Origin of the sequence: Kribbella sp. NBC_00889 (assembly GCF_045207705.1) — a bacterium.
Lineage (GTDB): Bacteria > Actinomycetota > Actinomycetes > Propionibacteriales > Kribbellaceae > Kribbella.
The window spans coordinates 8,215,945-8,269,010 of sequence record NZ_CP108783.1 but is presented as its reverse complement, the minus strand read 5'-3'; the positions used below and the strand labels follow the sequence as shown (position 1 = coordinate 8,269,010).

Sequence of the window (53,066 nt, the reverse complement as noted above, 5' to 3'; positions counted from 1 at the left end):
GAGCGAGCAGTACGACGGGTACCTGCGCGACCAGGACGTGTTCGGTCCGGGGATCACGATCGAGGACAACATGGCGGTGGTCGCGGAGTACGCGAGTGGCGCCCGGCTGAGTTACTCGCTCAACGCACACTCTCCGTGGGAGGGCTATCGGGTGTCGGTCAACGGCACCGAGGGCCGCGCCGAGCTCGAGGTCATCGAGCGGGCGGCTGTGATCGATGATCAGATCGACCCGAGCTACCCGTCGGACCGTGTGATCCCAGGCGACGTGCGCTCCAACGGCGAGCGGCTCGTCCTGCAGAAGCACTGGGCACCCGCGGTCGAGGTCGAGATCCCGCGCGGTGTCGGCGGCCACGGCGGTGGCGACCGCCTCCTCTACGACGACCTCTTCAAGGGCCCGGGCAACGACCCGCTCGGGCGTGCCGCCGACGTCCACGACGGCGTCCGGGCCGTTGCCGTCGGCATCGCCGCCAACCAGTCCCTAGCCACCGGCCAGCCGGTCGTCATCACCGACCTGGAGCTGGGCGGCTGGGTCTAAACCGGTCTCGCGCAGGATCCGCTGGACAGTCGCGTCGAGCGAGCTGGTCTGATCGATCACCGTCTCCCGCGGCCACTCCAGCAGATCCTGCGGCCGGTACCACTCGGCCATGTCGTCGGCCGTGAAAGCCGTCGCCTTGTCTCGCAACGCGTGCCGCCGGACGGTCTCCTCGAACGGAATGTCCAGGTAATAGAAGTACGCCGACCCCGCGTAGTCACGGGCGAGCTCCGCGAACATCTCGGCGTACCCGAGGGTCGGCATGATGCCCTCGACGACGGCGTGAAAGCCCCGCTCGAGCGCATGCCGCGCGATCTGCCCGATCATCGGAATGCTCGCGTCATCCGGCCGACCGCGTTCCTGGAAGATCGTCCGCCGCACATAGTCCTGCTCGATCCAAGCAACCCCAGGCCCGTACGCCGCCCGAATACCTTCGACGACCGAGCTCTTACCTGAGCCGGAGTTGCCTCTGATCACGATCAGCCTGGGATCCACCCGTAGTTGTCTACCAGGTGGCGGGGAGGCCTGGGTGGTGGGTGCCGAAGGTCCATTCGTAGCCTTCGGGGTCGGCTACTCGGCAGCGGTAGTTGCCCCACTCGGTGGTGGCCGGGGTCCAGATGGACTCGGCGCCGGCGGCTACCGCGGTGGCGTGGACGGCGTCGACCTCCGCCTCGGTGTCGAAGGCGATGTAGACGCCGTGGCCGACGGTGTCGCCCTTGCGGGTGGGCTTGTCGTAGCCCTCCTCGTCGGTGAAGAGCGTGAAGGCCACACCGCCGTACCGCATCTCGGCGTGCATGATCCCGCCCTTGTCGTCCGGGACCTCCATCGTGGTCTCGAACCCGAAGGCCTTCTCGAGCCAGCGCAGTGCGCCGACCGCGTCGCGGTAGCCGAAGTACGCGTGGAATGTCGCTGAAGTAGTCATGTACCCAGCATCGATCGAGTAGCGGACAGCTTCCGTCCGCTACTCGATCGACCTCCGACTACTTCTGGAACTGACCCGGGCCGAGGACCTGCCAGCCCTTGGTGGTCGGCGTCTTGATCAGGTCGAGCGGCATGGCGAACGTGTGCACCACCTTGTTCGGCCGGCTGATCGCCCAGAAGGTCGGGTTCCGCGGATTCGAGCGGTCCCACGCGATGCCCTGGCCCTGGACGTCGGGCAGGTCGACCGTGGCGATCCAGCGCAGCTCGGCGCCCGCCGTCGGCAACTCCATCACGTACGCCTCACCGAGGTCGTGACCGGTCAGCCAGAGCCGGCCGTCGGGACCCCACGAGCCACCGGAGTTCGACATCGGCTTGAACCGGTCCAGGATCGGCTTCGGGATCGTGTACGACGCGAGCGGCTCGAACTTGTCGTTCAGCTTCACGATCTGGGTGTTGTAGGTCTGGCCGTACGGCTCGTTCGTGTCGTCCGAGATCTCGTCGTAGTTGGCGAAACCGGCCCACCACGCGCCGTCGTGCCGGTCCAGCCAGGTGAGCGAACCGCGGTAGATGCCGAACGAGTACGAGTCGATGTGCTTCATCGTCTTGGTGTCGAACACCTCGATCGAGCTCTCCATCGGCCACTCGGGGTAGTTCGAGTGGACGGCGTACAACTTCGACCCGACGACAACACCGCTGTCCATGTGCTTGAACGGACCGTCGGCGTCGCCGGCGAACTGCAGCAGCGGCTCGCCGGTCCGGCGGTCATGCTTGGTGATCGTCCGATTGTCGACCGCGTAGAAGTACTTCGCGTCGACCGCGATCGCCTGGTTCGCGTCGAAGGCGGCGTACGACGTGAGCGGGGTCGCCGGGTACGACGGCGGCTCGGCCGTCGCACCGGCCCGCGCAGCGGGAGCCGGGGCCGCGGGGCGGGCGGCCGAGGCGGACGGGATCGCCACGGCGGCCAGGACGGCCGTCGCGGCGATGAGGGCGGGGAGCTTTCGCATCACAAACCTCCGAGGGGATGGATCCTGCTCCCCGACCCTCGGTGCCACACGGGAACGACTGCGGACGGCCGCATGAACCTGCCGCGTCAGGTAGGTTGCCGGGCCGCTCGCTGCCGGCGGAACCAGACGAACAGGGCGAGGCAGGGGATCAGGAGTCCACCGACCCCGAGGACGAGGAAGTCCCACTCGGCGCCGATGTGGTCGACCAGCCAGCCGAAGTTCTGGCCGAAGAACCCGGTGACGAAGGTCAGCGGCAGGAACACCGTGGCCAGGATGGTGAGCTGCTCGATCGTCGCGTTCTGCCGGACGCTGACCTTGGTCTGCTCGACCGAGATCACCGCCATGTTCGCCTCCAGCACAGTCGCGAGGAGATCCCGCTGGGCGGCGACCTCCTCGTTCACCAGCACCAGGTGGTCGTGCACGTCGCGGAGGTACGGCAGCAGCTCGGTGTTGCGCGCGCCGCGCTCGATGGTCGCGAGTACGGCGAGCAACGGGTGGACGGCACGGTAGAAGTCGGTGACCTCGCGACGGAGGAAGTAGATCCGCTCGGTCGGCGCGACCGAGCCCGCGAACACGGTCCGCTCGACCTGCTCGATATCGCGTTCCAGCTCCGCCACGACCGGGCCGTAGCCGTCGACGACCTGGTCGAGGATGGCCCACAGGACGGAGTTCGTGCCGACCGACAGCAACTCGGGCCGTTCCTCGAGGCGGATCCGGGCGCCGTGCAGGTCGCTGGCTACCCCCTGGCGGACCGTGATCACGAACGACGGTCCGACGAACACACTGACCTCGCCGAAGTCCACCTCTTCGCGCTGGTCGTCGTACCGGGCGGTGCGCAGGATGACGAGGCGGATGTTGCCCTCGTACGGCTCGACCTTGGGCCGGAGGTGGAAGGTCTGCGCGTCCTCGACGGCCAGTTCGTGCAGGCCGAAGCTCTCCCGGACCTGGACGAGTTCCTCGAGGGTGGGCTCGAACATGCCCAGCCAGACGAATCCGCCCTGCTTGCAGTGGGCGGCGGCATCCTCGACCGACATCGCCCCGACGTGCTGGCGGTGTCCGTCCCGGTAGTAAGCGCAGTCGATGATCATGGTGACCTCCTCCCCCGATCGTCGTCCGTTCCGGTGGCGGGAAATAGGGTTGGGCGAGAAAGCGGCGGTGAACATCTGTGCAGGACGCGCGAGGAGGACTCTCATGGGACTACCAGTGGTGCTGATGCCGGGACCGATGCATCCGGCGGTCGCGGCGAGTCTGGACGGTCACTGTGAGCTGATCCGGCTGTGGGAGGAGAGCGACCCGGACGCGGTCCTCGCGGCCCGCCGCGACGAGATCGTTGCCGTCGCCACCGGTGGCTCGCTGATCGACGGCGCGTTCCTGGACCGGTTGCCCGCCGTACGCATCGTGGCGAGCTTCGGCGTCGGGTACGACCGGATCGACGCGGCCGCGGCGGCCGAGCGCGGCGTGGTCGTGACGAACACACCTGGCGTCCTGGACGACGAGGTCGCCGACACGGCGCTGGGTCTGCTGCTGATGACGGTCCGCGAACTGCCCCAGGCCGAGCGCTACCTGCGCGCGGGCAAGTGGGAAACCGACGGGGCGTACCCGTTGACCAAGGCAACGATGCACGGCCGCCGGGTCGGCATCCTCGGTCTCGGCCGGATCGGGCAAGCGATCGCGGACCGGGTCGCTCCGTTCGGGATCTCCGTTGCCTACCACAACCGCCGCCGCAAGGACGTCGGCTACCGCTACTACCCGTCGCTGCTGGACATGGCGCGCGACGTCGACACGCTGGTGATCGTCATCCCCGGCGGCGACTCGACTCGTCACCTGGTGAACGCCGAGGTCCTGGCGGCGTTGGGGCCGGACGGCATCGTCATCAACGTGGCCCGCGGCTCAGTCGTCGACGAGCAGGCCCTGGTCGACGCGCTTCGCGACGGCACCATCCTCGCGGCCGGCCTCGACGTCTTCGAACACGAGCCGAAAGTCCACCCCGACCTGCTCACCCTGCCCAACGCGGTCCTCCTCCCCCACGTCGGCTCGGCCACCATGCCCACCCGCAAGGCCATGGCCGGCCTGGTCGTCGAGAACCTGACCAACTGGTTCGCCTACAACGCTCCGCTCACCCCGGTGCCGGAGTCCATCCCGCTCACGACGTAGGCAGGTCCCAGATTCGCTCGGTCTCCCAGGCGTACTCCCAGGCTTGGATGTCCGGGGGCTCGATGCCGAAGCCGGTGAGGATCGCGCAGACCTGCTCGCGGTGGTGGTTGGCGTGGTTGATCGCCTGCGCGATGAAGATGCCGAGCCGGGTGCCGCGGGTGTTGTTGTCGACGATGATGATGCGCTCGACGTCGATCGGCTTGGTGAGGACGTCCTCCCAGAGGGCGCCGGCCTCGTCGTTCCAGCGTTCGAGCACGTCGAAGTCCGGCGCCTCATCGCTGTCCACGAAATCGAGGGGACCGTCGGCGACACGGCGTACGTAGCCGCCGTCGCAGCGGACGATGTGATCCAGCGTCGCCACGATCCCGCCGTACGTACCGACGCCGGTGACCTCGAGTTGCTCGGCGGTCAGGCCCTGCGCCCGGCAGAACTGGATCAGGCTCTTGGTCGCCCAGTTGTTGTGGCGGATCGGGTCATACAGCACATCGTTGAGTCCCATACTCCAGGCTAGACCGCGGGCATCGCGTTCCCGTACTCAATTTCCGCTGATCAGAGTCGTGAGGACGTCGTCCCAATGATCCTGCAGTACGGCGAGGTGCGTGGTCTGCTCGCGGACGACCAGGGTCGCGTGTGGGAGGTGCGCGGCGAGCCAGTGGCCGTTGCGGACGGAGGCGTTCGCGTCGAGTTCGCCGTACCAGAGGAAGGTGGGGCAGGTGATCGCCTCGGCGCGGAAATCCCAACGCCTGAAGGAGATCGCGGCATCGCGGAGGTAGCCGTCCGGGTTCGCGAGTGCTTCGCGGACAGCAGCCGCGGCGGCCGTCGTTCCTTGCCTGGTGGCGATCTCGGCGTCGTACGGCGGTAGTTGCGCGACGAAGCGGCGTACCAGGGCTTCGTCGTCCGGATCGGTCGGGTCGAGCCGGTCGACGTACTGCTGGAAGTCGGCCCGCATGTGCTCGGCCGCCTCGTCAGGAGTCATGCTCGCGAGCCGTGCGAAGAAGGCTTGCTCGTCCGGGCCGAGGTCGTCACGGTGGTACGGCGGGTCGAGCTCGGGAACGTTGGCTGGGCTCGCGAGCACGCCGACTGCGGTCACCCGGTCCGGATGCCGCGCAGCGCAAGCCAGTGCGTACGGCCCGCCGATCGACATTCCGAGTACGGCGAATCGGTCGATCGCCAGTGCATCCGCGACCGCGACGACATCGTCGGCCACCGACAAGTGTGTCGACGCGTGCGAATCCGACCGCCCGTAGCCCGGACGGTTCACCGCCACCAGGCGCACGTCGGCACGCAGCGCGGCTTGCTCGCCCGGATATGCGGCGTGCCGGGTATCCGGGCAGCCGGGCAGGAACAGCACCGGCGTGCCGCCGGGAGAGCCGCCGGCCCAGATCTGGACCCAGCGGCCGTCGCCCAGCCGCACTCCTGCGTCCGCCTGCGGATCAGCTGCCGGCGACGTTGACCATCCAGCTGACGCCGAACTTGTCGGTGACCATGCCGAACTCGTCGCCCCACATCTGCTTCTCCAACGGGACCGTCACCTTGCCGCCGTCGGACAGCTTCGCGTAGTACCCACGCAGCTCGTCGCCGTCGTCACCGCTCAGGCTGATCGCCATGTTCTCGCCCGGGTTGTACGGCATCCCCTGCGGGGTGTCGGCCGCCATCAAGGTGAACCCGCTCGGCGTCTCCAGCTGGCTGTGCATGAGTTTGTTGTCGTCGTCCGGTCCGTGGCTCGCGCCGAACTCGGCGAACGTGTTCGACTGCACCTCGCCCCCGAACACGCTCTGGTAGAACTCCATCGCCTCCCGTGCGCTGCTCTCGAACTGGATATACGGATTGAGTCGAGACGCCATCGGAAATCTCCCCTTCCCCCTGCGAATACCTCTCTTTGCCCGCACAGTAGACCCCGCCGCCGACAGTCCGCGAGCCCGCACGGCGGTTAGGGTCTGCCCATGATCCCCCGACACATCACGATCGATGCCGCGAACCCGTACGAGCTCGCGCAGTTCTGGTGCACCGTCACCGGCTGGCCGCTGGGCGAAGGCGACGAGCCCGGCGACGACGAGGTGCTGGTCGACGCCCCGGCGCCGGTCCCCGACATGCTGTTCATCGCCGTTCCCGAGGCGAAGTCGGTGAAGAACCGCGTGCACATCGACTGGGTGCCGACCGAGCGGACCCGCGACGAGGAGGTCGAGCGCCTGCTCGGCCTCGGCGCCAGTATCCACGAGGACCACCGTCTGCCCGACGGCCGCGGCTGGGTCACCCTCCTCGATCCCGAGCGCAACGAGTTCTGCATCGAGCGCAGCGACGCCGAACGGGCGTCCTGACCTCAGGCGTCTGCGCAGCCACCCGCGCTTGGACTTCGGTGGTCGTCGGCAGCGGATGTCGGTGGCTTGTCACGGATCGGGGCTCGGCGAGAAGCGGTCGAGGTAGGCGCGAGCGCACCCTTATGTGATCGCGGTGGCCTGCGACCAGCGGAGCTGCCAGCCGGCCGGCTACGGCGATAGCAGTCGAGATGCCAGGCCTCGAGGTCGCCGGGTTCGCGGCCGCCGACGGAGATCTCGATCGCCGAGCGATACCGCAGTACGGCGACATCACCGTCGAGCATCACGTCGATCTCGCTGATCGGTTCGAAGCGACGGTAGTCGATCTCGCCGGACTCGATCCCGCCCAGGTACTCCGCTTTGGTCCACGAGAGCCCGCTCGGCGTCACGATGACGAAGTCGTCGGCGTGAACGGCATCGGCCTCGGCGACCCTGCGGTCCACCAGCCACGTCAACCGGTCCCGCTCGATCCGTCGCAACTTGTCGGCTTCCACCCTCGAAAACCTACCGTCCGCCCGGTTCGTCCGTCATGCTCGACCCATGAAGTGGTTCAGGCGAAAGAAGAAGGACCCGAAAGACCGCGACGCCTCGCCGCGCCAGCGTCCTCCCGCCGAGGTCAAGGACCTCCGCGCCCGCCTGACCAGCGACGGCTACACCCTCAAGCACTGAGGCACGCTCGACCCCCAGGCAGCCGCCGAGTCGTGGATCTTCGCAGCGAAACCCCGGCAACACCCGACCCAAATCCACGACTCGACATCCACCGCGGATCACCCGGGCTTGGCAACTCTTTGCGCCGGGGGGACATCTTGTAGGTGTCGGGGGTGAGCCGTGGGCGGGTGCTTGTCCGGCTTGTCCAGTCTCTGTTCGGGCACGGCGCCCGCGGATCTTGCAACGTTTTGCGGGTTCACGACATTGAAGGATGTAGAAGGGTCCGTGCGCGAGAGTTCTGTGGGGGAGTGAGGGCTGTTGAGTCAGCGACGCCGGCTGCGTGAGCATGTCATCGACCCGATCGTTGCCATGACGGTGACGCTTGCGGTCCTGACCCTTATCGGCGGCGTGCTGGTTCTGCTGGAGCCCCCGCGGCCGAGCACCGCGATCAGCAACGTCATTGCGCCTGATCCCTCCGCCGGTACTCCGTCCGAGCCGTCCATCGGCGGCGCGCCGGAGCCGGCCGATCCCGCGCCGGCCCACGACGACTATGGGTCGGGGAAGCTGGGCTCGTGGCAGAACCTGGCCCGACGGATCGCCTCCGAGGACCAGATCCGGGACACCCTGATGTTCAACGGGATCTTCATGTTCGGCGACAGCATCTCGGTCCAGGACGGTGCGACCCTCGAGCGCATGGTGACGGCGCAGACCGGCGACCCGATCGCCAGCCACGACTGGTCGGGTGAGCCGGCCTCCGCCGCGGTCGACGCGCTGGCGGAGTGGTCACACCACTACGGCCTGCCCGGCCGGATCGTGATGGCGGTCGGCACCAACGACATTTTCGACCCGCCGGCCTTCGCGGCGCAGGTCGAGCGCACGATGGAGATCGTGGGCCCGGTGCGGACCGTGTACTGGGTGAACGTGCACGCCGGCCGCTTCAAGAAGTCGGCCACCGTCCGGGCCGCCGACGAGCGGAACAGCGCCTGGATCAACCAGCAGCTGGACCAGGCCGCGGCGCGCCACCCGAATCTGAAGGTCGTGCGGTGGGCCGAGTACCTCGCCACCCAGCCGAGCGGGCCTGCGACGTACCTGCGCGACGGCGTACACACCACCGAGCCGGTCGGCCAGGACGCCCGCAATTCGCTGATCCTGAGGGCGATCCAGGGCCGTTGAATCCTGCCCTTCCGGGCACTCCGGGAACCGAAGTAGGGGATCCGGACAACCTTTGTGTGGGTCGAACCATCAAACACACAGACGACGCATCGGCCTTGGTGGGACAGATGACGGCGAAGCTCGAGTAGGCCTCGAATAGGCACCGCACACCCGCTGGCACCACGGTCGCGGTCACTCCGGATGGGACCTGGAGCGGATCAAGTGAGCGTCAGGCAGGTTGCGAGGTCTTGGCGCCGACGGGGTGCCAGCCGTCGGGCGGGTCTTCGCCGACCCGTCCGTCGATGGACTCCCGGATGAGGTCGGCGTGACCGGTATGACGCCCGTACTCCTCGACCAGGTCGCAGACCAGGCGGCGCAGGCTGGCGTGCCGCCCGTCCGGCCAGGTGATGTGCGCCGGCTGGTCGAGCCCACCGTCGGCGATCGCCGCCTGCAGCGTCGCCCGGGACCGCTCGACCGCGCCGTCCCACCACGCGTACAGCTCCTCCGGTGTGTCGTCGACGGCGGAGTTGAGCTCCCAGTCGTTGTCGTCACTCCATCCGTTCACGGTCCACGGCTCCCCCATCGGCTCGCCCCGGAGCTTCACCTTGAACATGTAGTCCTCGTTCGCGGCCAGGTGCTTCAGCAACCCGCCGATCGTCAGCGTCGACGCACCGATCCGCGCTCGCATCCCGGCCGCATCCAACTCGTCCGCCTTGAACCGGAACGTCGTACGCAACCGCTCGAGCGCCCCGACCAAGTGCTCAACCTCAGTGCCCGCCAACGGCGGTTCCCACGGAATCAAGGTCATGCCGTCACCGTAAGCCCGATTCCGGACACTCCCCTTCCGGAACTTTCCGGTCCTTCAGAAGTCCGGGCAAGGTGGTCCGATGCGGAGATACTGCGGGGTCGTCGCGAGGTACGACGGGCAGGTGGCGTTGGTGCGGGAGCAGTACGACGCGTGGGATGCGGAGTACTGGAATCTGCCGAGTGGTGCCGTGGAGGAGGGCGAGACGCCGGTGGGTGGTGCGGTGCGCGAGCTGCGGGAGGAAACGGGGCTCCGGGTGGATGAGGATGCGCTCGAGCTGGTGTGGCGGACGATCTCGACGATTCCGGGCGAGGCGGCGACACAGTCGTGGAACTACGTGGTCTCGGTGGGCGATCCGTCGTTCTGCATCGACGATCCCGACGGCTACATCACCGACGTGCGGTGGTTCCCGGTCGAGGACGCCGTACGCATGCTCCGGCAGGTCCCGTACCCGCCGCTCGCCGTACCATCCAGCCACTTTCTGCAAACCGCCGAACGGCTGGTCTGGAACTTCACCCCCGCCGACAACGACCAGTGGGGCTGGTCCCACTTCCCAATAGCTCAATCCTGAACAACCCAACCCGGCATCCAGCCTGTGCGGTCGTAGATGTTGCGGTCGCCGAGCCAGGTGCGGAACTCGGCGAAGCTCCGTACTCCGGCCGCGACTTCGGCAGCTAGGCCAGCGGAAGCATCACCGTGAACCCATCCGCCACCTGCGGGTCATCCTCACACTCAGGGGAGTCGTCTCGTCGTAGTGCTGACGACGCATCTGGACGAGAGGAATGCACTGGTTATGAGTAACGCCGAGCATGAGGTTGGCGCTCTGCTGGAGAGCCGTGAGCAGGCTTGCCGGGACAAGGACATCGAGCGGCTGATGTCGCTCTACTCCCCCGACATCATCTACTTCGATGTCGTTCCGCCGCTGCACTACTCCGGAGCTGACGCGGTACGGAAGAACTTCCTTCGCTGGTTCGACGAGTACGACGGACCGATCGGCCTGGAGACGCACCAACTCAAGATCGCGGCCAGCGAGAGCGTGGCGATCGCCCACATGTTCCACCTGGACACCGGTGCGATGCAGGCCGACGGATCACCGAGCCGCAGCCTCTGGCTCCGCTCGACCGTCTGCCTCGAACGCACAGACACCCAGTGGCTGATCACCCACGAACACATCTCCCTCCCGGTAGCCCTCGACACGATGCAAGCCGTCCTGGACGCCACTCCCTGACAATCACAGGTATGACGAAGTGGACCGTGCGGGACTATGCGCCCGCCGACGAGACGCCGTGGCTGCGCTGCCGCGTTCTGGCTTTCCTCGACACGACGTACTACGACGACGTCGCGACAGCCAAGCCGCAGCGTGAGGCCGGCCTCCAACTGGTGGCGGTCGCCGGTGACGAGCTCATCGGACTGGTGGACGCGAGCGTGACCGGTCAGGAGGCGACCATCGAGACGATCGCGGTGCACCCTGACCACCGTCGGATGGGCGTGGCGCAACGACTTCTCGACGAGATCTGCGGCCGGCTGCAAGTCCGCGGAGCAACCCAGGTCGACGCCTGGACGCGCGATGACGAGGGCACCCTGGCCTGGTACCGGTCGCGGGGCTTCGAGCAACGGATGCGGTATCTCCACGTCTATGCGTCCGATCCGGACGAGGCCGGCCGAGCCTTCGGTCCGCGGACGGACCTCATGCCGCGATTCGGCTTCTTCCATGCCTGGACCGACCACGAGGACGCGCTGCGGAAGGAGTTCGGCCGCGTCTACTCCTGCCGGCAGCTCGTGAAACCCCTCGGGCTCACGCCTGGAGACCGTTGAGGATTCGCGTCAGACCCCACAGAAACTGCTCGGTGGTGAAGTCTTTCGAGATGGTGCCGGCCGTTTCGGTGGTGCGTGGATAGGCCTCGGCAGGGAGGGTGTCGAGTACGGCGCGCCGGGTGGAGACGCGGTCGCGTTCGGTCGGAGGGATGCGGCGCTGGTCGAGCTCGGCGACCTCGAGAGCGATGGCGCCGAAGATGTAGACCAGCAGCACGTACGAAGCACGGGCGGCGTCATCCGAAGCCAAGCCACCGTCGGCGAGGACCTCGCTGAGGGACTCGCGCAAGGTCAGAGCGTTCGGGCCGTCCATAGGTCCGCCGAGGAGAAGCTGAACTGCGCCGCGGTGCGCGACGAGGTGGGTCCGAAGCTCGAGCGCGAGCGCCTCGACGCGTTGCCGCCAGGGCTGCTCCCGGTCGATGAACCGGTCGTGGTTGACGTCGCCCAGGAACCGCTCGACCAGAGCCCGCAGCACCGCGGCCTTGCTGGGGTAGTACGTATACACGGCGTTCGGCGCGATGCCGACCTGAGCAGCGATCCCCCGGATCGAGACCGCGGCCGCGCCCCCCGCGTCCAACTGCCACAGGGCGGCGTCGAGGATCGCCTGTTCCGTGACCGCCCGCGGCCGGCCGGTCCGCCGTCCCATCGGTGTCGTCATCGACGAGGACCTCCACTGTTGACTTCTTTCTGTACGCCGTCCATATTATGGACAGAGTACAAAAAGACCCGGTCACCGGGTCTCACCTTTGGCAGTCGGGGACGGGGCGGACCACCGGAGGTCCATTCGTTCTGGGGACCTGGTGGGGGAAAACGCCGGTCCCGCTCGCTGAGGGGGCAGTCCAGCATGACGAATCTGGACGCATCGCACACACCGTCAAGCAGCACCGCATCCCGCGCACCACTCACCCGCCTGGCCGGGCCGCTCGCGTTGGCCGCCGGCGTGTTGATGGTCGTGGTCGAGGTGGTGATCTTCCCGATCGTCGATCGCGACGATCACGTCGGTACGTCGACCAACACGGTCTACCGGGTCAGCGGCGTCGTGTACTTCGTGGCCTTCTGTCTGCTGGTGCTCGCCGCGGTCGCGGCGTACAGCTGGCAGGCACACAAGGCCGGCCGCTTCGGCGTCGTCGGGCTGATCGGCGCGGTGGTGGGGACGATGTTCCTCGGCGGCGACCTGTGGTTCGAGACGTTCTACGTCACCTACCTGGCCGATGTCGCACCTGAGGTTCTCGACGCCGATCCGGCCGGCATGATCGTCCTCGGCGCCGTGTCGAGCTACCTGCTGTTCGCGATCGGCTGGGCGCTGTTCGGCCTCGCGAGTTTCCGGGCCGGCGTCTTCCCGCGCGCCATCTGCATCGCGATCGTGATCGGCGGACTGGTCGGCTTCCAGTCGTTGCTGCCGCCGTTCGGGATCGTGCTCGGGCTGGCGATGATCTGGCTCGGCATCTGGATGATCAGAACGCCCGGCGCGAGCGAGGTCGTCTCATGACCACGGCCCCGGCCGCACCTGTCCCGAGTTCTCCTGCACCGGTACGCCGTTCCTGGAGCGCCTGGCGCACGGTCTTGGTGATCCTCGGCAGCCTGCTCATCCTGCTCGGCGGCGGCCTGCTCGTCGGCGGCGGCATCGGACTGTGGGCACACAGTCAACGCGATGCAGACGGCTATCACACCGCAGGCCCCGAACGCATCACCACCGACGCCTATGCGTTGACCGCGCCGTCACTCGATGTCGCCATCGCCGGCCCCGACGCGCTCTACGCCAACGACCTGCTCGGCGACGTACGGATCAGGATCGAATCGACGAACGCAGAGACACCGCTGTTCGTCGGCATCGGCCCGGCCGGCGAGGTCGCCAGGTATCTCGACGGCGTCGGCCACTCGGAGGTCTCGGACATCGACGTCGACCCGTTCAAGGTCAGCTACGTTCCGCACCAGGGCGACGCACCCGCGGCCGATCCCAGCGCGCAGACCTTCTGGGTCGCCTCCGACAGCGGGACCGGCCCGCGCACCCTCGACTGGGACGTTGCTGACGGCAACTGGTCCGTCGTCGTGATGAACGCCGACGGGTCACCGGGTGTCGACGCCGACGTCAGCGTCGGTGGCACCCTGCCGATCGTCCTGCCCATCGCGATCGCCACGCTCGTCGTGGGCGGCATCCTACTGATCCTCGGAATCGTGCTCGTCGTGGTGACCGTCGCAACCCGACGTACCGTCCGCACGCCGGTGCAGACCGCACCAGGCCAGGTCCCGGCGCCATAGCCGGGATCACCCGCCGGCTGGCGCGCTCTACCGCCAACTGTCCCTCGACCGTGCCCTGGTGCGGATCGGGGGGCAGGCGGACATCCAACGTAAGGAGTCCCTTCATGTCGTTCTCAGCGGACAAGTCTGTCCAGTCGCGCCGTGGCCGATGGGTAGCGGTCATCGCACTCGCCACCGCCGCGAGCCCTGGCCACAGCACCGGTCGTCTCGGCGTCGCCCTCAGCACCGGCACGGTCCTCGACCAGTCAGCCCCGCGGAGCTCAAGCCGCGCTCGATCAGGTCGTCACGGCCGGCGCGCCGGGCGCGGTCGCGTACGTGCGAGTGGGTGATCGCACGTATCGCTGCTCCAGCGGGTATGGCAACCTCGCTCCGCTGACGCCGATCCGGGTCGCCGACCTGTCGCGGATCGGTGGCGTGACGAAAACCTTCACCGCCACTGTGGTCCTCCAACTGGTCGGCGATCGGGTGCTCAAACTCAACGACTCTCCTGCTGGCGATGATCGTCGAGGCGGCCACCGGCAACTCGTTCGGCACCGAACTGCGCCGTCGCATCTTCAAACCACTCGGCCTCGACCACACCAGCTATCCGACCACGTCGGCGATCCCCGGCTCCTATGTCCACGGCTATTGGATCATCGGCGGCCCGGATCCGGTCGACTTCACGGCGCTCAGCCCCACGCTGCTCGGCGCTGCCGGAGCAATCCTGTCCAACCCTGAGGACGTCACCCGCTTCTATCGCGCCCTGCTGCGCGGCCACCCGATCACCCAAGCCATGCGCACGTCCTCCTCAAGGCGTACTGCGGCTAACCCATCCGAACCATTCGTATTCAGGGGGAGATACGGCCATCACGACCAGCACTACCGTTCGGGCGACGGCCGCTCGGGCCGAAGGCATCAGCAAGTTCTACGGCACCGGCGACGCAGCCGTCGCCGCGCTCAAGGATGTCACCGTCGATCTCGAAGCCGGCAGATTCACCGCCATCATGGGGCCGTCGGGCTCCGGCAAGTCGACCCTGCTGCACATGCTCGCCGGCCTCGACCGGCCGTCGACGGGCGAGGTGTACGTCGGCGACACACTGATCACCGCCCTCAACGACAAGGCGCTCACGCTGCTGCGGCGGGACCAGATCGGCTTCGTCTTCCAGTCGTTCAACCTGCTGCCGACGATGACCGCGGCCGAGAACATCGTGCTCCCGATCCGGATCGCCGGCCGCAAACCCGACACGGCCTGGGTACAGTCGATTGTCGACAAGCTCGGGCTCGCCGATCGGCTCGACCACCGTCCCACCGAGCTGTCCGGGGGCCAGCAGCAACGAGTGGCCGCGGCCCGCGCCTTGGCGTCCCGGCCGCAGATCATCTTCGCCGACGAGCCGACCGGCGCCCTCGACTCCACCTCGGGCACCGAATTGCTCAGCTTCCTGCGGACGGCGGTCAAGGAACTCGGCCAGACCGTCGTGATGGTGACCCACGACCCGACCGCCGCGAGCTATGCCGATCGGGTGCTCTTCCCTTGCCGACGGCCACGTTGTCGACGAGATGGAGGAGCCGACCGCGGACGCCGTACTCGATTTCATGAAGCATCTGGGCGGTTGACGCCATGTTCACCGCGACCCTGCGCGGCATGCTCGCGCACAAACTGCGCCTGGTGCTGACCGTGGCATCGATCGCGCTCGGTGTCTCGTTCCTGGCCGGCACGCTGGTCCTGACCGACACCATGCGCCTGGCGTTCGACCAGTTGTTCGGCAAGGCTGGGCTGTTCACGTCCCTGTACGGCGGCCTGACGATGAAGGCGTTCGGCCCGAGTCTGCTGGCGATCCTCGTCGGCATCATCACGCTGTTGCCGGTCGCTGCCCGGCCGCTTGCCTCGCCGATCGGCATACCGCTGCGACTTCGCGGACTGTCCGGCGAACTGGCCAGGCAGAACGCGATGCGCAACCCGCGTCGTACCGCCTCGACGGCGGCCGCACTGATGATCGGCCTGACGCTGGTCGTAAGCAGCCGGCGTACTCGCCGCTCTGGGACCGGCCCACTCCGCAGCCAAGGTCGACGTACTCCAGGCGGTGGTTGCCGACTGACCTAGGCGGCCGCGTGGGCGAGGGCCGAAGGGCTTTGCTGGCCGACGATGGCCGGGGCCTCGTGGATGAGTTCGTCTCGCTCGAGCGCATCGACCATGAACAGAGCGAAGTCCACGCGGCGCGTCAGGTTGCTCTCCAGCACAGGGTCGCCGACGTGCCGGCTCCAGACTGGCAGGCCCTGGCTGTCGCCCTCCTCGAGGTCGCTGCCGCGGACAACAGTCCATCGCGTGTCGCTGGCGAACACTCGCCGGCATGCCTCGACCTGATCGTCGAGGTCAGCGAACCGGAACAGGCGCGCGACCGGACCGAACACGTTCACAAGCACCTTGAGCTTCAGCGGGTACTTGTCCTGGCCGTCGAGCGTGATGTGCCATCCGCAGGAGAACACGAGGCGGGCGCCCGGTTGCGCGTGATCGAGCACTGCCTGGACCGTTCCGGCGGCGTACCCGTGGACGCCTCGCGGGACCAGCACAACAAGGACCCCGTCGCAGCCGGCGACCGCCTGCTCGATGACCGCGGCGTCGTCCGTCCGCCCCGGAAAGACGGTCATCCGCCCGCTGAACGCCGCGAGCTTCTCCACACTCTCCGGCCGGCAGACACCGACCACCTCATGACCACGATCCAGCGCATGCTGAACCATGTACCGCCCGAGCTTCCCCGAAGCCCCCACGATGCAGACCTTCATCCCGTGCCCCTCCCCCTGGCGACAACGTCCCCCGCCTTGAGCCTGAGGCCCCGACCCACCCCCGTCAACTGTTCCGGGTGCAGACGACGTCCCCCTCTTCCTGCGATACGACGTGAAGCCCTGCACGCTCGAGTTCGTCTCGCAGTGCTGTGGCTGACAGGTGGCGCCGGTGCGGGACGTACCAAACTCCGTCGATCTCGACCGCATCTTGTGCCGCTTCGCTGGACGCCTGGTAACAGATGCCAGTGACCTCGTCGTACCGGAAGCCGCCTTCGTAACTGCGCTCCGGCTCATACATGGCTGTCGAAACGAGGTAGTAGCCCTTGTCCTTCAGCCGGGCGCGCACGGCGGCGAAGACACGAGCCCTGTCAGCATCAGTAACGATCGACTGAAGACAGTAGCTGTCAACGATGAGGTCGTACCGCTTGCTGACCGGCTCATCTGCCAAAGCACAGATGTCCTGCACACCAAAGGCGATCTCCACGCCCCGCTCCTGCGCAAACCGCCGAGCCAGCGCAATAGCCTCGGGAATCAGATCAACCGCGTCCACTCGAAAGCCCCGCGCCGCCAGAAAGCAGGCCGCCGGCCCAGTCCCACAGCCATACTCCAACGCCTCAACCTCACGCCCCGAGGGCAACTCAAGCCGAGCGAGCACATCTTCGAGAAACCCCCGATTCGGAAACCCGTCGAACGTCTCCGTCTCCCCAAACAGATCACTCCATTGGCTCATCCCGTTCTCACGGAGCCGCCGATAAGCCGCCTCATGCTCGCCGTAGTAGTACCTCACACAGCCCTCCCAGTCGTCCTAGTCGTGCCGGTTTAGTGTGTCGGCCACTGGGTCCTGGTTGCGCTGGTACGTTCGCGCCATGGCTAAATACCCCAGGGTGCGCGAGCAGCACATCGCCGTTTTCGGAGAGAGCGGCTCCGGGAAGACCGTACTTGTTTCCTCGTTCTTCGGCCCGACGCAGGAGGGCTCATATTCGAACGACCTCTGGGATCTCGTCGCAGACGACACCGGCCAGGGCAACCGCCTCTACCAGAACTACCTCGGCATGAGAGACCGCGCGAGGACGCCACTGCCTACCCGATTCGCGGGCACGACCTACTACTTCTCGGTGAAGCTCAAGGGCGGAGACAACGCCGCAGCGAAGAAGCGGCCTTTCGACACCCTGCGACTCGCATGGCACGACTACCCGGGGGAATGGTTCGAGGAGTCGCCGAGCAGCGAGGAGGAGGCCAATCGCCGCGTCGACACGTTCCGGTCACTGCTGCGTTCCGATGTCGCGCTCTTGCTGGTGGATGGCCAGAAATTGCTGGACTACGCGGGTGAGGAGGAGCGGTACCTCAAGTCGCTCCTGACGAACTTCCGCCAAGGTGTGCTGCGACTCAAGGACGACTTGCTGGGCGACGAGGACCGCCTGGTCGAGTTCCCGCGCATCTGGATCGTGGCACTCTCGAAGGCGGATCTCTTCCCGGACTGGGACGTCTACTCCTTCCGCGACCTCGTGATCGAGAAGGCCACCAGTAGTCTCGACGACCTGCGCTCGACGCTCAAGGACTTCGTGGACACGCCCGACGCGCTCTCGGTGGGCGAGGACTTCATGCTGCTCTCCTCGGCGAAGTTCGAGCTCTCCGCGGCCGGCCCGGAGATTGATGTGACCCAGCGGGTCGGGCTCGACCTCATCCTGCCGGTGGCCTCAATGCTTCCCCTGGAGCGCCGAGTTCAGTGGAACGAGCGGATGGAGATCCCGAGGAAGGTGCTGGACACCCTGGCGGACGGCGCCGAGACCCTGGCTGAGGTCCTGACGGGCGAGACGTTCCTTGATATCAACAAACTGGTGGCGAAGCTGCCGAAGTTCGGCCCCCTCGCGAGCATGGCCGGGCTCCCTGCCCTGGCTGCGGCCGCCAAGATGGCTGGGCCGAAACTCAGGGAGATCAATGCCCAGGCCCGCGAGCACCACGACTTCCTGACCGCGACGCTCACGCAGTTCAAGTTGAACCTGGACCAAGGCGTCAAGGACAAGCTGCTCATCAGGAGCCTCAAGTGACCGCCCAGGACCTACCCAAGAGCCTCATCTGGGCCACTCGAGGGCGTTCCTGGGGGTTCCGGTTCCTCCTCGACGGAGGGCAGTCCGACCCACTTCTGGATTATGAACGCAGCTTCGCGCATCTCGAGGACGAGCCGACGACGTGGCGCCGTACCGCCGGGAAGGTCGCGCTGCGCTTTCCCGATCCGTTGGGCCGGAAAGATGCAGCCGGTCGCGTCATCCCCCACGAGTTCGTCGTGTCAGGAGACCTGGCCGATGAGATCGAGTCGGTCGAAGACGGCCTGCAACAGATCTGGCCGGTCGTTGCAGGGGCCTATGCCAGGGTCTGGGATGCCGAAGGTCCACCTTCGGTTGCAGACCTCGGCTTCACCACCCAAGACAGTTAGCCCTCGATGCCCGTGTGCTGACGGCGATGGGCGGGCCGCCCGTCCTAGCAGGACGACTGCTCAATCAGGGACCATCGTGGGTCGTGGGCGGAGGGCCACAAAAGACGCTCGCCGTCGTAGTACCTCACACAGCCCTCCCAGTCGTCGACGCGTTCGGTCCAGCCGGTCGGCTATCGGGCGTTGTGCTCGATGCGGTACTGGTCGGCCAGTTCGTCGAAGCGGCCCGGCGTACCGTCCATCAGCGTGACCTCTCGCGGCTCACAGGGCCCGTTGTGTTCCGGCACCGGGCACAGTACGCGCGCGACCGTCTCCTGCATCGCCAGCGCATCGTCCACGCCGGCGAACCCCGCGATTCTCACCTCGAACGCCTCCACCCCGGCAAGCTATCCCCGCTCGGACAACCACCACATCAGGGTTTCAGCCCAGACACCCCCTGAACCCACATCAGCCCGAAGTCGTACGTCGGCCCTAGTTGGCCTTGGCCGTGCTGACTCGTGAGAGGCTCTGAGCCTGCAAAACCTGGGTCGAGGAGGGTGATGAGACACATCTACCTGGTCACGCATCCCGAGGCGCAGCACCACGTTGACGGCATCGTTGGCGGCTGGCACGACTCAGAGCTGACCGCCCGTGGGCACCTGCAGGCCGAACGCATCGCCGAGGTCCTGGCGAGCAGAATCGGACTCCAGCCGGTCGAGGTCTACTCCTCTGATCTGCGTCGAGCCAGCAAGGCGGCGGAGCGAATTGCCCGGAGGCTCTCCGTCGAGGTTCAGACTGATGCTCGGCTTCGCGAGAGGTCCAACGGTGAGGCTGACGGGCGTCCCCAGGCGTGGCTCAACGAGCGCCGCATCCCACTTCCGGAGTACGGCGATCGACTCGGCCACCACGACGGACCGGCTGGTGCGGAGACACGAATGGCGTTGGTCGAACGCCTGTACCCGGCCCTCGATGACATCGTCCGTCGACCCGTCGCGAACCAGATCGTGGTGTCTCACGGGTCCGCATCGAGCTATCTGATTGCAGCCTGGATCGGCATGCCGCCCATGACGTCGACAGACCGGGCCTTCTTTCCTCTGACGTCAGGCAGCATCACCACCCTCCTCCGCAACGACACCCACTTCAGCCACCAGGTCATCACCCTGAACGAAACCCAGCATCTACACGACCTCGGAGAGCCGCGGCCGGGCGCGACCTGATGACTCACCTCAGTCTGCGCTTGACCTCTCAATTCGGCTGTAGACAATCCGCTCTTCGGGTGCGTCGGTGTCGGCGTCGTCCGGGTAGTGCCACGTGCCGACGTACTCGGAGTTGTGGTCATTGAAGCGAGCCTCAAAGTAGGTGTCCGACGTTTCGTCACTCAGGCTGACGCGGAGATTCTGGCCGTCCAGCACCCATTCGCAGGTGGATTCATCGCCCATCGTGTCCATGTAGTGAGCCCGCAGCATGTCGGCATCTGGATCGTAGGTGATGTGCTGGATGACCTTCATTTGGGTGCCGTTGACAACAAAATCGACGCTCACGACCAGAAGAAGGCCTTCCCGCGCAGACTTGTATTCGGCCTTGCCGTCGATGCCGCGTCCTTTGACCCGCCACCTTCCGCTGAAGCGCTCGGTCAACTCGGTGAGCTTTGGGTGTGGCTGCGGGGCCTGCACCGAGACCGCGGGCTCGTTGTCGGACACGTTCTGCTCCCTACCGCTCGGATGCTGGATCAGTCGGAATGGCGCGCTGGTAGGAGTTGACCGTCACGCCCGAGTCGCTGACCTGACTGTTGGTGAGTTGGAAGGTGGTCAGCCCAGCCGTGTCGGCGAACATCCGTTTCCCGCCACCGAGCAGGATCGGGAAAATCAACAGCCGGTACTCGTCAACAAGATCACGCTGGTGCAGGAACCGCACCAGCTGCCCGCTGCCGAACACCACGATCTCTCCGTCTCCACCGCCCCGAAGCCGTTCCACCTCGGCCTGCAGGTCCGGACCGAGCCGTATCGTGTTGTTCCAGGACGGATCGGTGAGTGTCCGCGAAACCAGATACTTGGGGATCCGGTTCATCGCGGCGATCACCGGGTCGGTCGCGTCGGTCTGTTCCCAGTCGACGACGAAGTTCTGGTACGTGCGCCGGCCGAGCAGCAGGCCGGCCGCCTGGCTGGTCGCGCTTCCCATGAACGTGGCTACGGTCTTGTCCATGAACGGCTCGACCCAACCACCGTGAGCAAAGCCGCCGTCGGCATCCTCGTCCGCCCTCAGCGGCGCCTGGATGATCCCATCCAAGGAGATGAAGTTGATCACGACGATGCGGCTCACGGCTGAGTTCTTCCGTTGGTGGCGGTCAGGAGGTAGGTCGCCGGAAGAGAACCAGCGCCGTCGCCGAGACCGGGATACATGTCCGGTTCGGCGAACTCCTGCAGCGATCGAACCGTCAAGCCTGCCGCCAGTACCGCGCTGACGACGCTACCGATGCTCCAGACGAAGCTCCTGTGTGGAAGATCCGGAACTCCCAACGTCCTGGTGATCTCCGGTGCCTTGAGTGGGTCGACGTACCCGTCGCGACCCGAGTTGAAGTAATCGCCGCTGACGCTCAGCTGACCCTGATCCGCGACTGTCAGCACCTCCCACAACGGATGATGCTCACTGACGACCAGCGACCCGCCGGGATTGAGCCGTTGAGCGACCAGCCGAGCCCAAGCGTCGATGTCGGGTGCCCAGCACAAGCCGCCCCAGGAGATGAAGACCAGGTCGAACCCAGTGACGTCCTGGTCCAGGTTCATCATGTCCTGCTCTTGAAAGTCCACGATCAAGCCCAAGGCTTCGGCCTTCGCCCTTCCCGTGGCCAGATGGCTCGGCGCAAGGTCGACACCGGTGACCTGTGCACCCAGCTGAGCGAACGCCAGCGCCTCGTCGCCCACCGAGCAAGCCAACTGCAGGACCCGGCGCCCTCGAACATCGCCCACCGCAGCCCGCTCGTGATCGTTGAGCACGCTCGTACCGGACAGCAAGGACTCGACCGTCTCCCCCTTGCGGTACGGCGCCAATGCCTCCCAGTACCTGCGGTTATCAAGGACGACACTCGACGCGGTTTCCTCCGACATGGCCGAGACGATACGACCAACCCTCCGCCGGCGCACCGCGATTCCACCGCTCCGCTGTCGGAATCGAACCGAGGACCGTCTCACGACGAGTCCGTTGCCCTGAGCCCCAACCACGCCACGACCCCCGACCTTGAGCAGTGATTGTGCTCAGTGGCCACGGTTCGTTGACAGCTGTTCAGGGCCCGGGGCATCTCGGGGCACGACCTTCTAGCACGTCTCCTCAACCACGAGCAGCGACCTGCGCTTGTCGTCTTTGAACTCACCAGCGCGAAAGTCGGTGTAGTCGTTTGCAATGACGCTCTTGCCATCCAGGTAGGGACGGATCATCGCCATGAAGTCCTCCCGGTGTTCCGGGGTCACGTCGCGGATCTCGTTCTGATATGCGTGCAGAACCCGAACCAGTGGGTCGTGGATCAGGCGTTCGATGCGTTTCCAGGGCAGCTCTCCGCCTCGCATCTGCCAGCGAACGCCAGACTCGTCCGTGTATTGGCCGGAGCGCACCGGTTGGTACCACTCGACTGGCTGACCTGCTGGCTCCGGGTTCGCAGTGACTACCTCGTCGACCACGGCAGCGAAGGTCTCGTGGTGGTCGGGCTTCCGCTGGCGTCCCATCTGTTCATCATCACTCACCGGACCGCGTTGGGCCTCCTCGCCCGCACATGGCTAGCACCTCTGCCCCAGTCCCAACCCAGAACAGCCAGCCAAAATCGGGCCGTCATCCCGGAGTCGTGAGGCCCCGCCGGAGGCAATGCTCTTGGCTCTGCTGAAAGACACCGAGAGCGAGCGCGGGCGGTGACCGGCCGGCGGCCTCTCGGGGGCCTCGCTGTCCGCGAGATTCGAAGGTGCCGCTGCCCTGTTCACCCCGATTTACCGGCTCATCGAAGTTAAGTGAGGTTGCCCGGTCGGTGTCCTGAGTGGACCCGTCGTGCGCAATCGGTGCTTACAGGACCTGCGCCGCCAGTTGTACGATCCTTCGACCACACTCGTCGCGAAGGACGCCGTCACAACGGTCGTGGGTCAGTTTCAGGTGAAATATCAGTCTCATCGAGCGGTCGACGATTTAGCCAGGGAAAGGCATTATGAAGCTTCTCCTCACGGACTCAGGCATCAAGAACCCGAGCATCCACGACGCGTTGGTCGACCTGCTGGGCAAACCGATTGCCGAGTGCAACGCTCTCTGCATTCCCACCGCGTTGCACGCCCAGCCCGGCGGCGCCGGCCAGGCATGGAAGCTGATCAGCGGACAACAACCCCTCTGCCCCATGACCGAACTGGGTTGGAAGTCCCTGGGAGTGCTGGAGCTCACCGCGCTGCCCAGCATCGATGAAGAGGTTTGGGTTCCCCTGGTTCAGGAGGCTGACGCCCTGCTGGTGGGAGGCGGCGATCCCATGTATCTGTGCTACTGGATGCAGCAATCCGGACTGGCAGACCTCTTGCCGTCGCTGCGCGCGGTCTACGTGGGATTGAGCGCCGGGAGCATGGTGATGACCCCCAGCATCGGGGAGAGGTTCGTTCGCTGGAGCCCGCCCGGTGGTGGCGACAAAACGCTGGGCATAGTTGATTTCTCGATGTTTCCGCACCTGGACTACCCGGGGTTCCTGAACAACACCATGGCCAGCGCCGAGAAGTGGGCCGCCACCATGCCGGTACGGGCGTACGCGACAGACGATCAGACCGCCCTGAAAGTGACCGATGGAAACGTCGAAGTCGTCTCCGAGGGGCACTGGAAACTGTTTACCCACTAACCCGGATCTTTCATCGGGCTGGCACGGTCGGCTTGGTGCGCGTTGGTGACGCGCAGCAGGTGTGATTCTTGCAGTTGGGTGTGACCGTTTGCCGAGTGTCGTCTCGGTGGACGCCGGTTCCGGCCGGGTGGGTCCTGGGGTCGTTGGGGCAGGGTGTGGTGGTGCTCAGCCGGGGACGGCGAGTTGGCGTAGGCGGGTGATCGCGGTCAGCAGGAGGTCGGTCCAGGCGCCGTCGCGGGCGAGGTGAACGATGATGCGGCGGCCGGTGTGGGCGATCCTCGCGGCGGTCGAGAACAGCCGCAGGCGTAGGCGTTTGGGTTCCCAGCGGCGGGCCTCGTGGCCGGTGTGTTCGTCGCTGGTGAAGGCGAGCATCTGCATCCAAGCGGTCAGCTCGCAGGCCAGCGCGACGATGGCGCACCAGATCTGGTTCTGGGTGAACTCGTGCAACGGCAGGTTGGTCAGTCCGGTGTCCTTGGCCACTCGGATCCGGTCTTCGGCGCGGGCGCGGCGACGGTGCCGTAGCTCGAGGTCTGCCAGTTGCCCGCGGGCGGTGTTGGTGGCGAACGCGGTGACTCGGTGTCCGTCGATGTCGGTGATCCGCAGTTGGGCGCCGGGGTGCGGGCGTTCCTTGCGCGCGATCACCCGCATCCCCTTCGGCCAGGTGGACAGGTTGACCAGCCCGGTGACCTCGGCGACCCAGGCGCCGTCACGTACCTTGCCGTCGGCGTCGTAGGCAGGTGCCCACACGTGGTTGGGGATCAGCGCGAGCTTGTCGGCGAAGTCGTCGGGCAATGTGAACCCGACCGAGTACGACATGCGCTGCGACACCGCCACCCAGTCGAGGAAGTCGTGGGTGCAGCCGGCCGAGTCGGCGCGGATCAGCACCTTGCGCCCGGGCCGTGTCCCTGGCCGGTGCGACGGCAACTGTTTGAGTGCGTCACGGACCACGGCGATGTGGTCGGCGGCAGTATTCGAGCCCGCGTTTCCAGGCCGCAGCATCACCGCGAGCGGCTCACCGGTCCCGTCGGCGCCGTGGTCGACGAACGCCCACAACGGGTGGAAACCGTAGCCCCGCTTGAATGTTGGCGCAGCACCTTGCTTGTCGGAGTGGGCAGTCAGCAACGTCGCGTCGGTGTCGATCACGATCGGGCTGTCTGCGTCGATCCCGGCGTCCGGGGCATGCTGGCCGGCCAGCGCCCACACCCTCGCTCGCGCCGCGGCGCGAGCGGTGCCGATCGCCTTCAACACCCGCTCAGCATCTCCGGCCAACGCGTCGATCGTGCGCGACACCGTCGGATCGGAGGCCACCAGGCCGAACACCGCCGGCTCGCCACGCAGCACCGCGACGTCGGCCAGGCAGTCCCCGCCCAACGCGAGAGCGACCGCCAGATCGCACACCACCTTGGCCGGGTCGTGCCGGACCAACGGTTTGCGCCACGGCGCCAACGCCCGCGATAACTCCACGCCCAGCCCACTCACCCCGACCGCGTCGGCGAGCAGCAGACCACCGGCCCGCGACACCACCCCCGATCCCGCCGCATCAACCCGAACACAGGGATAGAACCCGGTAGTCTTCACCTCGAAGGTGCTCCTCGATCCGCACGACATGGTCCTAGACAAACCACATCGTCGCTGGTCAGGAGCACCTTTCAGTTCAACGACACATCCTCACAGCCGACCGGCATGAAAGCTCCGGGCTAACGGCCGATGTCGCAGCGCATCTCCGCACCCAAGCTCCGCGCCTTCCCATCTGCCGGTCAGCCTGGGGCGAGGAGGCAGAACTCGTTGCCTTCCGGGTCGGCCAGAACCGTCCACGTGACTTCGCTCGGGCCTAGGTCGATGGCGGTGGCTCCGAGAGTCCGCAGTCTGGCCGCCTCGGCCTCTGGGTCGTCACCTGGGTATGGGCGGAGGTCGAGATGGACTCGGTTCCACACGGTCTTCACGTCGGGTGTACGGCGGAACTGCAGATATGGGCCGACGCCCTTGGCGGAACGCAGTACCGCGTTGTTGTCGGTCACCTCGTGCAGGGTCCAGTCCATGGCCTCGCCCCAGAAGCGGGCCATGGCGCGCGGATCCGCGCAGTCGACCACCACCGTGGCGATCGGTCCGGTGTCTCGGTAGAGCGGTCGGGGGTCCAGCACGCAGAACTCGTTGCCCTCCGGGTCGGCCATGACCGTCCATGGGACGTCGCCCTGGCCCACGTCGGCGGGTGTTGCGCCGAGATCCTTCAGGCGCGTGACCACCTCCGCCTGATGGTCCGCCGAGGTGGTGGCGAGGTCGACGTGCACGCGGTTCTTCACCGTCTTGGGTTCCGGGGAGGCGATGAGGTCGAGGCAGACGGCGACGGGGTCGGGATAGACGAAGCCCTCGGGTTCGAGGTTGGTCACGCCGGGTCCCTCGCTGGAGATTCCCCAGCCGAGCGCCTCCGCCCAGAAACTGCCCAGCGCGGAGTCGTCCCGAGCCTTCATGTTGATTTGAACAAGCCGCGTTGCCATGCCGACGATGCTAGCGGCAGCCTGGCACATCAAGATCAGCCGTACTGATCTCGGCATCTGCGCGCGTAGGCCGGCGTCCCACGATCTCGCCAGGCTTCTAGCCTGTCGCGGAGCCCGCTGTCCACCTGACGAAGCAACGCACGAATCTGCCGAGATCCGGTTATCAGGATCGCGCGAGCCCGGATACACGGCGAAGTACCAGCGGCGCGTTGGGTTGTCAGGCCGTCCTGCGCACGTCGACCGTTAATGGTGCACCCGCCGGGGAGACGAGCACGCGTGCGCCGAGTGGCTCGTGCAAGATTACCGAGACCGCGCGGGCCTGGGCGTAGGCTCTCCGGGCTGTCGTGCCAGGCCGCTCGACCGCGACGGGGCTCACGACCACCGCAGCATGGGACTCCAACACATCGGCTCGCGGGTAGTCGGTGTACTCGCGGGGGGATCCGATGAACGTGAAGGTGAGGGATCGGCCGTCGTCTCGAGCCGGGCCGGGTTTGGCTGGACCTCAAACGCAAGGACGCGTTGGCCCCACTGTCCGATGCCGGCCGTTGGGTCTAGGTTCGCGCCGACCGGAACCCATGCCGTCGCCTGCACCTGCGGATCAAGTACGGCGAGCGCACCACGGGTCTCGCTGAGGCGAACCTCCCAGGCGGGCAGATTTCGCAGGCCGCGGTCGGTGTGGAACGCGGCGGTGACGCGCGAGACTGCGAGCACCTGCAGGGTGTGGCCGCGGTAGTCGCCGAGGTCCCTCGCGCCAAGCGCCTTCAATACCTCGCCTGTGATGCCACTGCCTGGCGCAATCGCGCCGTCCTCGAACGCCATCTTGGCCTCGTCCGAGGCGAACTCGTCCGGGCCGGTAATGGGCGGAGCTGTTAGAACGATGGGCCGGGGTTCGGCATCCACGGGGAAGTCGTCCCACAGTCGCAAAGCGGCGGGGGCACCGCTGCTGGCAAGACGATCCACCCCTCCACTATAGGGAGACGCCCGATCCGCATCGCTCGGTTCTGCCGATGAGCGGTTGCCCACCGAGGAGCGCTTCGGCGTCCGAAGGGTTGACATATATCCATATGGAGATATGTTCGAACGGTGGCCCGCGCCTCGACAACGTCGGATGTCTTCAACGCAGTCGGTGACGTCCACCGCCGCGCGATCCTCGATGTGCTGCTCACAGGCGAGAAGGCGGTTGGGGCGATAGTCCGCGACGTCTCGATGTCTCAGCCCCAGGTCTCCAGGCACCTACGGGTGCTCGGTGAGGTGGGACTTGTTAGGTGCCGGGCCGATGGCCGCCGCCGGCTCTACCGCCTGGCTCCAGAGCACCTTCAACCCTTGCACGACTGGGTGGCCAAGTACGAGCGGGCGATCAACGACCGACTGGATCGGATCGAGGACTATCTCGAAGAGTTGCAACGACAAGGAGACGACAGTGGCACCTGATCGGCACGGCTCTGCAGTCATCACGTTCCCAAACGAGCTCGAGGTTGTCATCACCCGAGAGTTCGACGCTCCGATCGCTCTCGTCTTCGACGTGTTGACGAAGCCTGAGCACGTGAGCAAGTGGGGTGCGACACCCCCGGACCGAATGACGGAGTGCTCGATCGACTTGCGGGTCGGGGGCAACTACCACTCCTCCTTCGTGACCGGAGACGGCACCGTGTTCTCGTTCAGCGGGACATACCTGGAGGTCGAGCCGCCGGCCCGAACCGTGCAGACGTGGCACTTCAACTGTTGGCCAGATGTTGAGGCAGTCGAAACGATGGAGCTGCAGGAACGTGACGGAGTAACGACGTTCACCTGGAGACTCGCGTTCCGCGACAAGGCCGGACGCGACCACATGACCAGTTTCGACGGCCAGCAAGACAGCCTCGACGAGATGGAAAACGTCCTCAGGTCACTTCTCAACCCCAGCCGCGCCTAACAAGGGAAACGCACTCTCATGCCGCTGCGGGTGAAACAGGGATCTGCCGATGAGCGTTCACACAATGGGGGTTGAGCTGGGGTAATAGGTGGTCTCCATGTCTCGGGCGCAGGGGTCGCACAGCGTCAGCCATTCGGGTCCGTCTGATCGGAGTGAGCCAGGTCTTCCGCACCACTCGCATACGGCCTCAGACGCGCAGCGGAAACCGTCCGTGATCTCGTCCACCAGGGCCAGTTCCTCGGACGTCACTTCCCCGGCCCTCGGTCGTGCCTGGAACGTGAGCACGCCCCACTTCTGCTTGATTGCGTAGAACCGGTAGTTGGGGAAGGCAGCGGCGAGTTCGTCGTGGCAGTCACTGACCAGTGGCTTCCAACCCTCACCGCACCAGACGACCTCGAAGTCTGGGCTCAGGGAGTGAGGCCGAAGTCGGTCCAGCAAATCTCGGCTGTTCGCCGGATCAAGCACCCACATGCGGCTGCGCAGTCTCATGGTCGCAGTTGGTCACCTGGACAGCATGCCGATTGGGGGCCGGGAGAGCACGCACGTGCCGCGGTTGGTGCTTACCCGTCAGTCAAGTGGTGGCCTGTCGAGGACTTCCACGTAGACGATCTCATCGCCGACGACGTCGAGGATCAGCATGCCGGTCCAAGGCGGGCCGAGAAGGACGTCGCGGTGGCCAGGGCCGTAAGCGCCGTCGGGTGGATCGGCTGTGTAGAAGCTTTGGCAGAAGTCATCGCCACATCCACACGCTTGCACAACCTCAAGAGAGTCGACGGAATTCGCGAGGCCGACCTCGTCCTCGGCGATCAGTGCGTCACGCAACTCGCTGGACAACTTCGGCCACTGGTCTACGAGTCGGTCCACGGACCAATGGTCCACCAGGAGCCGTCGGCCGTCCCCTCAATCGCACTCATCTGCCGCTGTCCGGTGCACTCGCGATGAGTCGACTCCGACCTGAGCTAGCGTGTCGGCGTGCTCCTCACAAGCGACAACATCGGAGAGGAATTCCTCAGGACCTTTCCGCAGGCAACCGCCGCTCTTGAGGCCGACGCCGGCGCAGATCCCGCGGGGCGCGTCGACTGGGTGTTCCGCCATGATGTGATGCCCCACGCCATTGGCGACCCGGCTGCCCTGCGCGATGTCTTCGCATGGATTGAGCGGTTGCTGCAGTCCACTGACACCATGATCGAGTACTGGACTGCAGTACGCCTCCTTGGTCGGACGTTGGACTGGCCGGAGTGGGTGCCACTCGTTGAGGAGCACGCAGGGCCACTGCTTGCGACAGCCATGAGCAGATAAACCTACGCCTCAGCCGCGCGCTCGTGCCGATGTCCGTGCGCACCGGACGCCGGTCGAGAACCGGACGATCGACAACGGCTGGATGCGTCACATCGCCCGCAGAGATGCAGAACGGCACTTGCGTCGGTCTTGGACGCTGCGGGGGTGCTAGCCGATGGTTGTTGCCAGCTCCTGATAGGGAGGGACGAGCTCGTCCCACCGCGCCCCGGTGTCGCCGCGCTCGCGCCCGGCGAGATAGGCGGCCAGATTTTCGGCGTGGATCTGCCACCCCGCGCCGTAGAAGGCAATCTTGTCCAGGGGCATGCCGTCGGTCTCGATGACCAGGATGGTCTGGCCTCCGTCGGCGGTCAGCGTCGCCTCGACCGTCTGGTCGAAGGGTGGCACGCCATCACCTTGCTGCCAGGACTCGTCGGTTTCCCTGGTCACCACCTGCAGCCGCTGCGGGGGTTCGCACACTGCCACCTGCCCGACCGCGTACAGGCCAGCGGCTTCGAGGTACAGGGTGAACTGCCCGCCACGGCGGAGGTCACCCTCGACGTCGCCGTACCAGCGGGCTAGACGGCGTGGATCGGTGAGGGCGGACCACAGATCGTCGATATCGGTGTCGTAGCGGTCCTCGATGCGTACGACGCCCGTACCACCGGCTGATCGTAGTCTGCCCAGGACGCGCGTACGGCGACCTGCGTTGTCGGTCATCTGGTGCTCCTTTGTTCGTGCTTTCCTCGGGCGATCTCGGTGTGCAGGGCGTCCAGCCGTTGCTCCCACAAGGCCCGGTACCGACCCAGCCATTCATCGACCTCGGCGAGAGCCTGCGGGCGGAGGCTGTAGATGCGCCGCTGTGCCTGCTGGCGGACTTCGACCAGACCCGCGTCACGCAGCACCCGCAGGTGCCGGGACACGCCCGGGCGGGCAATCGGCAGCATTTCCCCCAGCTCACCCGCGGTCTTTTCCCCGTTGGCCAGCGCCTCCAGCACCTTGCGCCGGCTCTCGTCCGCCAGTGCCCGCAATACTGCTTCCACCCGGTCAATGTACCGAAGTGGTTACGTAACCGTCAAGGTACATAAGCGCGGGTTCGCGAGGACGACAGGTCACCGCACGTCAAGACCTGGTGGAAGGGAGCGTCGCCGAGGACACCAGGGTGTGGGGACTGATCTGGGGGATACGCTCGGCCTCGCGCTCACGCACTGGTTGGCCTTCCGTGTCTCGGCACGAATGGTGGCGCCGGCACGGTCCGCTCTTCCGATGTCGAATTGGCTGGAGCCCAGCTGGCCGGCGCGGCCGCCGTCGCATTGATCGTCTCCGCTGGTGTGCTCCTACTGCCCGACCCCTCAGAACTCGAGGGCGCCGAGTTCCTCCTTGCAGCCTTGATTTCCCTGATCGGGTTCGCCGTGGCTCGGAACGCCGGCGCGTCGCTGTCCCGGGCCGTGGTCTACTCGCTCTTCGTGCTTGTGGGCGCGGTCATCATTGCCGCCCTGAAGAACCTGCTGGCCGGTCACTGAAGGCGCGAACGTTGAGCTGAGCGCGGTGCGGTTATCTCCCGGACTCGAGGGTCTGCTGGATCCGGTCCAGCCTCGAGGTGATCTCCGCGAGTTGGGCAGTCAGCTGCTCGATTCCCGCCGCCTCCGCGGTTTCGGAGTCGGCGATCCGCTCCTGGCGCGCCCGCTCCACGAAGCTGGAGGTGATCACCGCGGTCACGATCGTCACGAACGCGATCGCCTCCAGCAGGAACAGCGCCCCCACGAACCGCCCAGCGGCCTTCTCGGGGGTCACGTCGCCGTACCCGACCGTGGTCACCGTCTGCAACGCCCACCACAGCCCCGTGCCCAGGTTCGGGAACTCCTCCGGATCCACCACGGTGATCAGCACACCGCCGACCAGCACACTCACGAGCGTTGCGGCGACGATCACCGCCATCGCCTTGCGCACAGACAGCGGGTTGTGCCGGAACGCCTCGAACCGGCGCATCACCAACAAACGAACCATGACGTCCGATCCCTCCTGGAGCGCAATAACCACGATCGTCCCACCGGCAACAGTCGATGGCATCGGCGGGAAACCGATCACGTTCGATGTGGTACTCGGCGACACGGGTCGGGGCACGCTGCTGCTGGTAATGGCTCGTGTTCAACGAGGTTGAGTTGCAGGGCTCGCTACCTGGTATCAGGTGTTGGGCCATCGCCGATTTCCGCTTCCGTTGACCGTCGGCCGGCCTGCTGCCTGCGCTTCGCGCCGGCGGGAAAGTTCCGTCACGCTCTGGTGCTGCACTCTGGTGGGGCGCATGGTCGCAGGAAGGGTACTGGGACAACCTCGCCGGGGGGGGTGAGCCGTCCCCGATCGCCAATGCATTGGCGAGTCCCGCCGAGGGCGAGCCAGTAGACACTGAATCAAACCGCGGGGCCGGGGCGGTCCTACGGGGGGAGGCCCACATGCGGACCATGCAGAAGGAACACGGTTCATGAGCGCCGGGTCAGGATCGGCGCCGGCGCCACCGTTCCCACAGACGCCACAGTTCTGGGTGCTGATGGTGAACGCGCTCGGGCTCGGCGTCTTCGGCGCCGGCGTCGCCCTGCTGTTCATGGGCTTGATCGGGGTCGGGGACAACTGGTACACCGCTTCGGATACGGGGTGGCTAGGCGGGCAGTGGTGGTGGGTGGGCGTCACGGCGGCCGCGGGCGTCGTGGTCGGCCTCCTGCGGATGTGGACCCACCTTCCAGACAAGATCCCGAGCCTGATCGACGACCTCGAGCACGCGCATGTCGACCGTCGATCGGTGCCGGGGATCGTGGCCGTGTCGGCCGTGTCCTTGGTCGGAGGCGCCAGCCTCGGCCCGGAGCAGGCGCTCGGCGCCATGGGCGGTGGGGCCGGCGGGTGGGTCTCGCGTCGACGACGGCTCAACGATGAGGACGGCAAGGTGAACACGCTGGCCGGGTTCGCCGGCGCGTACGGCGGCTTGTTCTCCAGCACGGTCATCGTGGTCATGCTCATCTTGGAGGTCGCCCGCCCAGGCGGACAACGCATGGCCAAGACCCTGGCCGCCACGATCGTCTCCTCCAGCGTCTCTTTCGGGATCTACTTCGTCGTCGCCGGCGCCTTCTTCCTCGACGCCTATCAGGTGCCGTCGTACAAGTTCGAGGACTGGCAGTTGCCGGCCGGAATCGGGCTGGGACTGTTCGCCGCGGTGGTGGTGACGCTGCTGGCCACCGTGATGAAGCTGGCGGTAGTGATGTTCGGCCGGCTCAAAGTGCCGGCCGTCGTACGTCCGCTGATCGGTGGCGTCGCCTTCGGCGTCGTCGGCGTGATCCTGCCGCTGACGATGTTCACGGGCAGTGACCAGCTAAAGACCGTGGCGGAGAGCGGCGGGGCGCTCGGCGCGGGCTTTCTGGCCGCCCTGGTGGTCGCCAAGATCCTCACCTTCGCCGTCAGCGAGGCCAGCGGGTTCGTAGGCGGGCCGATCTTCCCAACGCTGTTCATCGGGGGGACGGCCGGAGTGCTCGTGCACCAGGTGATCCCCGGAGTGCCTTTGGGCCTGGCGTTCACGTGCATGCTTGCCGCGGTCCCCGGGGCCGTGATCTCGGCACCCTTCGCGCTGGTGCTGCTTGCCGCGTTCATGACCCAGCTGGGGGCCCTGGAGACCGCACCCGTCCTGATCGCCGTCATGACCGCGTTCCTCGCAGTGGAGTCGGTGAAGTACGTAATAGCCACGCGCCGGAAGAGCAGCCCCTCAACGAATCGGGAGACAGGCTGAGCCAACCTGTGTTGCCGACTGCGGCGAACCGCTTGCCAGGCTGCGATATGCCGCGACCATGCGTGACAGACACCGTCCACAACGCAGAACCTCAGGTCACGACCCCATTCCAGGTCTGAGCTTAAGGGAACCTATGTTCTAGTCAGGGATTGCCTGCGCAAACGACAGTGTGTCATGTCGCAGGACATCGGTGACAGTTCTGCATCAGGACATCGGTGACATTTCTGGTGGGCTTGGTGGTGACACTTCGGCCGCGAGGCTCGGGCGGTGCCAGCCAATGAACCTATCGATCCCCGTGTCCGCCTTGCGATCTCGCAGTGGCCCGACGATGCTCCGCGCGGTGCGGTCTCGACCTTCTGCGCCGAGCACGGCATTTCGCGCAAGTCCTTCTACGAGTTGCGCAAGCGCGCGACGGCCGACGGTCCGGCGGCCGTGCTCGAGCCCAGGTCCAGGCGCCCGAGGACGAGCCCGGCGAAGTTGACCGAGGAGGTCAAAGAACAAGCGGTGCAGGTGCGGGCTGCGTTGGAGGCCTCCGGGCTCGACCACGGGCCGATCAGCGTGCACGACAAGATGCGCGCGATGGGGCTGGAGGTGGTGCCCTCGGTCGCGTCACTGGCCCGGATCTTCCGGCAGGCCGGTGTGGCGCGGTTCGAACCGCGGAAGAAGCCACGCTCGGCCTGGCGCCGGTTCGTCTATCCAGCTCCGAACGCCTGCTGGCAGCTCGACGGCACCGAGTACGTGCTCACCGGTGGGCGTAGGTGTGTGATCCTCCAGCTCATCGACGACCACTCCCGCTATGCGGTCGCTTCCCACGTCGCGTGGGGCGAGACATCTGCCGCGGCGATCGCCGTGTTCGACAAGGCCGTGGCCGCCAACGGCGTGCCTCAGCGGCTGCTGTCCGACAACGGATCCGCGCTCAATCCGTCGCGCCGTGGGCTCCTGGGTCAATTCGTCGTCCACCTGATGGCACTGGGGGTCGAGCCGATCACCGGCAAGCCCTACAAACCGACCACCCAGGGCAAGAACGAACGCTTCCACCAGACCCTGTTCCGTTACCTCGACAAACAACCGCTCGCCGAGACGCTCGACGAACTGCAGGCCCAGGTCGACGCCTTCGACCACATCTACAACACCCAGCGCCCCCACCAGGGCCTGCCCGGACGCGTCACGCCCCAGGCCGCCTGGGAAGCCACCGCGAAGGCCGAGCCACCACGTCCCACACACAACCTTCCCCGTCGCTCCCACCGTCCCGCCAGCCGGCCCCGGCCGCCTCTCGCACCGGCGCCCGCTGACCTGCCCGACGACACCGTCGTCAAGAAGCTGACTCCCGCCGGCATGTTCTACCTGGACAAGGTCCAATACCTGGTCGACGGGCGACGCGGCTTCCAGCAGGTCCTCGTCATCAGCACCGGCAACAAGCCCGGCGACAAGATCACCGTCACCGACCTGGAAGGCGAGATCCTCATCGAGCACACCAGACCCGCACCAGGAGTGACCTACGTCGGCAACGGCCGCCCCCGCGGCCCACGCCAAGACCCCTGAACCGTCACCGATGTCCTGACACACCAACTGTCACCGATGTCCTGATGCAGAACTGTCACCCATGTCCTGAGACATCACAGCGCAAACGACAGTGGGACGGGGCATCATGGACGGCGTGGAGGAGCCCCCGTCTTGAGGAGACCGTCCAGGCCGCACTTTCATGCTCCGCCCGCCCAGGGTCGCCCGCAAGACCGCTCAGGGTCGAATGCCGATCTGCGCCCGGACGATCGTCCGGGCGCAGATCGGCCCGTACCGCTGGGCATGGGCGTTATCCAACAGAGCAGTATTCCTCGAGCGGCGTGCAGTGCTCCGCGGCTCAGGTCAGCTCCCAACTTCGTTCCTGATCCTCTTCGAGTGGCAGGACCGGCAGACGCATCAGCAGATCCGCCAGCACGTCCTGACCGGTTCTCTTCGAGAGCCCCGGCAGCGTGTCGAAATCGGCCAGGCTGACGTCAACCGAGAACAGCCAATCGTTCTCTCCTTTGCCGAGAACCGCTGCGTTGCACCGGAGAACCCCAGGCGACTCGTAGTTATGCGGCACAAGGAGGACGCGTTCGACCGTCGCATGGTTCGCCGCCAGCCAAGCCGGCCTGCCGTTCGCACCGCGACCGGCTGCGGTGTTCTTCGCCATGAGTTCGTCCAGCCGACTGACGGGGATGTCCTTGAGTTCGGCGAGCAGCGTGTCGTCGCGCCGATCCCCCGAGTCAAGCACCGACAAGATCACGCGCCGTGCACGTCGCACCAAGGACAGCGCAGTCACTCTCGTCACCCCTTCAAGTTCCGGACGTAGATCCGCGTGTCCCACTGGATCCCCTGGTGAGCCGGCGATGCCGCCCGTCTGAGGAGCTCCAGGCGTCGATAATTACCCCTCATCAACGCATCCGAGTTCGAAGCACCTGTCCACATCGTCGGTCGCTCGTTGCCACGTGCTCCCGTGTTGGCTGCCACTGCCCAACGCAAACCGCAGAAGGCCGGCCTCTGGATCTGCGGCGGTCCCCTTCAATTCGATGACCTCGTAAGCAGTGATGTCGGGCCCGTTCGGGGCGTCCCGTACAGCCGGGAGTACCGACAGGGCCAAATTGTCCAGATCCTTGCCCTGCCGTGGAGGAACCACGAGCAGGACCACCTTGAGCGGTACACGCAACGGGGCAAGTATCGGGAACCTCTCAACCATGCCCACCACGTCCTTGCGAACTGCAGCCGTGAACTTGCGCCTTCACCACTGGCCCGCGGCAGCCCCGGCAGCGGGATCGAGAGCGGGCTTGAGAGCAGCATCGCTCGATGGCCCTCAGCCGTCTGCTCCAGCGCTGTGTAGATGTCGGCGAATGCGGGGTTACCTGCGTAAGGGCGTGACGGCGACCAATGACGGTCAGTTCGCCGGCGGTGCTGTAGAGGCCGGCGATCACGACTTCCGGATGGGTGATCGAGCCGAGCACCCCGCCGACGATGACTTCGCGGGTTTCGCGGTGCTTGACCTTTCGTCGTGGCCTCTAGGGGCGTCGCGCACTGTCGCGTCGAGGGTGTTGATCAGTACGTGTGCGACACCCATGTCGGGAAGTAGAAGTGCCTGGGTCGATGGCAAGCAGGTTTGCGAATGGGACCTCGACGCTTTGCCGGATCGCTGCATGAGCAAGCAGATCCAGAGGCGACCGCGCCATCAGGTCTTGCCAGGGTCGTCCGGTTGTGACCACCTCGCACGCGCCAACACGGCCCGGGTCAGTTCGGGCGCGGTCCGGTGGCTCGCAATATCGTCGGGCCAGCCTTCCACCTCGGCCGCCGCCCACTCGGCCCACTGCGCCACCAACGCGTAGAAGTCGGTCAGGAACGCACCCACCAGCAGGCTGGTGGCGCGGCGCTCCTCGTAGCGACCCCCGCCCTCGGCGAAGCGTTCGCCCGCAGCGACGCTGTCGGCGTTCATCTCGACCGCCCAGGCCCTGGCCCTCGCAATCGTTTCGAGCGCATCGGCCCGGCTGCCGTGATCGGCGAACATGAGCTTGACCAGCCCCTCGAACTCGAGCACCGGCCCGTCGCCGGGCTCGGCAAGCCAGGCGGCCAGGGCTCGTCGGCCGGCGGCTGTGATCGAGTAGACGGTCCGCGGGCGTCGCCCAACCGTCTCCTCGCGCGCCCTGGCATAGCCGTGCTCCACGAGCTTCTTGGGCTCTTCGAACAGCTTGCTCTCGGCGCGCGACCACACCCGGCCGACGCTGAGCCCCATCGCCTTGGCCAGCTCGTACGTCGAGTACGGACGGACCGCGAGCAGTCCGAGCACGCCGTATGTGGTCGTGGTGAGCACTCTTGACATGACCCTCCCTTTGGGAGTAAGCCTAGCAGATACTCTCTTTGGGAGTATGTGAGGCCAAGGAGGTGACCCGATGAGCAAGGCCATGGCATTTGCCGTCGACCCGAGCAACAGCCGCCAACTCCGCGACTGGGACGGCGAGCACGGCAGCTACTGGGCCGAATACGCCGACTTCTACGACCGCGCCCCGGCCGACTACCACCCTGCCCTCCTGGCCGCCGCCAACCCTCGTCCGGCAGACCGGATCCTGGACGTCGGCTGCGGGTCTGGTCAGGTCGCGATCGACCTGGTCCGCGCGTCACCGGGTGCGCGCGCCCTCGGGGTCGACTTGTCCACTGCACAACTCGAAGTGGCCCGCCAGCGCGGAGCCGGGCTGGCGGTGAAGTTCGCCCAGGCCGACGCACAGGTGCACGACTTCGGGGCGGCGGCGTACGACCTGATTGTCAGCCGGACCGGGACGATGTTCTTCGGCAATGCGACGGCAGCATTCGCCAACCTGGCCACGGCCACGAAGCCGGGCGGTCGGCTTGCGATCTTGGTATGGCGCGGCCTGGCCGAGAACGAGTGGCTCCGCGAGATCTTCGAGGCGTTGCGAGTCGGCCGCGATCTACCGATGCCGCCGCCGGGCGCGCCCGGGCCGTTTGCCCAGAGCAACCCGGCCACGGTCGAGCCATTGCTGGCCGCCGCGGGCTGGTCCGACGTCGCCTTCGAGGCCCTCGACCAATCGATCTGGCTGGGCCGCGACGCCGATCAGGCAACGATTTGGCAGCTGGGCCAGTCAGCCAGGCTCCTGCTCGGCACCGACGAGGCGCAGCGCGCCACAGCCACCGCGAACCTCCGGGCGCTGTTCGCAGCTCACCAGACGCCCGATGGCGTCCGACTCGGCTCGGCTGCCTGGCTGATCACCGCCCGTCGAGCACGCTGAGCGGATCGTTGCAGAGGGGACCCACCGCAAGCTCTGTCCTTGGCAGATCCGGTAGCTGGATCGGCGTGCGGCACGGATCCGCGACGCGGTCTGTCGCGATGATCCGGCTCTGGCACTTCAGTGAGCGCGCGCCGCGGTCCCGACGCTCCCACTCGCCGCCCATCGCGACGCAGAGCAGACGCCGAGGGCCAACTCCGCGACGATGGACGACCTGTCGCGCGATCAGGTGGGGAGCGTCTCGACATCGCCAGGCGCGGCTGGACCTTGACCAACGGTGTCTTGCTGCCTTGCCCCAGTCAGTGCTGATCTCGTCCGGCCAGGGATGCCGCGGCCCGGCCGGCTTCAAAGTTGGCCGATCTCGGCTGACTGGTCGTCCTTGAGCGTGACCGTGCGGCCGATGACCTCGAGCTCCCTTGCCGCGATAACGCCCCACCACCAGCACCTCGAGCCGGGTGAGACTGCCTATGGCGACCAGCTGATCGGAGTGCGCAAGCGCGGGGCCCGGCAGTGGCTGCTGGCGTCGCCGGACGCCTTCGTGTGGTTGCGGCTTTACCAGCTCGACCGCGGAACGCCCGGAGGCGGTCAGCCGGTCTGGTTGACGTTGCGCGAGCCGCACCGGCCGCCGGCAGCGACTGACTGAGCTGTCTGGGACTGACCGGGACACCCAGTTCCTTGACTGCCCGGACCTAGTGCCGCGTCACGCCATGTTTGCCCTGTTGGTGGCGTACCAACGCTTCGCCTCGGACTAGTACGAGACAGCAGCGATTCCTTCGCAAGGCGTGACCTCTTGAAAGCTCGGTCAGTCGAAGAGCTCGCCGCAGGTTACGTTGGTGACCTCCGCCGTGATCGCGGTGGCATGGTCGGAGGCTAGGAGGACGGCGGCGTTCGCCACGTCGGCCAGCATCGGCAGACGCCGCAGGGCGGTTTTGTCGGCCATCGAGGCCCACCAATCCTCCTTTGGCACGCCTGCGTTCTCGGCGTGCCGAGTCCATACTTCCTCCACGCCGGGCGTGTCGGGCGAGCCGCCGGAGCGCAGACAGGCGACTCGGACGCCGTGCGGGCCGAGCTCGGCGGCAAGTTGACGGCACAAGCCCTCGATCGCCGCACCGGTCACACCGAACCCTCCAGTGTTGACGTATGGCACCCGGGCAGCCTGGGCGGTGAGCGCCAGGATCACGCCCGACCCGGCCTCAACCATCTGCCGCCCCGCAGTGGTCGCGGTGATGAAGTGCGCCTCCATCGCGGTGCTGATCGGCCCGACGAACCGTTCTCGCGCCATCTCCAGCAACGGTGCACCTTGCGTCTCGCCGTAGCCGATCAGGTTGAACGACACGTCGAGCCGCCCGGCCTCCGCGACCACGCGCGCGGCATGCCGCTCGACGGCATCGGCATCAAGCGCGTCGACCTGGGCCACGTCCACTGAACTGCCAGCAGTCGACACATCACCGGCCACCGCTTCGAGCGGCATCAGTGCGCGACCGGCGAGGAACAGTTGCGCACCTTCCCGGGCGAACGCACGAGCCACCGCCCCACCCACCGCTCCCCCTCCGCCGTAGATCACGGCCACCTTGTTCTCCAGCAGCACGGTCTCCTCCTCATCTGCCCGGCCAACCCGCGGGCGACTTCATCCGATCGGCATGCGCCGAGCCTCAGTGGCAGTGGTGCTCGCTACCGGCGGGCCCGGTGGCGCCCAGGTCGTCGTCACGGCCGGCGGCGAGGCGCGACCACTGCGATGTCGGCCGCCCGTCGAGCCGGAACTGGTCGCCGTCGGTCCGGAAGCCCTGCGGCCACCCTTCCGGCGAGTCCTCCCAGTCCTCCTGGCGACCGTAGACGGTCATGTCGAGCAGCCCGTAAGACGGCGCCATCGCCTCGACGCCCCGCCCGGTGGTCCAGTAGGTCTCGAATACCCGGTCGCCCTGGCGCAGGTAGCACGCCTTCATGCCGAACGCACGCCCGGCGACGAGGGAGTCGAGCGACTCCGCGGGCACCGAGTACCAGGGCGCCTGCCAGCCCATGAAGTCGCGGTAGCGCGACGTCTGCTCGAACGGCCCCTGGCAGAAGACCGCGAATGTGACGTCGCGCGAGTGCAGGTAGGACAGCTCGAGCACCTGGCCGGTGAAGAACGTGCAGCCCTCGCACTGGTCGGCGGCATGCCTGCCCTTGTGCCACATGTGGTATGACGCGAACAGCTGGGTCCTCCCCTCGAACACGTCGAGCAGGGGCACTGGGCCGTCGGCACCGACCAGATGGGTTGTCGGGTCGACCTCGACCATCGGCAGCCGCCGGCGGGCCGCGGCGATGGCGTCGCCCTCACGCGTTTGCGCCTTCTCGCGGAGCCGGAGGTCGTCGAGTTGCTTCTGCCAGGTCTCGCGGTCGGTGGGCGGGGGCGCCGCTGGCGTGGACATGGGTTCCTCCTCGTCTCGGGAATTATGAGGCTAATAGTGACTACTATGATCGAGCAAGTAGAAACCGGAGGTGGTTCCATGCCAGTCCAGCGGGGCTATCGGCAGGCCTGCGGCGTCGCGCGCGGTCTCGACATCGTTGGTGAGCGGTGGTCGCTGCTCGTGGTGCGCGAACTGCTGCTCGGGCCGAAACGATTCACCGACCTCCAGCAGGCGCTCCCGACCGCCAGCCCGAACGCACTGTCCGACCGGCTGCGCGAGCTGGCCGACGCGGGCGTCCTACGCCGTCGGCAGCTGCCTCCGCCAGGCAATTCGCGGGTCTACGAGCTGACCACGTGGGGGCGCGGCCTCGAGCCCATCGTCGTCGCGCTTGGCACATGGGCGCTGGCCGCCCCCCCAACCGCAGAACAGGTCTTCGTGAGCACGGACAGCGCCATGCTGACCATCCGCACCTTCTTCGTGCCGACGCCGGAGCGGCCCGAGGAGACCCTCCGGATCGAACTACGCGACCACGGTCCTGCCGGGGTGTTCGGCGTCCGCCTCACCTCGTCCGGCGCCGCGGTCGCCCACGAGCCGCCCGAACAGCCGGACGCCGTCCTGGTCACCCCGACGGATGCCCTCCTCGCCGCCTTCAGCGGCGACGACCTGGCCGGGCTCGTAGCGGCCGGCGCCGTCATCGTCGGCGATTCCGAGGTCGTACGCCGTCTCGTGGTGAACGTGCGCGTCCCGGCCTACACAGATCAGTACTCAAACGGCACCTCCGTCCAAAGGGGGAGGGTGGGTAGCGGCCAGACGCTGTCCGAAAAATGACGGTGCCAAGTCAGGTCAGGTTCGCCCTGTTTGATCGACACTCCGGGGCGGGTCCCACCGCGGTCGATGTTGTCGTTTCACGCTGCTAGGTGTGGCATGACGCGTACGGGTCTGCTGCGACGCCATCGATATTCAAGGCGATGGCGTAACAGGACCTGGCCCGTCGAGACGTGTCGCCGACTACAAACTGCCTAGTCCGGATAAGGCACCCACGAGCGCGCGAGGTGCTCGAGTCGTTGCCGCCGGACGGTCCAGCGCTGGGTACGCAGGTCCACTCCCCCGTCGCCAGCAGATCGAACGCGGCATACGCGGCGGGCACCTGCGTGGCTTTGGCGCGCGCCCGCGCCGGGCTGGTGACCAGCCGCTGCTGGAGCGCGTCGAAGCTCAGGCGGCCGTCCGCGCCAAGGATGACCAGCTCGTCCAGAACGACGCCGGCGGGCAGCTGCAGCAGGGCGGCGGTGACGATTTCGGGGAAGCGGTCGCTGATGTCGTTGCGGTTGCGGGTCCAAAGCCGCGCCTGGTCCCCGCGGCGCACGATCACGACCCGGCCAGTTGACTGAACTCTTCGGTGCGCCGATTTGGCCCAGCTCGTACTCCCAGCTCACACCCCACGTCGAACACCCTCGACCCCATTCGCGAGCCCCAGAACCGATCGCTGAGAGCCCGTCAGCAGCTACCGTCTGCGGGTGGACATTGACTGGAACGCCGAGGTGGTCGACCAGATCGAGTCGCACTGGCGGCATCGGCTCAGGTCCCGTATGGATGGGCTGACCGACGACGAGTACTTCTGGCAGCCGGTCCCCGACTGCTGGACGATCAGCCGACGAGGCCAAAGCTCCGCGCCGATCTCCTTCGGGGCCGGCGAGTTCACCATGGACTACGGCGAGCCGCCGCACGAACGGGAACCTGTGACGACAATCGCCTGGCGCCTGGCGCACCTGATCGGCGGGTTCGCATCGGCCAACGGCAAGCGCTTCGGCCGCGATGACAACAGCGTGGAGACATTCTGCTACGCGGGCACCGCCCAGGAAGCGCTGCAGCAGCTTGATGACGAGTACGAGACCTGGCTCAACGGTGTGCGCAACCTCGGCACGGCAGGACTCGCCCAGCCGCAAGGTGAGCCGCCCGCCTTCGCCCACGCGCCGATGGCAAAGAAAGTCCTGTATACGAACGTCGAGGTCATTCACCACGGTGCGGAGATATGCCTGCTCCGCGACCTCTACCTGCGGAACAGGCCCGGCAAGTCACAAACATAGGGCCACAAGGCGGCCCTGGGATCCCCCAAACTCGGAGAGAACGCAGGCCCTGAACTTGACTGGTGCAGTAAAGAAACCCGTCCGACTTCAGCTCGAACCTCGAACCACCCGGCATGCCCTTCGCCCCGGGCAACGCCGAGCACGGGGATCCAAACGTGCCCGGTTGCTCCTCTGCTCGGGCCAGCTCTAAACCCACCGACCCGAGCAACTCTGGCGCCAGCGTGCAAAGCTAGCCATTGTTGCCCTGGGCAAAGGTCTCGCGCTACCCCGGGCAAGTCTCAGCCAGCCAGCAGAATCGTTCACAGCTTCCTAAGCCAAGGTCAGTGGCACGATGGCCTGTGAGTGGTGAGCTCGGTGATGGAGGCTGGGTCGGGTTTTAGAGCCAGCCAGTGCGAGTGAGTACGTCTGCCGCGATATCGGTCAACGTCCGTCCGTCTGAGATGACCTCGAAATCGTCGACCGCAGACTGGTCGAGAATCTGGTCGAGCTGTCCGGCCCGGTCAAGGTGCCAGCGCATCTCAGGGTCGGCGCCCGCATGTCGGATCCGAAGACGTCGATGCAACTCGGCGAGGTCGGCACGAAGGCGACACACGCACAGTTCGACGCCCAGTGCTGCGCGATAGCGTGCACGCTCTGCTGTGGCTTCGACCACGCCCGACAGGACCAACCGGCAGGCGCCAGCCGAGAGATAGTTCCGGGCGAGCGACTCAAGGTTTCGGAGCTCCATCGCGAGGTTGAAAGGGTCGTCCGGTGGGGTCGGCCAGGACTGGCTGAGGGCGTCAAGGTCGATCACGGCATGCGGAACACGCGCTTCGGCCAGGATCGATCCGGCGGCGGCCGCAACCGAAGTCTTGCCCGCTCCGACCGTGCCGGTGATCAACAGGGCAGTCGGGTGATCACTGCTCTCCAGCCGCATCCGAGAAGGCTACGGCTCTGCCGCTAGTCCCGTGCTCCCGCCCGGTGAGCCCGAGGACGGCGCCACGTCGATCGGCCCGACTAGATCGGCCGGGATCACCTAGGTCTCGCGGCCGTGGGATCAAACGTGGTGCGAAATGAAATCGAATGAGGTCGACTGGAGGGGTCAGAGTCCCTTCGAACACGGACTTCTGACGCCTGGAGAGGTCCGAGCTGGAATGGGAGATCGCCTTTGCGCGCTAGCCGGTGAGCAGTGAGTGCATAGCGCGGCAGCCACCCAGCGGCTAGCCAGACTGTGAGCCAGGCCACCGGTACGAGTCCGCCGATGCAGCCGAACATGAGTCCTTCGACGAGGCGGGGACGTCGCGGTCGACGACGCCGTGCTCGACGCGTGGTTCGGCGCCCGGTCCGGAGTACTGCCGCCGGACCGGTACGACGGCGATCAACTCAGCGCGAGCGGCTCCAGCAGCTCCGGGCCGTTGTTGCGGACCGAGTTCACCGCCTTGGACACCGCGGAGATCTCCAGCTCGTCGACCGGCGGCGCCATCAGGCCGGTCCCCGCAGCTCGTCGGCGTCCTGCTCGTCGACGACGAACCGCTCCAACAGGTTCGCCCGGATCAGGGCCGGGGGACCGAGTCCCAGGCCAGCTCGGTCACGGTGCCGTCTGAGGCGACGTTGTTCAGGCTGACCCGCACAGAGGTGGCGCCGCCCACCACGTCGGCATTCACATACAGGTGGACCTCCTCACTCTTGCTGTAGCAGGTCACTTGGCTGTAGGTGGTGTCGAGGAACCCGGTGGCACTTCGCCGGGGCAAAATCAGCGGCATGGACGAAACTGTGACCGATGGTGTCGCGACCACCGCGCGCGTTCCATGGATGACCGCCGGAGCGCTGGTCGTGCTGGTGGTCATGGCCGCGGCCTCGATCGTGTCTCGAATCGTCACGCACGACACCTCCAAAGCGTGCAATACGGACGGATCGATCTGTATCACACGTCTGCAGGCGCCTCGCGTGCTGCAGGTCCGTCCTGTCGACCGCATCTGGGTATCTGTCGATATGCACGATCAATGCGGAACGCTCTACCCCACTCCGTTCCGGCTTCCAGATGGCCCCCTCGATGCGAGGTTCCAATCCGGGTCGGTCGAGTTACACGGACTGGGCGACTCGCGAATCACGTACAACGCCAAGGGTTGTTGACGAAGTCGTCCGCCGGACGCCGCTACCGGCGAATCGCGCCAGAAGCGCTGGGCAGTCTGGCCTGACGGCGTTGCCGGACCGCCCTGCAGCGGCGTGAACCCTTGCCTGTCCGTCGCCGCGACGTTCGCGCCGCTCGCCAGGAGGTTCCTGACCTGGTCGACGGGACCATCTACGGCCGCGTAGTGCAGGGAGGTTCGGCCCAGCCGGTCCGGATCATTAGGAGCCACGCCGACAGTGTGTCGGCCGTCAGGCTCACCCGCCCGCACATCGGCTGCGCGCGGAAGGGAGCCATGACAGGATGTTGGCCGACTCATGTCGCCTGTCGGGCGGCCTTCTTGGCGGCCGCCTCCGCGCGTTGTTCGACGAACCGTGTGGCCTGTACGTCGAGAGCATCGACAGCCGCCGCAAGCTCCTCACGCGCCTGTTCCCCGTCGCCGGCCAGGCCCTCGAGCTCGAACACACCCCACTGACGCAGCAGCGGTGTCACGATGTCGTCGTGGTGGATGCGGAGGTCGTAGATTCCGGCCTTGGCCATCTGCACCGCCTTGCGGGCGAACCCGGGGATGATGCTGCCGGGCATTTGGAAGCCGACGACCTCCTCGGTAATCGCGCGCATGGTCTGGCTGGGCGCGAGCTCAAGAGCCGCCGCGACGATGTTCCGGTAGAAGATCATGTGCAGGTTCTCGTCCATGGCGACGCGGGTGAGTAGCTTGTCGGCGATCGGCTCCTCGGTGAACCTTCCGGTGTTTCGGTGTGAAACGCGCGTCGCGAGTTCCTGGAACGACACGTAGGCGCACACGTTGAGCAGCGGCTTGTCGCCAGAGTCGTAGCCGGACTCCATGGTCGCCATGCGGGCCCGCTCGAGCTCGTCGGGATCGACCCCCCGGGTCACCAGCAGATAGTCGCGGATGCAGAAGGCGTGCCTGCCCTCCTCGGCGGTCCACCGGTTCACCCACGTGCCCCACGCGCTATCCCTGCCGAAGGCTCGCTCGACCTCACGGTGGTAGCTGGGCAGATTGTCCTCGGTTAGCAGGTTGACCTCCAACGCGGTGCGCGCGATTGGCGACAACGCCGACTGTTCGACCGACCATGCCTCTCCACCCAGGTCGGCAAAGTCTCGCCCCAGACTCCAGGGCACGTACTCGTGGGGCATCCATTCTTTAGCGGTGGCCAGGTGCCGGTTGAGGTTCGCTGCGACCGTTGGCTCAAGTTCGGCAAGGAGCTCGGCGCTGTCCAAAGCCGTCATGGGGTGTCCTCCCGGCCGCCGAGATGTCTCGTCATGGGGTGCCGCCGCTGAGAGTCCATAGGCTCATGATCCCTCAACAAGCATTCTCACATCGGCCGTTCCGCGTCTTCGCTGTCCGCGCCATGAGAGTGCGTGGAAGGGGATCGGGCTGATCACCGCAGCCGGAAGGGCGGGTACTCGTCGGTGACCAGCAGAAAGGCGTAGGCGATGACGCGGTTGTGCCAGCGGATCACGCCCTCGACGAAGTCGAACAGCGCCCTGAACAGCAGCACGTAGTGCGGGATGCCAAGGAGCCACTTGACCAGGGGAAGCCACCGGTTGAGGTCCCGTTGCGCGTCCGGGTAGGGGTTGTCCAGGTGCACCGACTGGTGCTCGTCGGTGGACGGGTAGCGGTCGTCCATGAGCGCGAGATAGGCATTCACCCAGTTTCCGAACCGTTGCAGCTAGAGGTTCCAGTCGAACCACCAGCGCGGGTACTTCTGGCGGAACAGGATCATTAGCAGCGGGCCGAGGAACACCAGGCCGCCGCTTCCAGCGGCGGCAGCCGTGGTGTTGTCGTAGCTCCACTGCCACGTCCCGCGGGCGACGCTGCCCAGGACGACCAGGATGGGGATGGCGACGAAGATCCGGAAGAAGGTCGTTCCATGAGCGGGATGGGCTACCGAGTTCAGGCGAGCGTACGACCGGCCGCAACGTGCCGCCAGAGCCGGCGGACGAACCCGACGTGACGAGCCGCCGGCCGGCGGGCGAGAAGGCATCTGTCCGAGTGGCCCCACTCGACCGCTCTCTCCGGGCTACGACCTCCGGGAGGTGTGGTTGACGCGCTCGGATGTGATGCTTGATGGTCGCGGGCCGCCTGATGGTGGGCGCGGTCGGCGTTCGCGCCCGGATCGCGGCTACTTGGACATCCCTGAGCTGGGTGTGAATCGGCGGCTGGATGTCCCTGTCCAGTTAGACGCGGGGCAAACCCATGCGACTGCTGCGTCCAAACAGGACAAGATGGCTGCGTGATCACCGCGAAGGGAGCTCGCGAGCTCGCCACCCGGTTGGCTGCGGCAGCGACCAAAGGTGGACCCGCGGACTGGCTTGCTGGTTCGCAGACGCTTGAGCGTCTCGATGGTCGCTCTTGGCTGCTCCTTGACCAGGCGGCCCGGAGGTTCACCTACGCGGACGGGACGCCGGTGAGCGGAGTCCGGGGATGGCTGGGGACGGCCGTGGGTGAGCCCAGTGGCTTCGTCGCCGCTGTGTCGAGCATGCACGTCGATGGCCGCTTCCGGGAGCGCGCAACGCATGTCCTGGCAGCAGCGAGCTCTCCGGTGGCCACGTCGGCCCTGAGCGTGCGCCTGCTGGACCACGTGCCACAGGTGCGCATGCAGGCATGGGAGGGCCTCCGGCCGCGCCTGGCTCCGGACACAGCCGAGCTGGTCGTCGACGTGCTCCTGGCTGGCCGCAACCGGCAGCACGCCGCCCAGGCCCTTGCCGACGTACAAGATGCCCTCCTTCAGGCCACGCCTGCCAGCGAATTGGTGTCGAGGCTGGCAGCCAGCGACCGGCGACACGTGCGCCGCTGGGCGTTTACGTTCGGCCACACCCGAGAACTGCTCACTTCGGAGGACTTGGTCGCTGCTGCTCGAAACGACCCCGACCAATGGCTACGCGCGACGTGCGCCGACTGGCTGATGGCTACCCCAGACGCTCACCAGTTGGCCGCTCTTCTAGACGCCAACTCCGTCGAGGCGCGACTCGTGGCGCTGACGCGCGTGCCTGACGCCGACCTCAGCGACGCCGCTCTCGGCCGGCTGCTGACCGATCGGGCGCCTCGAGTGCGCGAACAGGCACGGTGGCGTGCCCACCGACGAGGACTCAATGTCGCCTCCCACTACCGCCAAGAGCTCACCGACGCTGGAGTCGCAGCTCGGGTACGCGCGGCGTGCCTGGACGGTCTCGCCGTCGTCGGCGACCAGACGGACCTGCCGACCTGCGTAGCGCACCTCGACCACGCCAGCGTCCGCGTCCGGGCAGCGGCTGTGAACGCCGTTCTCGGTCGCGGACGGCCGGACGAGGCCGTTCAGCTGCTCACGCCGGTCCTTCTCGACCCGGGCGCCCGCGTCAGTGCGGCCGCCGCCCGCGGGCTTGCCAGGCTGGGTGTTCCGGCATCTACAGCCGCGGTGGCCTGGGCATCGACCCAGCCCGCGAGCAGGCGTGCCGCATGGCGACTCTCGCGCGAAGCCGGTGGCTGGCATCGCGTGGAAGCTGACCTGCGTGCCGCGGCCGACCCAGACCGGCACCTGGCGTCCCTCGGACGTGCTGGCCTCAGAAACTGGCTCGAGGTGAGCGCAGCAACTACCTGGGGCCGGCTTCCTGACGAGCAGCGGGCTCGCATCGCGGACCGGCTGCCCTCCAGCGGCCTCGACGACGACCGACAGCGGATGGTCGCATTCCATGCGGGCATCAAGCTGCCATCCGCGGAGCGGACCTGCTCCAGTGGTGGTACGGCCGAGCCGGTGGCTACGAAGCAACGTCGATGGCTTCGGCTCGTGTGGCACCGCTGGCACCGCTGAAAATGCCACCGCCCAACGGGTCGAGGGCTCGAGACGATGAGCTGCTCGATCGGTTCGGGTCCCTGTTCGGTAGCGCGGCGTGCCCGGTCAAGACGCACGCACATCGGCAGATCCGTACGTTGAGACCGTCAGCATGCCGTCGTCGCTACCGGTCAGGGTCGCACGTTGGTGTGCGTAGATCCGTCTCGGATCAGTTGTCGGATCACCGGGCCGGGAGGGAAGAAGCAACGGACCCAGCGCGTACTCCCGGCCGGCGCACGGCTGCGCTCAGCTTGGCTCGTGGGATCAATCGTGGTGCGAAACTGGGTCAACTCGCGTCATCTGGAGACGCTCGCGACCTGCTGGAATGAGTCTGCTAGAGCCTGAAGAGGGCAGTGTTTACGGCACATGGCCCCTTTGAACCGCGGGTCAGGGCTTCGACCCACTCGAGACACGAATTGCACGTTCGGCGAAACGAGCCCGAGCAGGCCCTGCCTGGAGTTCGCACCGCGAACTCCAGGCAAGGAAACGTCGGTCAGGCTCGCGTCGAGGTTTCCGGGCCCGCTTGTCGCGGTTAGGCGCCGCCGTTGACGTGAAGGGCGGTGCCGGCGATCCACTGGGCCCGGTTGGACAGCAGGAACGCGATCGCCTCGGCGACGTCACGAGCGTCGCCGCCGCGGCCAAGCGGGATTGAGGCGTACGCCTCCTCCGCCGTTGCGCCCATGGCTGCCACCATCGTCTCCAGCACGTCGCTGCCCCCTGGTGTCTGGACCATACCGAGGACGACGGTGTTGACCCGGATGCCGGAAGGGCTCAACTGGGTGGCAAGGCCCTTCGACCAACTCTCCAACGCCGCCTTGGCTGCGCCGTTGCAGGATGGGCGCGGCTGGATTGGCGCTGACGCCCGAGGATACGTTGACGATCGCCGCCCGGTCGCTGTGCTGCAGTGCCGGAAGCGCTGCCGAAGTGACGCGCACCGCCGACAGGAAGTTGATCGCAAGAGAGTCCTCCCACTCCTCGTCAGGGATGCCCGTGAGGTGCACGCGGGCCGCGCCCGCGTTGTTCACCAGGAGCTCAAGGCCACCGAGGGCTTCGAGCGTTCCGTCGACGAGGCGGCGCGCCCCGTCTGCGGTACGGATGTCGGCACTGATGAAGGTGCTGTCCTTCGGGGTGTCCTCGGTGCGGTTGCGGGCACTGGTGACGACCGTTGCCCCGCCGTCGATGAGTTGCTGGGCCACGGCCGCACCGATTCCTCGCGACCCGCCGGTGACCAGGGCGCGCCGCCCTTCGAACTCACCTGGGATCGGGGTGGTCGGGATAAGGCCTGTGTAACGGACATGTAGATGTTCCTCCGAACATGACTGGTCGTGGTGGAAGAGCAGCAGGTACGCCAGGCCCGGAACCGAGCAGAACCAGGCAGCGGGGCGCAGACGCCCTTCAGTGTTGTTGAATCTAAAATCATCATACTCAGAGTCTGATGAAATCAAACCCTGCGGAACCAGAGGGGTGCCAGCGGCTAGGCTCGATGCGCGTCGAGCGCGTACAGCAATCGCGCGACCACGGGTCGGACCAGGAGCGAAGACATGAGTGCGAGTCCGCCAACCAAACGGACCTACCGCTCGGGCATCCGAGCCCGGCGCGCCGAAGCAACCCGGCGCGCCATCCTCACTGCGGCATCAGACCTGTTCGCCGCCCACGGATATGCAGGCACCTCGATCGACTCCATCGCCGAGGCCGCAGGCGTCAGCCGGTCGACCGTCTTCACCGCGGCCGGCGGCAAGCCATGGCTCCTCAAAACCGCCTACGACCAAGCCCTGATCGGCGACGACCTCACCGTCCCACTCGCCGAGCGGCCCGAGTCACAGCATCTGCAATCCCTGGATGACGGCACCGAGATCATCACGGAATACGCCGACCTCCTCGCCCGCATCATGGCCCGAGTGTCGACCCTGTACGACGTCATCCGCATCGCCGCCGACACCGACCCAGACGTAGCCCGACTATGGGCCGACATCGGACGCCAACGGCGCGAGGGGGCACAACAGATCGTTGCCTTCCTCACCACCACCGACGCCCTCACCCCCCGGCTCACCCCGGATCGAGCCGCCGACGTCATCACCATCTACAACGACCCAGGCCTTCACCGGCACCTCGTCGGTGACCGCAACTGGTCACCCGAGGATTTCCGCCACTGGCTAGCCCGGGCGCTCGGCAACGAACTGCTCACTTGACGAAAATCCCGGGCCGATTCGCCGACCCCCATGGCGCATGAGCAGGTGGCGTGGCTCTCATAGGCCCTGGCCGGGCACTCGCTTGGTGATGTGCAGGATCACGGCGAGAGCGCCACATACGTGGTGAGAATCGCATCGTCGCCGGGCGAGCACCGCTTCTGCCTGATCTGCTGCGTTCGGCGCGGCCGGCACCGTCTCTCGCAGGTACACCCGGTCCTTCGAGATCGGATCCAAGCCGGCGCAAACGCTGACCGTAGCGAGCCGGACGGCAACGTCTCAATCTGGCCGCGCTGACGCTTCGGCGTCGGCTTCGCCTTCCCCTTAGCCACGTCGCGCAGCTTACGACCGTCTCGCACCATGACCCGCACCACGGGCGGCGAAAAGAGGAAACCCCCAGCTTCAGAGAGTGGCCTCTGACCTGGGGGTTCGGGTGGAGCCGCCTGTCGGAATCGAACCGACGACCTTCTCATTACGAGTGAGACGCTCTGCCGACTGAGCTAAGGCGGCGGGTGGCGCGGACGCCGAGGCAAGAGTGTAGCGGGCGGGTGGGGGTGATTCCGAATCGGATACGGATCGGGGGGCGGTTGAGGGGTCTGAGCCGGGGTGGTGGGCGGTCAGCGGGTGGTGGCGGTCGGTAGCGGTGGGGTTGGGGTACGGCGGCCGGTCGGTGAACGGCGGCGCGACCTGTCGGGGAACAGCGGCGGAACCTGTCGGGGATTGGGAACGTCGGAAGGGGCAGGAAATAGCGTGGGAACAATTGAAACGGCAAATGCGTTGACGTGGTTGTGAGGGATGCGCCAGAATAAACCCCGCAAGGACTACAGACCTAGGAGTGATCGTGTACCGAGAGTGGAACCCGAGGAACGCCTGGCAGTTGGATGCCACGGCTTTGTCGGCGTGCCTGCGATCAGTGCACATCGATGCCTTCTATCACCAGCTCAGCGGGACCGAACTGAGCCCGAGTCCGGGCGGCCCACCTGTGTGATCTCCAGCGGGAGATCATCCCAGGAGCCGTCTGAGCCGGGTCACCGGCACCAGGCGGCTCTTTTCTTTTGCCACATTTCACCACGTCGGTGCGCAATGGTTGCGGGCCAGATTCCAAACCCGCGTCACGAGGGTTCGACTCCTTCCACCGATGCTTTTTCCGGTATTCACGGATACCGACTCGAACAATTGACAACTGGACATTCATCGCATTTTCTCCCGGGTCACCGACGGCCCAGGAGACCTTCCCTGCGGCGCCGCCCGTGCGCCGGGGAAGAGGCCCGGGACCGCCGGCTCGCACGAGCCGGCGAACTCGGGCATCCGTCCCTGGGGCTCGCAACGCCCCGGGGACGTCACCAGCTGTGGGCCAGTGGCCAGGCCACCTCATTTGGGATGAGGACGACGGGGGTTCGAGTCCCTCCAGCTGGACCAGGCGCCCGCAGGATGCTCTGCTACCGGCCGAGCGGGCGCCACGAACGTGCCCTGCGACGGAAATCCGCACCACATCCGGCGCAGGGCGCTCAGCGCCCGTGGCTCAACCGGAGAGAGCACCTGCCTACGAAGCAGGAGCGTGCAGGTTCAAGTCCTGCCGGGCGTGCTGTGTCCGAGGCTGAAGCGGGCGAGGCGCCGGGATGTGGACCCGGAGGAAGCGGGTTCGAGCCCCGCCGGACACCCTCAGGTACGACGTCAGCCGGGCCCAGTTGGCCCCGTCCGGTCGCCGTACGTGAGAGAACGCAGTACCTGCGGCTCTGGCCCAAATGGGAGAGGCGCCTGGCTTAGGACCAGGAGGTTCAGGGTTCGAGTCCCTGGAGCCGCACCACACGACCGACACCGAGATCACCCGACCTGACTGCGAGCTGTCGGGCACACTGGATGGGAGGAGGAACCACATGAGCGGTGTGATCGTGCTCAACGCCTCGTACGAGCAACTGCATGTCGTGTCGGTCCAGCACGCCATCCGGATGCTCGTCCGGGAGGTCGCCGTCGTCGAGGAAGCGCATGACGGCGCGAGCATCGGACCATTCCCCCTCCCCCGGGTACTGCGTCTCGTCCGGTACGTCGTGACGAAGTGGCGGTACGCGTCCGGCCGGCTGCAGTACACGCGGGCCGGCGTACTGAAGCGGGACAAGTACACCTGCGCATACTGCGGTGGGCCTGGTGCCACGACGATGGACCACGTGGTTCCGCGGTCGCGCGGTGGACGAGGCGAGTGGCTGAACGCTGTCGCCGCACACTCGTCCTGCAACGAGAAGAAGGGCTCACGCACGCCCGAAGAGGCCGGCATGCCGCTGCTGTGGCAGCCGTGGATCCCTTCCCGTGCCGAGTTGGCGCTCTGACGCGAACCCCCACCCGGGTCTCGCGTCGGAGCGTGATGCCAGGTGGGCGACGGTGACCCACCCTCGGTTCTGACCCGAGGTCCCGCAGGTTCGAGCCCTGCCCTGGCAGCTCTCAGGTGGAATAAGCCGAGCGTTGGCCTACCGGCAGCCGTCTCGAAAACGGTCGATCCTTCACCGGATGTGTGGGTTCGAGTCCCACTTCCACCGCATGCACACGAACGAGGAGGGTGAGGAGATGAACGTGGAGTTTCCGGTGGAGCTGAGCGGGGCCAAGAGCTCCACGCTCATGTGGGCGCAGGAGTACGAGGTG

General features: G+C 66.6%; 64 protein-coding genes, 7 tRNA genes and 6 pseudogenes (2 of these 77 only partly in view). 39 read left to right on the top strand and 38 right to left on the bottom strand.

Annotation, left to right across the window (positions count from 1 at the left end):
* Positions 1-535, top strand: partial view of a Gfo/Idh/MocA family oxidoreductase gene (locus OG817_RS40785; RefSeq protein ID WP_360445712.1) — the 3' end only. Its footprint begins 779 nt before the window's first position; the window shows 535 of its 1,314 coding nt (coding positions 780-1,314); its start codon lies beyond the left edge, outside the window; the stop codon is at positions 533-535.
* On the opposite strand, the gene OG817_RS40780 is transcribed toward OG817_RS40785, so the two are convergent.
* The 4 genes from OG817_RS40780 to OG817_RS40765 form a co-directional block, all read right to left on the bottom strand.
* Positions 479-1,027 (bottom strand): AAA family ATPase, encoded by a 549-nt coding sequence (locus OG817_RS40780; RefSeq protein ID WP_406050329.1) that lies wholly within the window; start codon positions 1,025-1,027, stop codon positions 479-481. The two genes, OG817_RS40785 and OG817_RS40780, sit on opposite strands and share 57 nt — an antisense overlap.
* A 10-nt stretch (positions 1,028-1,037) precedes the next feature.
* Positions 1,038-1,454, bottom strand: coding sequence for a VOC family protein (locus OG817_RS40775; RefSeq protein ID WP_406050327.1), 417 nt, complete (start codon positions 1,452-1,454; stop codon positions 1,038-1,040).
* A 58-nt stretch (positions 1,455-1,512) separates the two neighbouring features.
* Positions 1,513-2,457, bottom strand: a complete 945-nt coding sequence (locus OG817_RS40770; protein WP_406050325.1) for a hypothetical protein — start codon at positions 2,455-2,457, stop codon at positions 1,513-1,515.
* Between the two features lie 86 nt (positions 2,458-2,543).
* Positions 2,544-3,545, bottom strand: coding sequence for a magnesium and cobalt transport protein CorA (locus tag OG817_RS40765; protein WP_406050323.1), 1,002 nt, complete (start codon positions 3,543-3,545; stop codon positions 2,544-2,546).
* Between the two features lie 103 nt (positions 3,546-3,648).
* On the opposite strand from OG817_RS40765, the gene OG817_RS40760 reads away from it, so the two are divergent.
* Positions 3,649-4,611: a 2-hydroxyacid dehydrogenase gene (locus tag OG817_RS40760; protein ID WP_406050322.1), complete on the top strand. Its 963-nt coding sequence runs from the start codon at positions 3,649-3,651 to the stop codon at positions 4,609-4,611.
* Here the strand turns inward: OG817_RS40760 and OG817_RS40755 are convergent.
* The 3 genes from OG817_RS40755 to OG817_RS40745 are packed head-to-tail and all read right to left on the bottom strand — an operon-like array spanning position 4,601 to position 6,455.
* Positions 4,601-5,110: a DinB family protein gene (locus tag OG817_RS40755; RefSeq protein WP_406050320.1), complete on the bottom strand. Its 510-nt coding sequence runs from the start codon at positions 5,108-5,110 to the stop codon at positions 4,601-4,603. The genes OG817_RS40760 and OG817_RS40755 overlap by 11 nt on opposite strands.
* A gap of 36 nt (positions 5,111-5,146) precedes the next feature.
* Entirely contained in the window at positions 5,147-6,025 is an 879-nt protein-coding gene (locus tag OG817_RS40750; protein ID WP_406050318.1) for an alpha/beta fold hydrolase, read from the bottom strand.
* Positions 6,026-6,044: 19 nt separating this feature from the next.
* Positions 6,045-6,455, bottom strand: a complete 411-nt coding sequence (locus OG817_RS40745) for a VOC family protein (RefSeq protein ID WP_360445696.1) — start codon at positions 6,453-6,455, stop codon at positions 6,045-6,047.
* A 99-nt stretch (positions 6,456-6,554) separates the two neighbouring features.
* Here OG817_RS40745 and OG817_RS40740 point away from each other — a divergent pair, with 99 nt between their 5' ends.
* Positions 6,555-6,929 carry a VOC family protein gene (locus OG817_RS40740; RefSeq protein WP_406050315.1) on the top strand — a complete coding sequence of 125 codons (375 nt, stop codon included), beginning with the start codon at positions 6,555-6,557 and terminating at the stop codon, positions 6,927-6,929.
* A 2-nt stretch (positions 6,930-6,931) separates the two neighbouring features.
* Here the strand turns inward: OG817_RS40740 and OG817_RS40735 are convergent, their stop codons facing one another.
* Positions 6,932-7,420: a nuclear transport factor 2 family protein gene (locus OG817_RS40735; RefSeq protein ID WP_406050313.1), complete on the bottom strand. Its 489-nt coding sequence runs from the start codon at positions 7,418-7,420 to the stop codon at positions 6,932-6,934.
* A 46-nt stretch (positions 7,421-7,466) separates the two neighbouring features.
* On the opposite strand from OG817_RS40735, the gene OG817_RS40730 reads away from it, so the two are divergent.
* Positions 7,467-7,595, top strand: a complete 129-nt coding sequence (locus OG817_RS40730; protein ID WP_360445690.1) for a hypothetical protein — start codon at positions 7,467-7,469, stop codon at positions 7,593-7,595.
* Positions 7,596-7,892: 297 nt separating this feature from the next.
* Positions 7,893-8,747, top strand: coding sequence for a hypothetical protein (locus tag OG817_RS40725; RefSeq protein ID WP_406050311.1), 855 nt, complete (start codon positions 7,893-7,895; stop codon positions 8,745-8,747).
* Positions 8,748-8,955: 208 nt separating this feature from the next.
* Here OG817_RS40725 and OG817_RS40720 read toward each other — a convergent pair whose 3' ends face one another.
* Positions 8,956-9,534: a DUF664 domain-containing protein gene (locus OG817_RS40720; RefSeq protein ID WP_396392741.1), complete on the bottom strand. Its 579-nt coding sequence runs from the start codon at positions 9,532-9,534 to the stop codon at positions 8,956-8,958.
* Between the two features lie 79 nt (positions 9,535-9,613).
* On the opposite strand from OG817_RS40720, the gene OG817_RS40715 reads away from it, so the two are divergent.
* From OG817_RS40715 to OG817_RS40705, 3 genes are all read left to right on the top strand, one after another.
* Positions 9,614-10,102, top strand: a complete 489-nt coding sequence (locus OG817_RS40715; RefSeq protein WP_406050309.1) for an NUDIX hydrolase — start codon at positions 9,614-9,616, stop codon at positions 10,100-10,102.
* Between the two features lie 222 nt (positions 10,103-10,324).
* Positions 10,325-10,759: a YybH family protein gene (locus OG817_RS40710; RefSeq protein WP_396392744.1), complete on the top strand. Its 435-nt coding sequence runs from the start codon at positions 10,325-10,327 to the stop codon at positions 10,757-10,759.
* Positions 10,760-10,770: 11 nt separating this feature from the next.
* Positions 10,771-11,346, top strand: a complete 576-nt coding sequence (locus OG817_RS40705; RefSeq protein WP_406050306.1) for a GNAT family N-acetyltransferase — start codon at positions 10,771-10,773, stop codon at positions 11,344-11,346.
* On the opposite strand, the gene OG817_RS40700 is transcribed toward OG817_RS40705, so the two are convergent.
* A complete protein-coding gene (locus tag OG817_RS40700) occupies positions 11,327-12,001 on the bottom strand; it encodes a TetR/AcrR family transcriptional regulator (protein WP_406050304.1) in 675 nt (224 codons plus the stop codon). The two genes, OG817_RS40705 and OG817_RS40700, sit on opposite strands and share 20 nt — an antisense overlap.
* A 186-nt stretch (positions 12,002-12,187) precedes the next feature.
* Between OG817_RS40700 and OG817_RS40695 the strand changes: the two genes are divergently transcribed.
* From OG817_RS40695 to OG817_RS40670, 6 genes and pseudogenes are all read left to right on the top strand, one after another.
* Positions 12,188-12,832: a hypothetical protein gene (locus OG817_RS40695; RefSeq protein WP_406050303.1), complete on the top strand. Its 645-nt coding sequence runs from the start codon at positions 12,188-12,190 to the stop codon at positions 12,830-12,832.
* The gene (locus OG817_RS40690) at positions 12,829-13,602 is read left to right on the top strand and encodes a hypothetical protein (RefSeq protein ID WP_406050301.1); all 774 of its coding nucleotides are present in this window, start codon (positions 12,829-12,831) and stop codon (positions 13,600-13,602) included. Before OG817_RS40695 ends, OG817_RS40690 begins: the two co-directional genes overlap by 4 nt.
* 315 nt (positions 13,603-13,917) lie before the next feature.
* Positions 13,918-14,028: pseudogene (locus OG817_RS40685) on the top strand (hypothetical protein); the annotation flags it as partial.
* Between the two features lie 70 nt (positions 14,029-14,098).
* A pseudogene (locus tag OG817_RS40680) lies at positions 14,099-14,398 on the top strand (serine hydrolase); the annotation flags it as partial.
* Between the two features lie 49 nt (positions 14,399-14,447).
* Positions 14,448-15,195, top strand: a pseudogene (locus OG817_RS40675) (ABC transporter ATP-binding protein).
* A 4-nt stretch (positions 15,196-15,199) separates the two neighbouring features.
* Positions 15,200-15,682, top strand: coding sequence for a hypothetical protein (locus tag OG817_RS40670; protein ID WP_406050300.1), 483 nt, complete (start codon positions 15,200-15,202; stop codon positions 15,680-15,682).
* Here OG817_RS40670 and OG817_RS40665 read toward each other — a convergent pair.
* Positions 15,679-16,347 (bottom strand): NAD(P)-dependent oxidoreductase, encoded by a 669-nt coding sequence (locus OG817_RS40665; protein WP_406050299.1) that lies wholly within the window; start codon positions 16,345-16,347, stop codon positions 15,679-15,681. The two genes, OG817_RS40670 and OG817_RS40665, sit on opposite strands and share 4 nt — an antisense overlap.
* Before the next feature lie 79 nt (positions 16,348-16,426).
* A complete protein-coding gene (locus tag OG817_RS40660; protein WP_406050297.1) occupies positions 16,427-17,149 on the bottom strand; it encodes a class I SAM-dependent methyltransferase in 723 nt (240 codons plus the stop codon).
* Between the two features lie 58 nt (positions 17,150-17,207).
* Between OG817_RS40660 and OG817_RS40655 the strand changes: the two genes are divergently transcribed.
* Together OG817_RS40655 and OG817_RS40650 are read left to right on the top strand one after the other, a co-directional pair.
* Positions 17,208-18,410 (top strand): hypothetical protein, encoded by a 1,203-nt coding sequence (locus OG817_RS40655; RefSeq protein WP_406050296.1) that lies wholly within the window; start codon positions 17,208-17,210, stop codon positions 18,408-18,410.
* A complete protein-coding gene (locus tag OG817_RS40650; protein ID WP_406050295.1) occupies positions 18,407-18,796 on the top strand; it encodes a hypothetical protein in 390 nt (129 codons plus the stop codon). The genes OG817_RS40655 and OG817_RS40650 overlap by 4 nt, the downstream gene beginning before the upstream one ends.
* Positions 18,797-18,966: 170 nt before the next feature.
* On the opposite strand, the gene OG817_RS40645 is transcribed toward OG817_RS40650, so the two are convergent.
* Complete coding sequence (locus OG817_RS40645; protein ID WP_406050294.1) at positions 18,967-19,170, bottom strand: hypothetical protein; 204 nt, start codon at positions 19,168-19,170, stop codon at positions 18,967-18,969.
* A gap of 162 nt (positions 19,171-19,332) precedes the next feature.
* Between OG817_RS40645 and OG817_RS40640 the strand changes: the two genes are divergently transcribed.
* Positions 19,333-19,989, top strand: a complete 657-nt coding sequence (locus OG817_RS40640) for a histidine phosphatase family protein (protein ID WP_406050292.1) — start codon at positions 19,333-19,335, stop codon at positions 19,987-19,989.
* Positions 19,990-19,998: 9 nt separating this feature from the next.
* Here the strand turns inward: OG817_RS40640 and OG817_RS40635 are convergent, their stop codons facing one another.
* From OG817_RS40635 to OG817_RS40620, 4 genes are all read right to left on the bottom strand, one after another.
* Positions 19,999-20,472: a hypothetical protein gene (locus OG817_RS40635; RefSeq protein ID WP_406050291.1), complete on the bottom strand. Its 474-nt coding sequence runs from the start codon at positions 20,470-20,472 to the stop codon at positions 19,999-20,001.
* A 10-nt stretch (positions 20,473-20,482) separates the two neighbouring features.
* A complete protein-coding gene (locus tag OG817_RS40630; protein ID WP_406050290.1) occupies positions 20,483-21,091 on the bottom strand; it encodes a dihydrofolate reductase family protein in 609 nt (202 codons plus the stop codon).
* Positions 21,088-21,876 carry a class I SAM-dependent methyltransferase gene (locus OG817_RS40625; protein ID WP_406050289.1) on the bottom strand — a complete coding sequence of 263 codons (789 nt, stop codon included), beginning with the start codon at positions 21,874-21,876 and terminating at the stop codon, positions 21,088-21,090. The genes OG817_RS40630 and OG817_RS40625 overlap by 4 nt, the downstream gene beginning before the upstream one ends.
* A gap of 207 nt (positions 21,877-22,083) precedes the next feature.
* Entirely contained in the window at positions 22,084-22,506 is a 423-nt protein-coding gene (locus OG817_RS40620) for a hypothetical protein (RefSeq protein WP_406050288.1), read from the bottom strand.
* 449 nt (positions 22,507-22,955) lie between these two features.
* Here OG817_RS40620 and OG817_RS40615 point away from each other — a divergent pair, with 449 nt between their 5' ends.
* The gene (locus OG817_RS40615) at positions 22,956-23,621 is read left to right on the top strand and encodes a Type 1 glutamine amidotransferase-like domain-containing protein (protein WP_406050287.1); all 666 of its coding nucleotides are present in this window, start codon (positions 22,956-22,958) and stop codon (positions 23,619-23,621) included.
* A gap of 165 nt (positions 23,622-23,786) precedes the next feature.
* On the opposite strand, the gene OG817_RS40610 is transcribed toward OG817_RS40615, so the two are convergent.
* From OG817_RS40610 to OG817_RS40600, 3 genes are all read right to left on the bottom strand, one after another.
* Positions 23,787-25,229, bottom strand: coding sequence for an IS1380 family transposase (locus tag OG817_RS40610; protein ID WP_406050286.1), 1,443 nt, complete (start codon positions 25,227-25,229; stop codon positions 23,787-23,789).
* A gap of 149 nt (positions 25,230-25,378) precedes the next feature.
* On the bottom strand, positions 25,379-26,116 hold the full coding sequence (locus OG817_RS40605) for a VOC family protein (protein ID WP_406050285.1): 738 nt from the start codon (positions 26,114-26,116) through the stop codon (positions 25,379-25,381).
* A 372-nt stretch (positions 26,117-26,488) separates the two neighbouring features.
* Positions 26,489-27,076: a hypothetical protein gene (locus tag OG817_RS40600; protein WP_406050284.1), complete on the bottom strand. Its 588-nt coding sequence runs from the start codon at positions 27,074-27,076 to the stop codon at positions 26,489-26,491.
* A gap of 123 nt (positions 27,077-27,199) precedes the next feature.
* Between OG817_RS40600 and OG817_RS40595 the strand changes: the two are divergent.
* Together OG817_RS40595 and OG817_RS40590 are read left to right on the top strand one after the other, a co-directional pair.
* Positions 27,200-27,382, top strand: a pseudogene (locus OG817_RS40595) (ArsR/SmtB family transcription factor); the annotation flags it as partial.
* A gap of 10 nt (positions 27,383-27,392) precedes the next feature.
* Positions 27,393-28,028, top strand: coding sequence for an SRPBCC domain-containing protein (locus OG817_RS40590; protein ID WP_406050282.1), 636 nt, complete (start codon positions 27,393-27,395; stop codon positions 28,026-28,028).
* A gap of 567 nt (positions 28,029-28,595) precedes the next feature.
* Here OG817_RS40590 and OG817_RS40585 read toward each other — a convergent pair.
* Positions 28,596-28,892 (bottom strand): hypothetical protein, encoded by a 297-nt coding sequence (locus tag OG817_RS40585; RefSeq protein ID WP_406050280.1) that lies wholly within the window; start codon positions 28,890-28,892, stop codon positions 28,596-28,598.
* Between the two features lie 108 nt (positions 28,893-29,000).
* Here OG817_RS40585 and OG817_RS40580 point away from each other — a divergent pair, with 108 nt between their 5' ends.
* Positions 29,001-29,327, top strand: a complete 327-nt coding sequence (locus OG817_RS40580) for a hypothetical protein (protein ID WP_406050278.1) — start codon at positions 29,001-29,003, stop codon at positions 29,325-29,327.
* Positions 29,328-29,474: 147 nt separating this feature from the next.
* Here the strand turns inward: OG817_RS40580 and OG817_RS40575 are convergent, their stop codons facing one another.
* Both OG817_RS40575 and OG817_RS40570 read right to left on the bottom strand, forming a co-directional pair.
* A complete protein-coding gene (locus OG817_RS40575) occupies positions 29,475-30,023 on the bottom strand; it encodes an SRPBCC domain-containing protein (protein ID WP_396392765.1) in 549 nt (182 codons plus the stop codon).
* Positions 30,020-30,346: an ArsR/SmtB family transcription factor gene (locus OG817_RS40570; RefSeq protein WP_406050276.1), complete on the bottom strand. Its 327-nt coding sequence runs from the start codon at positions 30,344-30,346 to the stop codon at positions 30,020-30,022. Before OG817_RS40570 ends, OG817_RS40575 begins: the two co-directional genes overlap by 4 nt.
* Before the next feature lie 231 nt (positions 30,347-30,577).
* Here OG817_RS40570 and OG817_RS40565 point away from each other — a divergent pair, with 231 nt between their 5' ends.
* A complete protein-coding gene (locus OG817_RS40565; protein ID WP_406050275.1) occupies positions 30,578-30,826 on the top strand; it encodes a hypothetical protein in 249 nt (82 codons plus the stop codon).
* A gap of 31 nt (positions 30,827-30,857) precedes the next feature.
* Here OG817_RS40565 and OG817_RS40560 read toward each other — a convergent pair whose 3' ends face one another.
* Positions 30,858-31,310, bottom strand: a complete 453-nt coding sequence (locus OG817_RS40560) for a potassium channel family protein (RefSeq protein ID WP_406050274.1) — start codon at positions 31,308-31,310, stop codon at positions 30,858-30,860.
* Positions 31,311-31,782: 472 nt separating this feature from the next.
* Between OG817_RS40560 and OG817_RS40555 the strand changes: the two genes are divergently transcribed.
* Positions 31,783-33,072: a chloride channel protein gene (locus OG817_RS40555; protein ID WP_406050273.1), complete on the top strand. Its 1,290-nt coding sequence runs from the start codon at positions 31,783-31,785 to the stop codon at positions 33,070-33,072.
* A 309-nt stretch (positions 33,073-33,381) separates the two neighbouring features.
* Positions 33,382-34,596 (top strand): annotated as a pseudogene (locus OG817_RS40550) (integrase core domain-containing protein); the annotation flags it as partial.
* 334 nt (positions 34,597-34,930) lie between these two features.
* Here OG817_RS40550 and OG817_RS40545 read toward each other — a convergent pair.
* Together OG817_RS40545 and OG817_RS40540 are read right to left on the bottom strand one after the other, a co-directional pair.
* A complete protein-coding gene (locus OG817_RS40545) occupies positions 34,931-35,383 on the bottom strand; it encodes a hypothetical protein (protein ID WP_406050272.1) in 453 nt (150 codons plus the stop codon).
* A gap of 888 nt (positions 35,384-36,271) precedes the next feature.
* A complete protein-coding gene (locus OG817_RS40540; protein ID WP_406050271.1) occupies positions 36,272-36,916 on the bottom strand; it encodes a PadR family transcriptional regulator in 645 nt (214 codons plus the stop codon).
* A 70-nt stretch (positions 36,917-36,986) separates the two neighbouring features.
* Between OG817_RS40540 and OG817_RS40535 the strand changes: the two genes are divergently transcribed.
* Positions 36,987-37,838 (top strand): class I SAM-dependent methyltransferase, encoded by an 852-nt coding sequence (locus OG817_RS40535; RefSeq protein WP_406050270.1) that lies wholly within the window; start codon positions 36,987-36,989, stop codon positions 37,836-37,838.
* 397 nt (positions 37,839-38,235) lie between these two features.
* Positions 38,236-38,478, top strand: coding sequence for a hypothetical protein (locus OG817_RS40530; RefSeq protein WP_406050269.1), 243 nt, complete (start codon positions 38,236-38,238; stop codon positions 38,476-38,478).
* A 159-nt stretch (positions 38,479-38,637) separates the two neighbouring features.
* Here the strand turns inward: OG817_RS40530 and OG817_RS40525 are convergent, their stop codons facing one another.
* On the bottom strand, positions 38,638-39,423 hold the full coding sequence (locus OG817_RS40525) for an SDR family NAD(P)-dependent oxidoreductase (RefSeq protein ID WP_406050267.1): 786 nt from the start codon (positions 39,421-39,423) through the stop codon (positions 38,638-38,640).
* 64 nt (positions 39,424-39,487) lie between these two features.
* On the bottom strand, positions 39,488-40,243 hold the full coding sequence (locus OG817_RS40520; protein ID WP_406050266.1) for a DUF899 family protein: 756 nt from the start codon (positions 40,241-40,243) through the stop codon (positions 39,488-39,490).
* A 78-nt stretch (positions 40,244-40,321) separates the two neighbouring features.
* Here OG817_RS40520 and OG817_RS40515 point away from each other — a divergent pair, with 78 nt between their 5' ends.
* Positions 40,322-41,050, top strand: a complete 729-nt coding sequence (locus OG817_RS40515; RefSeq protein ID WP_406050265.1) for a winged helix-turn-helix transcriptional regulator — start codon at positions 40,322-40,324, stop codon at positions 41,048-41,050.
* 85 nt (positions 41,051-41,135) lie between these two features.
* Here the strand turns inward: OG817_RS40515 and OG817_RS40510 are convergent, their stop codons facing one another.
* Positions 41,136-41,591 carry a hypothetical protein gene (locus OG817_RS40510; RefSeq protein ID WP_406050264.1) on the bottom strand — a complete coding sequence of 152 codons (456 nt, stop codon included), beginning with the start codon at positions 41,589-41,591 and terminating at the stop codon, positions 41,136-41,138.
* A gap of 169 nt (positions 41,592-41,760) precedes the next feature.
* Here OG817_RS40510 and OG817_RS40505 point away from each other — a divergent pair, with 169 nt between their 5' ends.
* Positions 41,761-42,306 (top strand): DinB family protein, encoded by a 546-nt coding sequence (locus tag OG817_RS40505; protein WP_406050263.1) that lies wholly within the window; start codon positions 41,761-41,763, stop codon positions 42,304-42,306.
* A 376-nt stretch (positions 42,307-42,682) separates the two neighbouring features.
* Here the strand turns inward: OG817_RS40505 and OG817_RS40500 are convergent, their stop codons facing one another.
* Together OG817_RS40500 and OG817_RS40495 are read right to left on the bottom strand one after the other, a co-directional pair.
* Positions 42,683-43,222: a hypothetical protein gene (locus OG817_RS40500; protein ID WP_406050262.1), complete on the bottom strand. Its 540-nt coding sequence runs from the start codon at positions 43,220-43,222 to the stop codon at positions 42,683-42,685.
* Positions 43,223-43,838: 616 nt separating this feature from the next.
* Positions 43,839-44,165 (bottom strand): hypothetical protein, encoded by a 327-nt coding sequence (locus OG817_RS40495; RefSeq protein ID WP_406050260.1) that lies wholly within the window; start codon positions 44,163-44,165, stop codon positions 43,839-43,841.
* Between OG817_RS40495 and OG817_RS40490 the strand changes: the two genes are divergently transcribed.
* Positions 44,047-44,418, top strand: a complete 372-nt coding sequence (locus OG817_RS40490; protein ID WP_406057669.1) for a hypothetical protein — start codon at positions 44,047-44,049, stop codon at positions 44,416-44,418. The genes OG817_RS40495 and OG817_RS40490 overlap by 119 nt on opposite strands.
* Here the strand turns inward: OG817_RS40490 and OG817_RS40485 are convergent.
* The 4 genes from OG817_RS40485 to OG817_RS40470 form a co-directional block, all read right to left on the bottom strand.
* The gene (locus tag OG817_RS40485) at positions 44,301-44,732 is read right to left on the bottom strand and encodes an ankyrin repeat domain-containing protein (protein WP_406050259.1); all 432 of its coding nucleotides are present in this window, start codon (positions 44,730-44,732) and stop codon (positions 44,301-44,303) included. The genes OG817_RS40490 and OG817_RS40485 overlap by 118 nt on opposite strands.
* Positions 44,729-45,664 (bottom strand): acyl-ACP desaturase, encoded by a 936-nt coding sequence (locus OG817_RS40480; protein ID WP_396392782.1) that lies wholly within the window; start codon positions 45,662-45,664, stop codon positions 44,729-44,731. Before OG817_RS40480 ends, OG817_RS40485 begins: the two co-directional genes overlap by 4 nt.
* 152 nt (positions 45,665-45,816) lie before the next feature.
* Entirely contained in the window at positions 45,817-46,065 is a 249-nt protein-coding gene (locus OG817_RS40475) for a hypothetical protein (protein ID WP_406050258.1), read from the bottom strand.
* Positions 46,066-46,107: 42 nt separating this feature from the next.
* Positions 46,108-46,422 carry a hypothetical protein gene (locus OG817_RS40470; RefSeq protein WP_406050257.1) on the bottom strand — a complete coding sequence of 105 codons (315 nt, stop codon included), beginning with the start codon at positions 46,420-46,422 and terminating at the stop codon, positions 46,108-46,110.
* 249 nt (positions 46,423-46,671) lie between these two features.
* Between OG817_RS40470 and OG817_RS40465 the strand changes: the two genes are divergently transcribed.
* Positions 46,672-48,225, top strand: a complete 1,554-nt coding sequence (locus OG817_RS40465; RefSeq protein ID WP_406050256.1) for a hypothetical protein — start codon at positions 46,672-46,674, stop codon at positions 48,223-48,225.
* A gap of 553 nt (positions 48,226-48,778) precedes the next feature.
* Here the strand turns inward: OG817_RS40465 and OG817_RS40460 are convergent.
* Together OG817_RS40460 and OG817_RS40455 are read right to left on the bottom strand one after the other, a co-directional pair.
* Entirely contained in the window at positions 48,779-49,054 is a 276-nt protein-coding gene (locus OG817_RS40460) for an SDR family oxidoreductase (protein WP_406050255.1), read from the bottom strand.
* Positions 49,055-49,148: 94 nt separating this feature from the next.
* Positions 49,149-49,442, bottom strand: a pseudogene (locus OG817_RS40455) (SDR family NAD(P)-dependent oxidoreductase); the annotation flags it as partial.
* A gap of 345 nt (positions 49,443-49,787) precedes the next feature.
* Here OG817_RS40455 and OG817_RS40450 point away from each other — a divergent pair.
* Positions 49,788-50,435 (top strand): TetR/AcrR family transcriptional regulator, encoded by a 648-nt coding sequence (locus OG817_RS40450; RefSeq protein WP_406050254.1) that lies wholly within the window; start codon positions 49,788-49,790, stop codon positions 50,433-50,435.
* A gap of 431 nt (positions 50,436-50,866) precedes the next feature.
* Here OG817_RS40450 and OG817_RS40445 read toward each other — a convergent pair.
* Positions 50,867-50,942: transfer RNA gene (locus OG817_RS40445), tRNA-Thr, on the bottom strand.
* A gap of 833 nt (positions 50,943-51,775) precedes the next feature.
* Here OG817_RS40445 and OG817_RS40440 point away from each other — a divergent pair.
* From OG817_RS40440 to OG817_RS40405, 8 genes are all read left to right on the top strand, one after another.
* A tRNA-Pro gene (locus tag OG817_RS40440) sits at positions 51,776-51,851 on the top strand.
* Positions 51,852-51,943: 92 nt separating this feature from the next.
* A tRNA-Arg gene (locus OG817_RS40435) sits at positions 51,944-52,017 on the top strand.
* 2 nt (positions 52,018-52,019) lie between these two features.
* Positions 52,020-52,093, top strand: a tRNA-His gene (locus OG817_RS40430).
* Positions 52,094-52,162: 69 nt separating this feature from the next.
* Positions 52,163-52,239: transfer RNA gene (locus OG817_RS40425), tRNA-Leu, on the top strand.
* Between the two features lie 70 nt (positions 52,240-52,309).
* Complete coding sequence (locus OG817_RS40420) at positions 52,310-52,756, top strand: HNH endonuclease (RefSeq protein WP_406050252.1); 447 nt, start codon at positions 52,310-52,312, stop codon at positions 52,754-52,756.
* Between the two features lie 36 nt (positions 52,757-52,792).
* A tRNA-Gln gene (locus OG817_RS40415) sits at positions 52,793-52,865 on the top strand.
* 6 nt (positions 52,866-52,871) lie between these two features.
* Positions 52,872-52,963, top strand: a tRNA-Ser gene (locus OG817_RS40410).
* Between the two features lie 28 nt (positions 52,964-52,991).
* A protein-coding gene (locus tag OG817_RS40405; RefSeq protein WP_406050251.1) for an RtcB family protein crosses the window boundary here: on the top strand, positions 52,992-53,066 show its 5' portion. It continues 1,122 nt past the right edge of the window; only the first 75 of its 1,197 coding nucleotides appear in the window; it begins with the start codon at positions 52,992-52,994; the stop codon falls past the right edge of the window.

Bases quoted from the DNA above. Each gene is read 5' to 3' on its own strand.
- OG817_RS40775 (WP_406050327.1), bottom strand. From the start codon at position 1,454: ATGACTACTTCAGCGACATTCCACGCGTACTTCGGCTACCGCGACGCG.
- OG817_RS40770 (WP_406050325.1), bottom strand. From the start codon at position 2,457: ATGCGAAAGCTCCCCGCCCTCATCGCCGCGACGGCCGTCCTGGCCGCC.
- OG817_RS40765 (WP_406050323.1), bottom strand. From the start codon at position 3,545: ATGATCATCGACTGCGCTTACTACCGGGACGGACACCGCCAGCACGTC.
- OG817_RS40760 (WP_406050322.1), top strand. From the start codon at position 3,649: ATGGGACTACCAGTGGTGCTGATGCCGGGACCGATGCATCCGGCGGTC.
- OG817_RS40755 (WP_406050320.1), bottom strand. From the start codon at position 5,110: ATGGGACTCAACGATGTGCTGTATGACCCGATCCGCCACAACAACTGG.
- OG817_RS40745 (WP_360445696.1), bottom strand. From the start codon at position 6,455: ATGGCGTCTCGACTCAATCCGTATATCCAGTTCGAGAGCAGCGCACGG.
- OG817_RS40740 (WP_406050315.1), top strand. From the start codon at position 6,555: ATGATCCCCCGACACATCACGATCGATGCCGCGAACCCGTACGAGCTC.
- OG817_RS40730 (WP_360445690.1), top strand. From the start codon at position 7,467: ATGAAGTGGTTCAGGCGAAAGAAGAAGGACCCGAAAGACCGCGACGCC.
- OG817_RS40720 (WP_396392741.1), bottom strand. From the start codon at position 9,534: ATGACCTTGATTCCGTGGGAACCGCCGTTGGCGGGCACTGAGGTTGAG.
- OG817_RS40715 (WP_406050309.1), top strand. From the start codon at position 9,614: ATGCGGAGATACTGCGGGGTCGTCGCGAGGTACGACGGGCAGGTGGCG.
- OG817_RS40710 (WP_396392744.1), top strand. From the start codon at position 10,325: ATGAGTAACGCCGAGCATGAGGTTGGCGCTCTGCTGGAGAGCCGTGAG.
- OG817_RS40705 (WP_406050306.1), top strand. From the start codon at position 10,771: ATGACGAAGTGGACCGTGCGGGACTATGCGCCCGCCGACGAGACGCCG.
- OG817_RS40700 (WP_406050304.1), bottom strand. From the start codon at position 12,001: ATGACGACACCGATGGGACGGCGGACCGGCCGGCCGCGGGCGGTCACG.
- OG817_RS40695 (WP_406050303.1), top strand. From the start codon at position 12,188: ATGACGAATCTGGACGCATCGCACACACCGTCAAGCAGCACCGCATCC.
- OG817_RS40690 (WP_406050301.1), top strand. From the start codon at position 12,829: ATGACCACGGCCCCGGCCGCACCTGTCCCGAGTTCTCCTGCACCGGTA.
- OG817_RS40670 (WP_406050300.1), top strand. From the start codon at position 15,200: ATGTTCACCGCGACCCTGCGCGGCATGCTCGCGCACAAACTGCGCCTG.
- OG817_RS40640 (WP_406050292.1), top strand. From the start codon at position 19,333: ATGAGACACATCTACCTGGTCACGCATCCCGAGGCGCAGCACCACGTT.
- OG817_RS40625 (WP_406050289.1), bottom strand. From the start codon at position 21,876: ATGTCGGAGGAAACCGCGTCGAGTGTCGTCCTTGATAACCGCAGGTAC.
- OG817_RS40615 (WP_406050287.1), top strand. From the start codon at position 22,956: ATGAAGCTTCTCCTCACGGACTCAGGCATCAAGAACCCGAGCATCCAC.
- OG817_RS40610 (WP_406050286.1), bottom strand. From the start codon at position 25,229: ATGTCGTGCGGATCGAGGAGCACCTTCGAGGTGAAGACTACCGGGTTC.
- OG817_RS40605 (WP_406050285.1), bottom strand. From the start codon at position 26,116: ATGGCAACGCGGCTTGTTCAAATCAACATGAAGGCTCGGGACGACTCC.
- OG817_RS40590 (WP_406050282.1), top strand. From the start codon at position 27,393: ATGGCCGCCGCCGGCTCTACCGCCTGGCTCCAGAGCACCTTCAACCCT.
- OG817_RS40575 (WP_396392765.1), bottom strand. From the start codon at position 30,023: ATGACCGACAACGCAGGTCGCCGTACGCGCGTCCTGGGCAGACTACGA.
- OG817_RS40560 (WP_406050274.1), bottom strand. From the start codon at position 31,310: ATGGTTCGTTTGTTGGTGATGCGCCGGTTCGAGGCGTTCCGGCACAAC.
- OG817_RS40555 (WP_406050273.1), top strand. From the start codon at position 31,783: ATGAGCGCCGGGTCAGGATCGGCGCCGGCGCCACCGTTCCCACAGACG.
- OG817_RS40540 (WP_406050271.1), bottom strand. From the start codon at position 36,916: ATGTCAAGAGTGCTCACCACGACCACATACGGCGTGCTCGGACTGCTC.
- OG817_RS40535 (WP_406050270.1), top strand. From the start codon at position 36,987: ATGAGCAAGGCCATGGCATTTGCCGTCGACCCGAGCAACAGCCGCCAA.
- OG817_RS40530 (WP_406050269.1), top strand. From the start codon at position 38,236: ATGACCTCGAGCTCCCTTGCCGCGATAACGCCCCACCACCAGCACCTC.
- OG817_RS40520 (WP_406050266.1), bottom strand. From the start codon at position 40,243: ATGTCCACGCCAGCGGCGCCCCCGCCCACCGACCGCGAGACCTGGCAG.
- OG817_RS40515 (WP_406050265.1), top strand. From the start codon at position 40,322: ATGCCAGTCCAGCGGGGCTATCGGCAGGCCTGCGGCGTCGCGCGCGGT.
- OG817_RS40500 (WP_406050262.1), bottom strand. From the start codon at position 43,222: ATGCGGCTGGAGAGCAGTGATCACCCGACTGCCCTGTTGATCACCGGC.
- OG817_RS40490 (WP_406057669.1), top strand. From the start codon at position 44,047: ATGGACGAAACTGTGACCGATGGTGTCGCGACCACCGCGCGCGTTCCA.
- OG817_RS40485 (WP_406050259.1), bottom strand. From the start codon at position 44,732: ATGAGTCGGCCAACATCCTGTCATGGCTCCCTTCCGCGCGCAGCCGAT.
- OG817_RS40480 (WP_396392782.1), bottom strand. From the start codon at position 45,664: ATGACGGCTTTGGACAGCGCCGAGCTCCTTGCCGAACTTGAGCCAACG.
- OG817_RS40475 (WP_406050258.1), bottom strand. From the start codon at position 46,065: ATGGACGACCGCTACCCGTCCACCGACGAGCACCAGTCGGTGCACCTG.
- OG817_RS40470 (WP_406050257.1), bottom strand. From the start codon at position 46,422: ATGCCTTCTCGCCCGCCGGCCGGCGGCTCGTCACGTCGGGTTCGTCCG.
- OG817_RS40450 (WP_406050254.1), top strand. From the start codon at position 49,788: ATGAGTGCGAGTCCGCCAACCAAACGGACCTACCGCTCGGGCATCCGA.
- OG817_RS40420 (WP_406050252.1), top strand. From the start codon at position 52,310: ATGAGCGGTGTGATCGTGCTCAACGCCTCGTACGAGCAACTGCATGTC.